This window comes from Psychrobacillus insolitus, from assembly GCF_003254155.1.
GTDB classification, from domain to species: domain Bacteria; phylum Bacillota; class Bacilli; order Bacillales_A; family Planococcaceae; genus Psychrobacillus; species Psychrobacillus insolitus.
The window spans coordinates 173,014-230,684 of record NZ_QKZI01000001.1 but is presented as its reverse complement, the minus strand read 5'-3'; the positions used below and the strand labels follow the sequence as shown (position 1 = coordinate 230,684).

At 36.4% G+C, this 57,671-nt stretch carries 56 protein-coding genes, 1 pseudogene and 1 other annotated feature (2 of these 58 only partly in view); of the genes and pseudogenes, 7 read left to right on the top strand and 50 right to left on the bottom strand.

Going from position 1 to position 57,671, the window contains the following annotated elements; genetic code table 11:
* The 6 genes from C7437_RS01080 to C7437_RS01055 all read right to left on the bottom strand — a co-directional run.
* Positions 1-1,561, bottom strand: partial view of a RelA/SpoT family protein gene (locus C7437_RS01080; protein WP_111437804.1) — the 5' portion only. The gene continues 632 nt to the left of window position 1, outside the view; only the first 1,561 of its 2,193 coding nucleotides appear in the window; its start codon is at positions 1,559-1,561; its stop codon lies beyond the left edge, outside the window.
* An 88-nt stretch (positions 1,562-1,649) separates the two neighbouring features.
* Positions 1,650-2,162, bottom strand: a complete 513-nt coding sequence (locus C7437_RS01075) for an adenine phosphoribosyltransferase (protein ID WP_111437803.1) — start codon at positions 2,160-2,162, stop codon at positions 1,650-1,652.
* Between the two features lie 2 nt (positions 2,163-2,164).
* Positions 2,165-4,510: a single-stranded-DNA-specific exonuclease RecJ gene (gene recJ, locus C7437_RS01070; RefSeq protein ID WP_111437802.1), complete on the bottom strand. Its 2,346-nt coding sequence runs from the start codon at positions 4,508-4,510 to the stop codon at positions 2,165-2,167.
* A 530-nt stretch (positions 4,511-5,040) separates the two neighbouring features.
* Positions 5,041-5,391 carry a LapA family protein gene (locus C7437_RS01065; RefSeq protein ID WP_111437801.1) on the bottom strand — a complete coding sequence of 117 codons (351 nt, stop codon included), beginning with the start codon at positions 5,389-5,391 and terminating at the stop codon, positions 5,041-5,043.
* Positions 5,392-5,517: 126 nt separating this feature from the next.
* Positions 5,518-7,788 (bottom strand): protein translocase subunit SecDF, encoded by a 2,271-nt coding sequence (secDF, locus tag C7437_RS01060; protein WP_111437800.1) that lies wholly within the window; start codon positions 7,786-7,788, stop codon positions 5,518-5,520.
* Positions 7,789-7,887: 99 nt separating this feature from the next.
* Complete coding sequence (locus C7437_RS01055; RefSeq protein ID WP_111437799.1) at positions 7,888-8,202, bottom strand: post-transcriptional regulator; 315 nt, start codon at positions 8,200-8,202, stop codon at positions 7,888-7,890.
* Positions 8,203-8,294: 92 nt separating this feature from the next.
* Between C7437_RS01055 and C7437_RS01050 the strand changes: the two genes are divergently transcribed.
* Entirely contained in the window at positions 8,295-9,821 is a 1,527-nt protein-coding gene (locus C7437_RS01050; RefSeq protein ID WP_111437798.1) for a putative polysaccharide biosynthesis protein, read from the top strand.
* Here C7437_RS01050 and C7437_RS01045 read toward each other — a convergent pair.
* The 8 genes from C7437_RS01045 to C7437_RS01010 all read right to left on the bottom strand — a co-directional run bounded on the left by C7437_RS01045 (position 9,805) and on the right by C7437_RS01010 (position 16,591).
* Entirely contained in the window at positions 9,805-10,443 is a 639-nt protein-coding gene (locus C7437_RS01045) for a DUF421 domain-containing protein (RefSeq protein WP_111437797.1), read from the bottom strand. The genes C7437_RS01050 and C7437_RS01045 overlap by 17 nt on opposite strands.
* A gap of 72 nt (positions 10,444-10,515) precedes the next feature.
* Positions 10,516-10,785, bottom strand: coding sequence for a preprotein translocase subunit YajC (gene yajC / locus C7437_RS01040; protein ID WP_111437796.1), 270 nt, complete (start codon positions 10,783-10,785; stop codon positions 10,516-10,518).
* Positions 10,786-10,829: 44 nt separating this feature from the next.
* Positions 10,830-11,969, bottom strand: coding sequence for a tRNA guanosine(34) transglycosylase Tgt (gene tgt, locus C7437_RS01035; protein WP_111437795.1), 1,140 nt, complete (start codon positions 11,967-11,969; stop codon positions 10,830-10,832).
* Positions 11,970-13,010: a tRNA preQ1(34) S-adenosylmethionine ribosyltransferase-isomerase QueA gene (gene queA / locus C7437_RS01030; protein ID WP_111437794.1), complete on the bottom strand. Its 1,041-nt coding sequence runs from the start codon at positions 13,008-13,010 to the stop codon at positions 11,970-11,972.
* Positions 13,011-13,024: 14 nt separating this feature from the next.
* The gene (ruvB, locus tag C7437_RS01025; protein ID WP_111437793.1) at positions 13,025-14,038 is read right to left on the bottom strand and encodes a Holliday junction branch migration DNA helicase RuvB; all 1,014 of its coding nucleotides are present in this window, start codon (positions 14,036-14,038) and stop codon (positions 13,025-13,027) included.
* 18 nt (positions 14,039-14,056) lie between these two features.
* The gene (ruvA, locus tag C7437_RS01020) at positions 14,057-14,680 is read right to left on the bottom strand and encodes a Holliday junction branch migration protein RuvA (protein WP_111437792.1); all 624 of its coding nucleotides are present in this window, start codon (positions 14,678-14,680) and stop codon (positions 14,057-14,059) included.
* A 93-nt stretch (positions 14,681-14,773) separates the two neighbouring features.
* On the bottom strand, positions 14,774-15,622 hold the full coding sequence (locus tag C7437_RS01015; RefSeq protein WP_111437791.1) for an aminoglycoside phosphotransferase family protein: 849 nt from the start codon (positions 15,620-15,622) through the stop codon (positions 14,774-14,776).
* A 3-nt stretch (positions 15,623-15,625) separates the two neighbouring features.
* Positions 15,626-16,591, bottom strand: coding sequence for a LysM peptidoglycan-binding domain-containing protein (locus C7437_RS01010; RefSeq protein ID WP_111437790.1), 966 nt, complete (start codon positions 16,589-16,591; stop codon positions 15,626-15,628).
* Positions 16,592-16,727: 136 nt separating this feature from the next.
* Between C7437_RS01010 and C7437_RS01005 the strand changes: the two genes are divergently transcribed.
* On the top strand, positions 16,728-17,258 hold the full coding sequence (locus C7437_RS01005; RefSeq protein WP_111437789.1) for a transcription repressor NadR: 531 nt from the start codon (positions 16,728-16,730) through the stop codon (positions 17,256-17,258).
* 700 nt (positions 17,259-17,958) lie between these two features.
* Here the strand turns inward: C7437_RS01005 and pheA are convergent.
* The 26 genes and pseudogenes from pheA to C7437_RS00875 all read right to left on the bottom strand — a co-directional run bounded on the left by pheA (position 17,959) and on the right by C7437_RS00875 (position 38,799).
* Positions 17,959-18,837, bottom strand: a complete 879-nt coding sequence (gene pheA / locus C7437_RS01000) for a prephenate dehydratase (protein ID WP_111437788.1) — start codon at positions 18,835-18,837, stop codon at positions 17,959-17,961.
* Positions 18,838-18,849: 12 nt separating this feature from the next.
* Positions 18,850-19,305, bottom strand: coding sequence for an ACT domain-containing protein (locus tag C7437_RS00995; protein WP_111437787.1), 456 nt, complete (start codon positions 19,303-19,305; stop codon positions 18,850-18,852).
* 16 nt (positions 19,306-19,321) lie between these two features.
* The gene (gene obgE / locus C7437_RS00990) at positions 19,322-20,611 is read right to left on the bottom strand and encodes a GTPase ObgE (RefSeq protein ID WP_111437786.1); all 1,290 of its coding nucleotides are present in this window, start codon (positions 20,609-20,611) and stop codon (positions 19,322-19,324) included.
* A 14-nt stretch (positions 20,612-20,625) separates the two neighbouring features.
* The gene (locus tag C7437_RS00985; RefSeq protein WP_111437785.1) at positions 20,626-21,150 is read right to left on the bottom strand and encodes a Spo0B domain-containing protein; all 525 of its coding nucleotides are present in this window, start codon (positions 21,148-21,150) and stop codon (positions 20,626-20,628) included.
* Between the two features lie 115 nt (positions 21,151-21,265).
* Positions 21,266-21,556 (bottom strand): 50S ribosomal protein L27, encoded by a 291-nt coding sequence (rpmA, locus tag C7437_RS00980; RefSeq protein ID WP_111437784.1) that lies wholly within the window; start codon positions 21,554-21,556, stop codon positions 21,266-21,268.
* A 12-nt stretch (positions 21,557-21,568) separates the two neighbouring features.
* Positions 21,569-21,904 (bottom strand): ribosomal-processing cysteine protease Prp, encoded by a 336-nt coding sequence (locus tag C7437_RS00975; RefSeq protein WP_111437783.1) that lies wholly within the window; start codon positions 21,902-21,904, stop codon positions 21,569-21,571.
* Between the two features lies 1 nt (position 21,905).
* Entirely contained in the window at positions 21,906-22,214 is a 309-nt protein-coding gene (gene rplU, locus C7437_RS00970; protein WP_111437782.1) for a 50S ribosomal protein L21, read from the bottom strand.
* 14 nt (positions 22,215-22,228) lie between these two features.
* Positions 22,229-22,308, bottom strand: a sequence feature (ribosomal protein L21 leader region).
* Between the two features lie 52 nt (positions 22,309-22,360).
* Positions 22,361-22,924, bottom strand: coding sequence for a metalloprotease (locus tag C7437_RS00965; RefSeq protein WP_245909222.1), 564 nt, complete (start codon positions 22,922-22,924; stop codon positions 22,361-22,363).
* A gap of 25 nt (positions 22,925-22,949) precedes the next feature.
* The gene (locus C7437_RS00960) at positions 22,950-23,495 is read right to left on the bottom strand and encodes a hypothetical protein (protein ID WP_111437780.1); all 546 of its coding nucleotides are present in this window, start codon (positions 23,493-23,495) and stop codon (positions 22,950-22,952) included.
* Positions 23,496-23,581: 86 nt separating this feature from the next.
* Complete coding sequence (gene minD / locus C7437_RS00955) at positions 23,582-24,385, bottom strand: septum site-determining protein MinD (RefSeq protein ID WP_111437779.1); 804 nt, start codon at positions 24,383-24,385, stop codon at positions 23,582-23,584.
* 1 nt (position 24,386) lies between these two features.
* On the bottom strand, positions 24,387-25,058 hold the full coding sequence (gene minC, locus C7437_RS00950) for a septum site-determining protein MinC (protein ID WP_111437778.1): 672 nt from the start codon (positions 25,056-25,058) through the stop codon (positions 24,387-24,389).
* Positions 25,059-25,093: 35 nt separating this feature from the next.
* Positions 25,094-25,621, bottom strand: a complete 528-nt coding sequence (gene mreD, locus C7437_RS00945; protein WP_111437777.1) for a rod shape-determining protein MreD — start codon at positions 25,619-25,621, stop codon at positions 25,094-25,096.
* Positions 25,618-26,520, bottom strand: coding sequence for a rod shape-determining protein MreC (mreC, locus tag C7437_RS00940; RefSeq protein ID WP_111437776.1), 903 nt, complete (start codon positions 26,518-26,520; stop codon positions 25,618-25,620). The genes mreD and mreC overlap by 4 nt, the downstream gene beginning before the upstream one ends.
* 13 nt (positions 26,521-26,533) lie before the next feature.
* Positions 26,534-27,553 carry a rod shape-determining protein gene (locus C7437_RS00935; RefSeq protein ID WP_111437775.1) on the bottom strand — a complete coding sequence of 340 codons (1,020 nt, stop codon included), beginning with the start codon at positions 27,551-27,553 and terminating at the stop codon, positions 26,534-26,536.
* 96 nt (positions 27,554-27,649) lie between these two features.
* Positions 27,650-28,348, bottom strand: a complete 699-nt coding sequence (radC, locus tag C7437_RS00930; protein ID WP_111437774.1) for a RadC family protein — start codon at positions 28,346-28,348, stop codon at positions 27,650-27,652.
* Entirely contained in the window at positions 28,349-28,948 is a 600-nt protein-coding gene (locus C7437_RS00925) for a Maf family protein (protein WP_111437773.1), read from the bottom strand.
* A 93-nt stretch (positions 28,949-29,041) separates the two neighbouring features.
* Positions 29,042-29,671: a hypothetical protein gene (locus tag C7437_RS00920; RefSeq protein ID WP_111437772.1), complete on the bottom strand. Its 630-nt coding sequence runs from the start codon at positions 29,669-29,671 to the stop codon at positions 29,042-29,044.
* 86 nt (positions 29,672-29,757) lie between these two features.
* On the bottom strand, positions 29,758-30,513 hold the full coding sequence (locus C7437_RS00915; protein ID WP_111437771.1) for a prepilin peptidase: 756 nt from the start codon (positions 30,511-30,513) through the stop codon (positions 29,758-29,760).
* 12 nt (positions 30,514-30,525) lie between these two features.
* Positions 30,526-31,221: a potassium transporter gene (locus C7437_RS00910; protein WP_111437770.1), complete on the bottom strand. Its 696-nt coding sequence runs from the start codon at positions 31,219-31,221 to the stop codon at positions 30,526-30,528.
* A complete protein-coding gene (locus C7437_RS00905; RefSeq protein WP_111437769.1) occupies positions 31,218-31,820 on the bottom strand; it encodes a PilN domain-containing protein in 603 nt (200 codons plus the stop codon). The genes C7437_RS00910 and C7437_RS00905 overlap by 4 nt, the downstream gene beginning before the upstream one ends.
* A complete protein-coding gene (gene pilM / locus C7437_RS00900) occupies positions 31,820-32,794 on the bottom strand; it encodes a type IV pilus biogenesis protein PilM (RefSeq protein WP_111437768.1) in 975 nt (324 codons plus the stop codon). Before pilM ends, C7437_RS00905 begins: the two co-directional genes overlap by 1 nt.
* A gap of 127 nt (positions 32,795-32,921) precedes the next feature.
* The gene (locus C7437_RS00895) at positions 32,922-33,338 is read right to left on the bottom strand and encodes a type II secretion system protein (protein WP_111438948.1); all 417 of its coding nucleotides are present in this window, start codon (positions 33,336-33,338) and stop codon (positions 32,922-32,924) included.
* 145 nt (positions 33,339-33,483) lie between these two features.
* Positions 33,484-34,689 (bottom strand): annotated as a pseudogene (locus C7437_RS00890) (type II secretion system F family protein).
* The gene (locus C7437_RS00885; RefSeq protein ID WP_111437767.1) at positions 34,689-35,729 is read right to left on the bottom strand and encodes a type IV pilus twitching motility protein PilT; all 1,041 of its coding nucleotides are present in this window, start codon (positions 35,727-35,729) and stop codon (positions 34,689-34,691) included. The pseudogene C7437_RS00890 and the gene C7437_RS00885 overlap by 1 nt, the downstream one beginning before the upstream one ends.
* Before the next feature lie 10 nt (positions 35,730-35,739).
* Positions 35,740-37,404 (bottom strand): GspE/PulE family protein, encoded by a 1,665-nt coding sequence (locus C7437_RS00880; protein WP_111437766.1) that lies wholly within the window; start codon positions 37,402-37,404, stop codon positions 35,740-35,742.
* A gap of 21 nt (positions 37,405-37,425) precedes the next feature.
* Positions 37,426-38,799 carry a VanW family protein gene (locus C7437_RS00875; protein ID WP_170122287.1) on the bottom strand — a complete coding sequence of 458 codons (1,374 nt, stop codon included), beginning with the start codon at positions 38,797-38,799 and terminating at the stop codon, positions 37,426-37,428.
* A 357-nt stretch (positions 38,800-39,156) separates the two neighbouring features.
* On the opposite strand from C7437_RS00875, the gene C7437_RS00870 reads away from it, so the two are divergent.
* The 5 genes from C7437_RS00870 to C7437_RS00855 all read left to right on the top strand — a co-directional run bounded on the left by C7437_RS00870 (position 39,157) and on the right by C7437_RS00855 (position 44,560).
* Positions 39,157-39,594 carry a PulJ/GspJ family protein gene (locus tag C7437_RS00870; RefSeq protein ID WP_170122286.1) on the top strand — a complete coding sequence of 146 codons (438 nt, stop codon included), beginning with the start codon at positions 39,157-39,159 and terminating at the stop codon, positions 39,592-39,594.
* A gap of 24 nt (positions 39,595-39,618) precedes the next feature.
* Positions 39,619-40,044 (top strand): prepilin-type N-terminal cleavage/methylation domain-containing protein, encoded by a 426-nt coding sequence (locus tag C7437_RS00865; protein ID WP_111437763.1) that lies wholly within the window; start codon positions 39,619-39,621, stop codon positions 40,042-40,044.
* A 16-nt stretch (positions 40,045-40,060) separates the two neighbouring features.
* Complete coding sequence (locus tag C7437_RS00860) at positions 40,061-41,842, top strand: hypothetical protein (RefSeq protein WP_111437762.1); 1,782 nt, start codon at positions 40,061-40,063, stop codon at positions 41,840-41,842.
* Between the two features lie 80 nt (positions 41,843-41,922).
* Entirely contained in the window at positions 41,923-42,063 is a 141-nt protein-coding gene (locus tag C7437_RS16810) for a hypothetical protein (RefSeq protein ID WP_170122285.1), read from the top strand.
* Positions 42,064-42,751: 688 nt separating this feature from the next.
* Positions 42,752-44,560, top strand: a complete 1,809-nt coding sequence (locus C7437_RS00855; RefSeq protein WP_245909175.1) for a sulfatase family protein — start codon at positions 42,752-42,754, stop codon at positions 44,558-44,560.
* Between the two features lie 415 nt (positions 44,561-44,975).
* Here the strand turns inward: C7437_RS00855 and C7437_RS00850 are convergent, their stop codons facing one another.
* The 10 genes from C7437_RS00850 to pelF all read right to left on the bottom strand — a co-directional run.
* A complete protein-coding gene (locus tag C7437_RS00850; RefSeq protein WP_146249606.1) occupies positions 44,976-46,190 on the bottom strand; it encodes a hypothetical protein in 1,215 nt (404 codons plus the stop codon).
* Between the two features lie 133 nt (positions 46,191-46,323).
* Positions 46,324-46,701, bottom strand: coding sequence for a DUF2304 domain-containing protein (locus C7437_RS00845; RefSeq protein ID WP_245909221.1), 378 nt, complete (start codon positions 46,699-46,701; stop codon positions 46,324-46,326).
* A gap of 5 nt (positions 46,702-46,706) precedes the next feature.
* Positions 46,707-47,444, bottom strand: a complete 738-nt coding sequence (locus C7437_RS00840) for a glycosyltransferase family 2 protein (protein WP_111437759.1) — start codon at positions 47,442-47,444, stop codon at positions 46,707-46,709.
* Positions 47,437-48,807 carry a murein biosynthesis integral membrane protein MurJ gene (gene murJ / locus C7437_RS00835; RefSeq protein WP_111437758.1) on the bottom strand — a complete coding sequence of 457 codons (1,371 nt, stop codon included), beginning with the start codon at positions 48,805-48,807 and terminating at the stop codon, positions 47,437-47,439. Before murJ ends, C7437_RS00840 begins: the two co-directional genes overlap by 8 nt.
* A 171-nt stretch (positions 48,808-48,978) precedes the next feature.
* On the bottom strand, positions 48,979-50,988 hold the full coding sequence (locus tag C7437_RS00830; protein WP_111437757.1) for a hypothetical protein: 2,010 nt from the start codon (positions 50,986-50,988) through the stop codon (positions 48,979-48,981).
* A 14-nt stretch (positions 50,989-51,002) separates the two neighbouring features.
* Positions 51,003-52,997 carry a hypothetical protein gene (locus C7437_RS00825; RefSeq protein WP_111437756.1) on the bottom strand — a complete coding sequence of 665 codons (1,995 nt, stop codon included), beginning with the start codon at positions 52,995-52,997 and terminating at the stop codon, positions 51,003-51,005.
* Positions 52,998-53,012: 15 nt separating this feature from the next.
* On the bottom strand, positions 53,013-54,608 hold the full coding sequence (locus C7437_RS00820; RefSeq protein ID WP_111437755.1) for a hypothetical protein: 1,596 nt from the start codon (positions 54,606-54,608) through the stop codon (positions 53,013-53,015).
* A 1-nt stretch (position 54,609) separates the two neighbouring features.
* Positions 54,610-55,473 (bottom strand): hypothetical protein, encoded by an 864-nt coding sequence (locus tag C7437_RS00815; protein ID WP_111437754.1) that lies wholly within the window; start codon positions 55,471-55,473, stop codon positions 54,610-54,612.
* The gene (locus tag C7437_RS00810; protein ID WP_111437753.1) at positions 55,474-55,914 is read right to left on the bottom strand and encodes a hypothetical protein; all 441 of its coding nucleotides are present in this window, start codon (positions 55,912-55,914) and stop codon (positions 55,474-55,476) included.
* Positions 55,886-57,671 carry the 3' portion of a GT4 family glycosyltransferase PelF gene (pelF, locus tag C7437_RS00805; protein ID WP_111437752.1) on the bottom strand. It continues 26 nt past the right edge of the window, so only the last 1,786 of its 1,812 coding nucleotides appear in the window; its start codon lies beyond the right edge, outside the window; its stop codon occupies positions 55,886-55,888. Before pelF ends, C7437_RS00810 begins: the two co-directional genes overlap by 29 nt.

Genomic DNA, 57,671 nt, shown 5'->3' with positions numbered 1-57,671 from the left:
CACGTTTAAGATTCTCTGCGGTAAGCACTTCTTTAATATCAAACTCTTGTGCTTTTATTTCTTTCTCTACTAGTTCTTTTCCTTTAATGATATTTTCATCACGAAGTTGTTTTTTGAAAAATTGTTTTATCTTATTTTTCGCTTGGGAAGATTGTGCAATTTTTAACCAATCTCGACTTGGTCCAAATGATTGCTTAGATGTTAAAACTTCAATAATATCTCCCGTTTTTAACTTCGTATCTAACGGCACCATTTTACCATTCACTTTTGCTCCGATTGTTTTATTCCCAACTTCTGAATGGACACGATAAGCAAAATCAATTGGTACAGAGCTTGCCGGAAGTTCGACAACATCCCCTTTTGGTGTAAATACATACACCATATCTGAAAACAAATCGAATTTTAAGGATTCCATAAATTCTTCAGCGTTAGAAGATTCCTGTTGGAACTCTAAAATTTCACTAACCCAAGTTAATTTAGAATCGATACTTTCTTTATTTGTATCAACTTTTTTACCTTCTTTGTATGCCCAGTGAGCAGCTACTCCGAACTCTGCAATATTATGCATTTCTTCTGTACGAATCTGCACTTCTAGTGGATCTCCACTTGGACCAATAACTGTCGTATGTAGGGATTGATACAAATTTTGTTTGGGCATAGCGATATAGTCTTTAAATCTGCCTGGCATTGGCTTCCATAATGTATGAATAATACCCAAAACTGCATAACAGTCTTTGATACTTTTCACAATGATTCGCATTGCCAGCAAATCATAAATTTCGGTAAATTGTTTATTCTGAATGCTCATTTTCCGATGAATACTGTAAATATGCTTTGGACGTCCTGAAGTTTCTGCAACAATTTCCATTTCATCCATTTGTAGTTTAATATCACTCATGACATCAGATAAATATGATTCTCGCTCTGTACGCTTTTTCTTCATGAGATTGACAATTCGGTAATATTGTTGTGGATTTATATAACGAAGCGCAGTATCTTCTAATTCCCACTTCACTGCAGAGATCCCTAAACGATGAGCAAGTGGAGCAAAAATTTCTAATGTCTCGTTTGAAATTCTACGTTGCTTCTCTTCAGGTAAATGTTTGAGCGTACGCATATTATGTAAACGGTCCGCAAGTTTTATCAATATAATACGAATATCTTGTGCCATTGCAATAAACATTTTCCGATGATTTTCTGCTTGTTGTTCTGCTTTCGACATATATTTAATCTTGCCCAGTTTTGTTACACCCTCTACTAAAAGGGCTACTTCTTCATTAAATTCTTTTACTATGTCTTCTCGCGTATATTCCGTATCTTCCACTACATCATGTAAAAAACCAGCTGCAACTGTTTCTGGATCCATTTGAAGATCAGCAAGAATTCCGGCTACTTGAATCGGATGTAATATGTATGGTTCACCAGAATTTCGGAATTGTTCTCGATGTGCATGATCTGCTAAATTGTATGCTTTTTTTACAAAATCTACATGTTCTTTGTTCATGTAGGTAGAGAGCGTTTCAAAAACATCTTCTGCTGTCTTCACTTGATCGTTTGCCATGCCGGTTCACCTGATTTCGTTTATTTAATAGTATATGTATAGTATATTGTATAAAAAAAAAGATGGACTTGTAAAGTCCACCTTATTTTTAGTATTGCATCAAGGTGCAGATATCATAATTTTCTAGTTTATCGCGACCATTAAGGAAAGTAAGTTCGATTAAAAATGCACAACCAACAACTACTCCGCCTAGTTCTTCTACTAGCTTAATAGTAGCTTCAATTGTTCCACCTGTTGCAAGTAAATCATCTACGATTAATACTTTTTGGCCAGGCTTTACCGCGTCTTTATGCATTGTTAGTACGTCACTTCCATACTCAAGGCCATATTCTGCGCGAATTACTTCGCGTGGTAGTTTACCTTCTTTGCGAACTGGCGCAAAACCTACTCCTAGCGAGTACGCAACAGGACATCCAGTAATAAACCCACGTGCTTCAGGCCCTACTATTACTTCAGCATTCACTTTTTTTGCATATTCCACAATTTGGTCAGTTGCATATTTATATGCTTCTCCGTTATCCATTAGTGTGGTAATATCCTTAAAACTAATTCCTGGTGTTGGCCAGTCTTCTACAGTTGTTACATATTGCTTTAAATCCATTGTTATTGCTCCTCCTCAGGAACGGTTTGTTCTGCTTTCCGCTCTTCAAACCATTGTTTCAGTTCTATATACGGGGCGTATAGTAGCTTTTGTTCAAGTTCTATTTGTTTCGTTCGTTGTTTATACGCTGGTGCCTCAGACAAATCTGTTTTAGCAAGATGTTCATTCAACACCAACATCCCTTTGTCTATACTAACAAAATTTAGTTCAAAAAACACCTTTGACATAAAATTTATTGTGTTTTCACTCCACCCTGTATGCTTTGATAGCTCATGGATATGTTGTTTTAGTGCAAATGTTTTTCGTTTCGACAAAAATGAAAAGTACCATTTAAATTGATCCCTTGATGGCAGCCCTTCAAAATAAGTAGAATCCGTAGCATAGAAATGTGCATAAACTCTAGTCCAATCATGGTATTGTAGCAACTTATTTAACAAAGATTCATCCGATGGAAGATCTAATAGAGTCACATATTCAGACTTTATTTGTTGATCTATTAAATCAGTATAAAGCCAAATATTTTCTTTTATAAATGTGTCAAAATGAGCAACAGTTGCTTCGTTAAAAGCGACAAACACATTTTTTTCAACTGAAATCATCGGAAGCCAGCGATTCACTTGTCGAATTCCGCGAATATCAAACAGCTGCCACTCACTACTTTTTGCATCTTGTATCATAAGCTGAGGATTTTTCCGTCCATTCCATTCATTTATTTGTAAATCTCCTATAAATGAAAGTTTTGCTGTTGGAGAAATTTCATCTGCTAGTTCACCTTTGCCAAAGCCAATTGCATCTAATGAGCTCGCACCATCTTTCAACTCCATTTTGACATGATTTTGAGCAGATCCAATTTTACGAGCAGATGCAACTTCTACATTTTCAATACAGTATACTGGCTTTGCAAATCCCATTCCAAATGGCGCCAATTTTTGAAGTGATTCAATAGCTTCCGTTGTAATCTCATGCATCTCAAGTGGTACATCTATCAAAACTACTGGCACTAATTGATCTTCTGTTAAACATTCTTTCGCCTGTGCATTTAGTCTAGTTCTAAACTCCTCTACATGTTCAAGCGGAAGCGTCATGCCTGCTGCCATTGGATGACCACCAAAGTGAGGAACAATATCTTTATTTTTAGCAAGCTCTTTGTACATATGGAACCCTTCAATACTTCTTGCTGATCCTTTTGCAATCTGCTTTTCTTTATCAAAACCAAGTACAATGGCGGGGCGATAATATTTCTCGACTAATTTGGAAGCAACGATCCCAAGTACACCTGGATTCCAGCCTTCACTACCTACAACGATCACACTTGGACCCTCTATATTGCCCGCTTCCTCGACTAATTGGATAGCTTCATCCGTAATTTGTTTCACGATTGCTTGTCGTTCTTTGTTTTTATCGTTCAACATATTTGCAATAGCTAGAGCCTCATTAGACTTTTCTGTTAAAAACAGTTCAACTCCAGGTGCTGCTTCACCTAGTCTACCTACTGCATTAATACGAGGACCAAACATAAACCCAATCGTCTCTTCGTTGATCGCTGATACATCAACGCCACTAACATTCGCTAATGCTTCTATAGCAACAGAGTCAGCCTTTTGCATCTGTTTTATACCTTGTTGCACAAAATAACGATTTTCATCGGTTAATGACACCAAATCTGCTACTGTCCCAATTGCGACTAAGTAATAGTATTCATTTGGAATCTCATCAAGTAATGCATGTGCCACTTTAAATGCAACACCAACACCAGCCAAATACGGGAATGGATAAGTAGTATCTTTTAGTCCCGGATGAATAATAATATCCGCTACTGGAAGTACGTCCCCAGGTTCGTGATGGTCTGTCACAATGACGTCCATTCCAAGATCTTTTGCAAATTGAATTTGCGAGAGACCTGAAATCCCATTATCCACTGTAATAATTAGTTTGACACCTTCATCAAATGCTTCTTGGAATAATCGTTCACTTGGTCCATACCCATCGATAAATCGATTAGGAATTTTATAAATTACGTCTGCTCCTAGTGATAAAAGTGTTCTCATCATTACGGTTGTACTCGTAATCCCGTCTGCATCATAGTCACCATAGACCATGATCCGTTCTTCGTTCATGATTGCATCATGAACACGTTCTACAAGCTGTTCCATTCCGTTTAGTAAAAAAGGATTATGTATTTGATCTTTCGTTATATGCAAAAACTTATTTGCTTCTTCTATTGTTTCATAACCTCTTGACACCATTACTTTTGCACATACTCGTGGGATGGAAAGTTCTTTTTCAAACGTTGAGACTAATTGTTCGTCTGGTCTTGAAATTACCCATTTTTTCTTAGATTGAATCATCGTTTCACTTCCTTATACTCCATTATACTATAAAAAGTCGAATTATTAGTCTAAGAAAAGCGCAAGCGTCCTTTTTTCTATATGGACGCTGTGAGTTACACACAAACACTCTCTTGTTACACACAAAACCCTCCCTAGTTCCACACAAACACTCTCAGTTCCACACAAACACTCTCAAGTTCCACACAAACACTCTCAAGTTCCACACAAACACTCTCAAGTTCCACACAAACACTCTCAAGTTCCACACAAACACTCTCGAGTTCCACACAAGCCTCTCAGTTCCACGCAAACACTCTCAGTTCCACACAAAACCTCTCAAGTTCCACGCAAACACTCTCGAGTTCCACACAAAACCTCTCGTGTTCCACACAAACCCCTCTCACTTCCACGCCCCCCTAAGTTTCACAAGCCCCCTATATAAACAAAAAAGCTGCGAAGAATTTCCTTCGCAGCTTGTAACTATATGAAGATGCATCATCTGTGGCGAAATCTGTTTTAAAGTCGATGAAATTCAAATGTTTTTCAATTTAAATAGTAGTATTTTCATCTTCTACAATAACTGTCTCACTAAAAGAACTTTGCTTACTGTCATTTTGTGCAACTAATTCATTTTGAAGTGATCCAATGGAAGCATCTTTTAATTCAAGCTCTTTTTCTAAATGTTTTACCTTACGTGCAAGTACAAACGAGCGATAAATAGCAACCGTCCCGCTAAGAAGTGCACCTAATAGTGCCGAACCTAAGATGACTAAAATGAGCGGCCACTGCGCGGTACCAAAAACATAGTTTACAGGAACTACATCCACATTATAAACAGCAAAAAGCGCAATAATTATAGCAAATAATAATCCAAACAATAACGACCATTGAAATTTCATAAAAGCACCCCTTTTACTTTTTACTCTACCATAATTCGACAAAAAAATGGGACAGAATATATAAATATATATCCTGTCCCATATTATCAAAGGTATTAACATTATTAAGTGAATTTCTGAATAATGTTAAACTACAGGCTCATCAGAACCCCATGATTTTTCTTCTTTCTTCACATCTAGTCCACCAGTTTTACGTAATTCTTTCACTTTCAAATCGTACCATAATTGAGCAGCGATTAAAACCGAAGAATACATACCAGCAATTAACCCGATTAACAAAGCAATATTGAAGTTGCGAATACCTTCTGCACCGAAGATCAGAAGAGCAATTACAACTAAGAGAACTGTTAATACAGTGTTTACAGATCGACCAAGCGTTTGACGTAAAGATTTATTCACGATTAATGCAAGTTCTTCTTTTGTTGTAATGTTCTTGCTACGATGTAGATTTTCACGAATACGGTCAAATGTAACAATCGTATCATTGATGGAATATCCAATGATGGTCAAGACTGCCGCAATAAACGTAATGTCTACTTCTAAACGTAAAATACTGAAAACAGCGATCATTAGGAATGCATCATGTAGTAACGAAACAACTGACGCAAGCCCCATTCTCCATTCAAAACGGAATGCTACATAAATTACGATTCCTAGCGCCGCTAACCCAAGTGCATAAACAGCGTTTTTCGCAAGCTCTTCTCCAACTTTTGAAGACACAGTGCTAACACTTGGCTCAGCACCAAACTGTTCACTCATCTCTAATTTTAACGTTTTAACTTCTTCTTGTGTGAAGTCTTGTTTGTATCGAACTACCGCCGATTCGTTATTTTCACCTGAAAGAACGATATCATCTGAAGGCAATCCAATTTTTTCTATTCTTTCAGCCACAACTTCTTGTGTTAATGTCGTATCTGAAAGAATTTCTACACGTGTCCCACTAGAGAAATCAATTCCTAGATTTAGTTTGAATACACTCAAAATAATAATTCCTGCGATTGTAAATACGAAAAATACACCATAGAACTTTTTGCGATGTTTCACAAAATCTAGACGATCGAATTTAGTAGTTAAGTCAAGCGTAGCCACTTCATCTTCAGGTGGATGAATACGCTTCTTAGGTACACCAAACCAACTAGTTTTATCATCAAAGTAACCACTGTTTACAAGTAATCCTAATAATACACGTGATGCCCAAACTGCTGTGATAAAAATAACCAAAATACTAATGATTAATAATGTCGCAAATCCTTTAACAGAACTGGTACCAAAGAAGAATAGTACAGACGCTGCTAAAAGTGTTGTAATGTTGGCATCAAAAATTGCGCTAAATGATGACTTAGCTCCACTATCAAATGCTTTTTTAACAGATTGACCAACACGTAATTCTTCTCTAATTCGCTCATACGTTAGTATATTGGCATCCACTGCCATACCAACCCCAAGTACTATTGCCGCGATACCCGGAAGTGTTAATACCCCATTAATCCAATCAAATATTACGAGGATTAAGAATATATATACAACTAACGATATGACTGCAACTATCCCTGGTAAACGATAGTATAAAATCATAAAGATGAATACTGCTGCTATCCCGATAATTGCAGCTAAAATTGTGTCGTCTAATGCTTTTTCACCGAATTGTGCCCCTACAGAAGTAGAGTATATTTCTTCTAAATGAACTGGTAATGCTCCAGCATTTAAAATACCTGATAAATTCTTCGTTTCATCAACTGTGAAAGAACCAGAAATTTCAACTGTGTCTGAGTTAATTCGCTGCGAAACGCTTGGTGCCGAAGTAAATTTAGGTTGTGGCTTCATCACTTCTGCTACATAAGAATCTACACCTTCTTCAAAATCAAGCCAAATGACTAAAACATTGGTTGGAGCAGGTTTTGCAGCAATTTCACTAGTAATCTGTGCAAATTTATCTGCATCTTTTAATTCAAGCGTTACAATTGGTAGCCCATTTTGATCAAATGCAGCTTTTGCTCCGCCTTCTTTTAAATCTGTTCCGTCTAGCATAAGATTATCTTCTGCATCACGGAATGTCAGATTTGCTGTTGTTGAAAGCATTTCTCGTGCTGCATTCTGATCTTCTACCCCAGCAAGCTGAACACGGATACGATTGCCGCCTTCAATTTGAATACTAGGTTCATTTACACCTAATGCATCCACTCGGCTAGAAAGTGCAGATGCAGTATCTGCAACTACTTCTTCCGTTATTACTTGTCCTTTATTAAGTTCTTCTACTTGATAAAGAACTTCAAATCCACCTTGTAAATCTAAACCTAGTTTAATATTTTTTAATACTCCACTTGCAGTGGGACTAATGATTCCAGCAAATAAAACGATAAGTAATAAAAACGCAACTATGCGTCCTCTTTTTTTCATATGTATATTTCCTCCTAAAAAAAGCAAAAAGTGCTTCACGTAAAAAACGGAACATGTTTATTATGAAACACGATGCGCTTACTGTCAAATGAGGATATATTATTCTGGTGTGTTTTTTGGATTTAACAATAATTGTAATTCCTCTTTATTGATATCTTTAAACCAATTAGAGGATTTATACTTTTCAATTTGCTCAAAAGTCATAAACTCTGCCGAAGAAATGCTCAGCACATCGTTAATAACTTTATGAAGTGGCAGCATAGCAATATCTTCTTTTCTCCATTTTTTCGTTACACAATAGTTCCAAATATCTTCCTCGGTAACTGTTTGGTAATTATACACTTCAAATTCACTTTTTTTACTTTCAATTGCAGGTAGTACATGTGTATACATTTCTTTATAACGAATTTCCACAATGACTCACCTCTTTTAAAGAATAATGTACCAAGTATTTCGCATATTGTTATTGTATACGAAGTTCCTGTATTTGAGAAGGAAGTGCTACTATGTCGACTTTTTTGAGAGGTTCCATTTTATTAATGATTGCAATTTTTTTGTCCAAGTTTTTAGGTTTTATTTATCGTATGCAGTTTGTTCGGTTAACGGGTGAAGAGGCAGTTGGGATTTATATGACTGCTTACCCAGCATTTATCTTTTTCCTTTCCATTATTCAGCTCGGGATTCCTACTGCCATGTCTAAGATTATTGCTGAATTACGCACGAGAAATGCTGTATCCGATTATTTTTCAGTTATGCGTACCTCGGTTATTGTCACCGTTATTGCCATCTTAATTTTCACACCTTTATTTATTTTTGTAACACCATTTATATCAGAAAATTTATTGAAAAATGATGCCATTACTATGACGCTTTACGTATCTATTGCGATTGCTCCAATTGCGGCTGCTGGTGGACTGCTGAAAGGTTTTTTCCAAGGAATTGCTCGCATCGAGGAAACCGCTGTCTCTCAGTTGATGGAACAAATTATTCGTATTTTACTCATCAGCTTCTTGTTGCCAATACTACTAACTTCTACTACACCTAGAGAAGCTGCTGCATACGCCATGCTCATGTCTTTAATCGCTGAAGTAGCTGCTGTACTCTATTTGCGATGGAAATATGTAAAATGGAAAGCAAAACAAAACCAACCAAAAAGTACTAGTATTTATCCGTTAAACCCACTCTTTTCAATTGCAATTCCATCATCTGGAAGTAGACTCTTCGGATCTTTCACATGGTTTTTGGAGCCAATTATTTTCATCAAAGCACTTGCAGTTACTGGAATTACGAGCATCGCCGCCACCACACTGTATGGAACTATTTCTGGAGTACTGATTCCACTTTTGTTGTTCCCTTCTTTTATCCCTTACGCATTGTCTATTGTGCTCATACCTGCTGTCAGTGATGCTTATGCTAGAAAAAATCTAAACCTTTTAAAAGAACGAATACATTTATCTTTAAAATTTTCTACGCTTACAGGTTGTTATGCTGCTACACTTTTTTATCTACATGGTGGAGAACTCGCTAGCACCTTATTTCACGTTGAAAATGTAACCATTTACATGAAAATTCTTTCGCCTATCTTTTTCTTTTATTATATTCAAAGTCCATTATTCTCTATTTTACAAGCTTTAAACAATTCAAAAGCAGCATTTTTTAATTCCCTTTACGGTGGGGTTGGAAAATTATTATTACTCTTTTTCCTCGCATCTCAAGTTTCTATTCAAGAAAAAGGAGCAATTGTTGCGATTGGTTTTGGTGTGTTAATCACTTCTTTTTTACATATTGCCTCCTTAAGGCAAAAAAAAGAAGCACAGATTGGCTTCTCGTTTTTCGTCATGCCCTATGCTATTTTCTTACTAACCATTATCGGAAGACCATTATTCATCTCTATTGGTGATTACCCTTTAATCATCGATTGTCTATTGACAATGCTCTTTTTAACTACCGGATTAGTTCTCTTTAGACAAATAAAAAGAAAAGAAATATCCGTTATTTTCCAAATAATAAAAACCACTAAAAAGAAGTTTTAAGTTGAATATAGAGTTCCTCATTTTCATAGCTACAATAAAAAATTTTTTTCTCATCAACAATTGATAGTTTTTCTAGCTCTTCTTTTAACCATTTAACATTCTTTCCGATTCTTTCTAAATGACCTTCTTGGATATCACCGTCAATTATTAATGGAAATACGTATTGTTCTTCTTCTTTTTTAAAAACAGATAAGTTACCAGATGGCTCCAAAAATGCGTAAGAAACGGTCTGAATAGAACCAATTTGTTGTTCTCTAAGTTGTTGTAGTAGATCATCCAGGTTGTACCGTTGTTTTCTCATTTCTTTTTCAACGATAATGCCATCTTTCATAATGATAGATGGCTTTCCTTCCATCAAATCTCGAAATTTTTTGCTCTTTAACGAAAAATAAGAAACGCAAATTTGAATGATTAATAAAATGATCATTGGTACAATCGCATGTATAAAGTTACTTTTTGGATCATCTAATGCAAAAGCAGCAACTTCTGCGATTAGTAAAAAGACAACCAAGTCAAATATACTTAGTTCTCCCACTTCTCGTTTTCCCATTAACCGTAAAATCCCTAAAATGAGCCAGTACAATGTAATTGTGCGCAGTATGATAATCAGTAAATCACTCATCTTATCACCTCATAATTACTGTTCCCATAAAAAAAGAACTTACTCATAAATTTTGAGAGTAAGTTCTTTTTATTATATTTTAGCGTCTGTAACAACTCGTCCAATTGCTACGCGTTCAAATTGTAAACGAGTACCATCAGCAACAACTATAAAAATTGTTTGGTCATCTACCGCATCTATCTTCCCGTGTAACCCACCAACCGTAATGATTTGGTCTCCACGTTTTAGACTAGTTTGCATATTTGCTGTGTTCTTTTGACGTTTTTGTGCTGGGCGAATGATGAAAAACCACATCACTGCAAACATCGCTAATATTGGTGCTATGCCTATCAATGTATCCATATATATATTTCCCCTCCTTTATCTCTTTTACTAGTATACAAGAATCAGAAGTTTTTTGCATTTGGTTTATTGTACCCGTATTCTTCAAAAAATTCTTCTTTAAAATCAAGTAAACGATCTTCACGAATAGCTTGACGAATTTTCTCCATTAGCTTCATCAAGAAATGTAAATTATGATAAGACGCTAAACGCATACCAAAAGTCTCCTCAGCTTTAAATAAATGACGAATATAAGCACGAGAATAATTTTTACACGTATAACAATCACACTTATCATCAATTGGACCAAAGTCACGAGCATTAGCTGCTCCTTTAATAACTAAACGGCCTTTTGACGTAAAGAATGTACCGTTACGAGCAATACGAGTAGGAAGTACACAGTCGAACATATCGATCCCGCGAATCGCGCCATCAATTAGTGAGTCCGGAGAACCTACTCCCATTAAGTAACGTGGTTTGTTATCTGGCATAAGTGGCGCTGTGAATTCAAGTACGCGATTCATCACATCTTTTGGTTCCCCTACAGAAAGTCCGCCAATTGCATACCCTGGGAAATCAAGTGAAATTAAATCTTTTGCAGATTGTTTACGTAATTCTTCAAATTCTCCACCTTGAATAATACCAAATAGACCTTGCTTATCTGTATTTGTATGTGCAGTTAAACAACGCTCTGCCCAGCGAGATGTACGTTCTACAGAAGCTTTCATGTATTCATATGTTGCAGGGAAAGGAGGACATTCATCAAAAGCCATCATAATATCAGAACCTAAATCATTTTGAATTTGCATCGATTTTTCTGGACTCAAAAATAATTTATCTCCGTTTAAATGATTGCGAAAATGAACACCTTCCTCTTCAATTTTACGCATATCACTCAAACTAAATACTTGGAAACCACCAGAATCCGTTAAAATAGCACGATCCCAGTTCATAAATTTATGAAGGCCACCAGCTTCGCGGATAATATCATTCCCTGGACGAAGCCATAAATGGTAGGTATTACTCAAAATAATTCCTGCACCCATTTCTTTTACTTCTTCTGGAGCCATTGTTTTAACTGTTGCTTGTGTTCCTACCGGCATGAAAGCTGGCGTATCAAACGAACCATGCGGCGTGTGAACAACTCCTAAACGGGCACCTGTTTGCTTATCTTTTTTGATTAATTCATATTTTATAGCAGTCATTTAATAATTCCTTCCTTTTATAAACATTGCATCACCAAAACTAAAGAATCGGTAACGCTGTTCAATTGCTTCATTATAGGCTGATAAGATAAAATCTCTTGATGTCAGTGCACTCACTAGCATGACAAGCGTCGATTTTGGTAAGTGGAAGTTCGTAATCATCCCGTCGATACATAGAAAATCGTATCCTGGATAGATGAAAATCGACGTCCAACCACTGTCTTCTTGTAACTTGCCATCAAATTTAGTAGCTACTGATTCCAGTGTTCTAGTAGAAGTCGTTCCTACTGCAACAATTTTTCCACCAGCTGCCTTTACCTCATTTATCGTATCTGCTGTCTCTTGTGAAATACGGTAAAACTCTGCATGCATCTCGTGATCGTCAATAGAATCAACACTCACTGGACGGAACGTTCCAAGTCCAACATGAAGTGTCACAAAAGCTATTTTGATACCTTTTGCCCGAATGTCATCTAATAGTGCATCTGTGAAGTGAAGACCTGCCGTTGGAGCTGCAGCGGAGCCTTGTTCTTTCGCATACACTGTCTGATAGCGATTTTTGTCTTGAAGTTTTTCGTGGATATAAGGCGGGAGTGGCATTTCACCTAATTGGTCTAGTACTTCAAAAAATACTCCCGAGTACACAAAACGGAATATTCTTCCACCATGGTCTTTTATCTCTGTACAAACAGCTTTCAATAAGCCTTCACCAAACGTAATTTCTGTTCCTATTTTCACACGTTTCGATGGTTTCACCAATGTTTCCCAGTGATCCCCTTCAATTTGCGTCAATAATAGTACTTCTATATGTGCCCCTGTTTCTTCTTTCACACCCATTAAACGCGCTGGCATAACTTTCGTGTCATTTAACACGAGGCAATCGCCTGCTTGTAACTCTTCTAGTATGGATGAAAATGATTCATGTTTATACGTATTCTTTGGATAATCCGCTATTAATAATCGACTGCTTGTCCGATCGAGTAATGGCGTTTGTGCAATTAGTTCTAATGGTAAATCAAAATCAAAATCTTCTACTCTCATATCTCTTACATCCTTTATAAGTTGTCTCTTTCAATCGGTAACGGTATGCCTAAATGCTCATAAGCAAGCGAGCTCACAATTCTACCTCTTGGTGATCGTTGGATAAATCCAATTTGTAATAAATACGGTTCGTACACATCTTCAATCGTTGTCGATTCTTCCCCAATACTTGCAGCAATCGTATCCAGCCCAACAGGACCTCCACGGAAGCGTTCAATCATCGACAATAGTAATTGGTGATCAATATGGTCAAGTCCTATAGGGTCAACCTGTAATAGCTCTAATGCATCTCTCGCAATGTCTATGGATATATGGCCATTACCTCTAACTTGTGCGAAATCCCTCACTCGTTTTAGTAAACGGTTTGCAATACGCGGCGTCCCTCTTGAGCGTCTCGCAATTTCTCCAGCAGATTCATGATCAATGGATGCATTAAACAATTCCGCACTTCTTACGACAATAGACGTAAGTGCTGCTTCATCATAAAAATCCAGTCTTAATAATACACCAAAACGGTCGCGTAGGGGAGCAGAAAGTGCACCAGCTCTAGTTGTCGCACCTATCAATGTAAACGGTGGTAAATCTAGGCGAACGCTGCGAGCAGTTGGACCTTTTCCAACGACAATATCTAAACAAAAATCTTCCATTGCAGGATATAATACTTCTTCAATCGACCGATTTAACCGGTGAATTTCATCGATGAATAAAACATCTCCTGGTTCGAGTGAACTAACAATGGCCGCTAAGTCACCAGGACGTTCAATTGCAGGACCACTTGTCATACGAATTTGGACGTCCATTTCATTCGCAATAACAGCAGCCAGCGTTGTTTTACCAAGTCCTGGAGGTCCATACAATAGACAATGATCTAAACTTTCATTTCTCATTTTTGCAGCTTCGATGAAAATAGCTAATTTATGTTTAATCTTATCTTGTCCAATATATTGAGATAATAATTGGGGACGAAGTGATTGCTCAAATGGCTCATCAAAGTTAGAAGCTTCACTCGAAATAACACGTTCTGTCATAGCTAGAACCTCCTTTCATTATTTCCCGGAAAATAATAATTGTAACCCGCGCTTCATGAATTCATCCGTCGTTTGAAGTGCTGTCTCTACTTTTAACTGAGGACGAACTTTCGCTAATTCACGCTCTGAATAGCCAAGTGCCATTAATGCAAGCATCGCTTCTTCTAACTCATGATTTGCTTGAGTATGATCAAATAATGATGATTCATCATCATTATCAAATTCCATTAGTTCTATGTCGATCAAATCATTTAATTTCCCTTTTAAGTCGAGAATCATTTGTCGAGCAGTCTTCTTCCCAACACCTGGAAATTTCATCAAAAATGATTCATCTTCTCGTTCAATCGCTTGAATAACATGCGTTGGTTCCCCGCCCGCTAATATCGCAAGTGCCCCTTTTGGACCGATACCAGAAACGAGTATAAGTTTTCGAAACAATTCACGCGCTGGTAATGTTAGAAACCCCATTAACTGATGCGTGTCTTCTCGCACATTTAAATGTGTATACACTTGAACGACTTCTTCACTTTTGCGAAAAGCAAATGGATTTGGTGTAAATAGTCTGTATCCAATCCCCTGTTGTTCCACAACAACAAACTCTGGAGTTACCCGTGTAACCTGACCCTTTATGTAATCGTACATACTCTAAATCCCTCACAATCAATGCTATAAGTATACCATAACAAACAAAGAAGGCCGCTCTTCATCTGAGCGACCCACTTCATCTTCATGCTTTCATAGATGACTTAAATTATAACATAAATTAGGCCAATTAGTTAATGCTTTGTTCGTATATGGAACAAGTTTATCGATAAACTTCTGTTTTCGTTCGATGGGCAAAGAATATGCATATAACCATTCTCTGTATAACTCATTTGGATAGATAAAAGCTTCTTTATGATTTCGAACTACTTTTTCTAAATCAGGAAATTCCTGAATCAGTAAGAATAGGTCATAGTTGATGGAAGGAAGTACACGGTCTATCCACAAGATATCTTCCACTTCCTTAGGCCCGAGTACTGCCAAATCAAAATCAATCATTTTATAACTAAATTCATTGGACAAAAAATTATGATGCACCACATCCCCATGTAGCAACGTAGATTTGTGGTCATTTATTCGACTCATATTTTTCAATGCGATTTCTCCGTATTGCAAAAGCTTTTTCGTCTTTGTTATACCCAAATAATGCTCAATGAAATACGAGATTTCATTCATTTTAAATAAACGGTTTTGCCATTTGTTTTCCAAGTTAAATGGCTTTAAAATCTTCTGTTGTTGCCAATCAATATCGTGCATTGTATCGTGCAAATAATTTAAGAGTAAATACGTTTCTTTACGATCTAGCTTATTATGATAATCTACAGCGTGCGTTCCTTTGAACCAAGGTTGGATGACAAAGTCAGGTTGCGACGATTCAATAATCGGCAATACAAAATGGATATGTGCATTTGCTAATTGTTCATGAATTATCCTAATTTTCTTCGCTTGCTCAACCGTTTCATATTTTTTGACAGAAAAAATTCCATTTTCATTTTCCCATTTCCATACATTCTTCTTTATTTGTTTAACCGAGTTTGGCACTTGTTAATAGGATTGATACATATTTTGTTGGTGTGGAAATGCTGGTACACAATAAATTGGAATGCATGGGCAGTTTCCATGGTGTTGTGGATGCATTTGATGATGGAATTGTGGGTGCATTTGCATATGTGGGTGCATCATTTCAGGATAGCAGAGCGGGTGCATACATGGTGCCATTTGCATTGGTTGATATTGCTGTTCTTCCATCATTTGCATTCCTTCAAGAGACTCTTCTATGAACAATGGACTTTCATCTTCAAGTAGTGGCATTGGTTGAACAGGTTGCATTGGTTGAACAGGTGGCATCGATTGGGTTTGGGTTGCTTGAATTGGCGATACTACTGTTTCTTCCGTATTATCAAAATCATTATGAATATTTATATGAATAGAAGTAGATTCGATTAACTTCCAACCGGTTGGTGATGGCGTCATATCTATATCTGGAACTGGCATCATGTGATATGGCATGGAGTAGTGATGTATTTGTGGAGCCGATTGAACAATAGTTGGTTGAACTGGTTGGGCTGGCATTGGTTGATATTGTTGCACTGGTGGCATTTGTGGCATTTGTGGCATTTGTGGCATTTGCGGCATTTGCGGCATTTGCGGCATCGATTTCACAGGTTGCATTGGTTGCATTGGAGGCATTGATTTCACAGGTTGCATTGGCGCCATTGGTTGATATTGTTTTACTGGCGGTGCCGGATGATACTGTTGCTTTTGCATGCTTGGTTGAACTTTAACCTCCTCCTTCATCATTTCTTTTTTAACCGGGCGGTGGTTATCGCTATACGGATGATTCATGGACTCCATTTTTTTATCATCCGGAATAAAAATTTTCATCCCAGGTACAATGTATTCTGGATTTGCAAGATGTGCATTTAATCTTTTTAACTCGTCAAAAGAGACACCGTAGTTTCTTGAAATTTTCCAAAGTGTGTCACCTCTTTGAACAATATGAATGCGCACAGTATTCCTCCTTCCTTCTTGTTAAAATATGTAGTTCTATTTCAAATGGTCACATGTTTTTGAAACATAATTCAATCCTTCATGTTAAACTTATGTAAAGAGGCTAGGTAGATATGCAATGTTTGGAGGTATTACAATGAAAAAATTAAAAGGTCTAGAGCGCAGACAATGGATTTTCTCCTATTTGGAAAAACAAAATAAGCCTGTAACTGGTAATGAACTATCAAAACTTGTAAGTGTCAGTCGGCAAGTGATTGTAAATGACATAACGCTACTAAAGGCAACAAATGCTCCGATCGTAGCAACGAGCCAAGGTTATATCCTGATGTCGCAGAAAGAAACATCTTCCATTGTACAAAAGAGGGTTGTTTGCAATCATCAATCGGTTGATTCGGAAGATGAATTACAAACGCTTGTCGATGCAGGAGTAACGGTAGAGAGTGTGACGATCGAACATCCAGTTTACGGGGAGATTACTTCTCCGATTATGGTTTCGAATCGACATGATGTAGAGTTATTTATCAAGAAAGTGCGGGATACCGGGTCTGCTTTTTTATTGGAGCTTACGTCAGGGATTCATTTACATTTATTGTCTGCTCCAACGGAAGAAGTGTTGGATCGTGGGATTGAAGCTATTCGTCGAAAAGGCTATTTGGTTGAAGACTAATTATTTTTCTATATGCGTTTTTTATTTTTATGTAATTGTGCAAGCTAATAAAACTGTACGAAGTGATTTTAAGATAAGATAGTACAATTATGACTTTGGCAAAATAAAATAAATCCTGATGCACGCTGATTTCGTTCCGAGCGGACGCTTTCCGTGGGGCGTGCGGTGAGCCTCCTCGTCGCTTCGCTCCTGTGGGGTCTCACCTGTCACGCTAATCCCACTGGAGTCGCCGCTCGGAACGAAAGTCAGCTAAGTGAGTAGAGGAAATAAGATTTGAAAAACTACATAAATTACTAGAAGAAAAAAAGACTCTGTCTATTAGTGTCTCTAAATAAATGGAAGTAGCATTCCTCCAAGTAAAGGAGGACATGAAAGCTGAAATATCATCTTCGGCTTCCTCTTTAAATAGGCATGCGTCTCCTCTCTTCTTAACCAAAGCTTTCACACGATGATTCCGATAATTTTTGGAGAGTGGCGGACAGTCGTAAGCTACACAATTACAAAAAAGAGAAATAGCTTAAGAAAGTGACGAAGTCGCTTTCTTAAGCTATTGTTTTTCTTTTAAGTAATTCTGTAAGCTAAAAAAACTGTCCAAAGCGATACAAAAATAATCGTACCTAGTGTGTTCAAAGCAGATGAAATTCTTATACTATAGAAAAGGGATTATCCAATGTCGGATAATCCCTTTTCTTTCATTTATTTAAAACGTAGCGACTTCTTTTTTCGTTTCGTATGTATAATAAGAACCGAGTGATTTTACTTCACAACCCAATGCTTGCAACTCTTCCATTGCGCCTCTCATCATCGGCACTTTTTCATCTTCTAGCACTTCGATGATAAAAAAGTAATTGCCTAATCCTGTTTTTAAAGGACGCGATTCAATTTTACTTAAATTGAGCTGTCTCCATGTAAAAACAGATAACACTTGATGTAGAGCTCCAGAACGATCATCTTTTGGCAATGTAACCATGACCGTCGTCTTCACTTGACCCGTATGCATAGGTTTTTGAATGCAATGATTATCTCTAGATACGACGAAAAATCGGGTATGATTAAAATGGAAATCGTGAATATTATGTTCCACAATTTCTAGCCCGTATTCCTTTGCAGCTGAAGCGTTACCAATTGCACCGATACACAGCTGTTCATTTTCAGACACGAATTTAGCGGCTGCTGCTGTAGAAGTAGATTGATCTAATGGCACTTGACCAAATCGATAATACAAATACTTATGGCATTGCGCTAAAGCATGCGGATGAGAATAGATAGTTGTTATTTCTTCCCAATGCTTTTTATGCAATGGATGAACCATTAAATGCTGCTCAATTGGAGCTTGTATTTCCGCGATGACATATAAGTCTGCTTCATGGAATAAATAATCAATCGTTAACGGTACTGTACCTTCTAAAGCATTTTCAATAGGTACAACTGCGATATCTACTTTTCCACTTACAACAGCCTCAATACACTCGGGAATTGTCCGAATTGGTACAAGCGTTTCATGTTCAAATAACTCTTTGGAAGCCAAATGCGTAAAGGAAGCTTCTGGTCCTAGATAAGCTACTGTTTGAGTTGACATGTAAAATCCTCCTTATAATGCACCAGAACTAATGACTTCAGCAGATTCAACAAAGTCTAATCGCTTCATTTCATTCAAAAACTCATCCAATTCTTTCGTCATGGAAGTAACATCTAGAGATAAAGTTACACTGGCACGACCTTGAATTGGAATCGTTTGGTGAATGGTTAAAATATTACAGGTTGAGTCGGCAACTAGATGTAAAAGATTCGCTAGTGTGCCTTCTCTGTCCTCTAACTGTATAAATACCGTTAAAATTCTTTCCTGTACAATCGAATGGAAAGGAAAAACCGCATCACGATATTTATAAAAAGCACTTCGAGAAAGATCCACTTCTTTAACTGCATCCCAAATCGAACTTACTTTTCCAGATTGGAGAAGCTGTTTCGCATCCAAAGTTTTTTGCATGGCTTCGGTCAAAACATCTTCTCTTACTAGATAAAAACGTTGATGTGTAACATCTTTCATACGGCTTCCTCATCCCTTACTCGATAAATTCAAACTCAAATTCTAATAGTCTTACAGTATCCCCATTTTGAGCACCACGTTTGCGAAGCTCTTCATCAACACCCATACCACGAAGCTGTCTAGAGAATCTGCGGATAGAGTCTTCACGACTGAAATCTGTCATTTTAAATACTCGCTCTAATGTTCCACCAGATAATACATATGATCCATCGTCATCTCTCGATATAACGATATCATCTTTTTGCGATTGATATTTGTACATAACAGACGTTTCTGTTTCTTCTTCTTGCAAGTCTTCTAATGGGAATTCAGGAGCTACTTCTAACATATCAGCGATTGCGAAAAGTAATTCTTGAAGACCTTTACGGGAAATTGCAGAAATTGGGAAGATTTTAACTTCCGATCCTACTTTTTCTTGGAAGGCTTTTAAGTTTTCTTCTGATTCAGGCATGTCCATTTTGTTCGCAACAATAAGTTGTGGTCTTTCTGTTAAGCGAAGATTATATTGTTTTAACTCATCATTAATCGTTAAGTAATCTTCATATGGATCGCGTCCTTCAAGTCCTGACATATCGATGACATGCACAATAACACGTGTACGTTCAATATGACGCAAGAATTGGTGACCAAGGCCTATCCCTTCATGTGCTCCTTCAATTAAACCTGGTAGATCTGCCATTGCAAAACTGCGATGGTCTTCGGTTTCTACCATACCTAGATTAGGAACAATTGTTGTAAAATGATACGGCGCGATTTTTGGTTTAGCAGCAGATACAACAGATAATAATGTCGATTTACCCACACTTGGGAAACCTACTAAACCAACATCTGCTAACACTTTAAGCTCTAGGGCAACTTCTAACTCTTTACCTGGTTCCCCTTTTTCAGAAAGCTCTGGCGCTGGGTTTGCAGGAGTTGCAAATCGAGAATTCCCTCGACCTCCACGGCCACCTCTAGCGATAATAGCAGTTTGTCCTTGCTCAACTAAGTCGGCAATTACTTCACCAGTTCCTTCAATCGTTACAATTGTACCTGGTGGAACTTTTACATATAAATCATCCGCAGCTGCACCATGCATATTCTTACTTCCACCATGAACTCCACGAGTGGCTTTAAAATTACGTTTGTAACGGAAATCCATTAACGTACGAAGACCTTCATCTACTATGAAGATAACGTCTCCACCATTTCCTCCGTCCCCACCAGCAGGACCACCTAAAGGAACATATTTTTCACGACGGAATCCAACCATTCCATCTCCGCCGTCTCCACCTTTTACTAACACTTTCACGTGATCAACAAACATTTATTTCACTCCAATCATTCACTTGCAAATAGTTTAAATTTAATCTGGGATTCTGTGTTTTTTTCTTTTTCGACACGCAATAATCCTTTAAAAGATTCATCAATCCAAGTATACGAAGACCATTCTCCATTTAATTCTACTTGAATTTCCAATATGTCATTGGAATTGAGATGAACTCGAAGTACTTGTTCTTGATAGCCTCTAAGTAGTGGATAAATAGCTTCAACAAATCGTTCCAAATAATCTTTTAAAGGACTATCGTATTTTTCTGCTCCTCTATTTAAAAGAGTTGCATTCACTTCTATTGTTAAATTTTTGTAAATCCATGAAGCGGTTTGTAACCACTCATTTGTTTCACATAGGCCAACATTATTGATGTCGAAAAATTGGCTACACTTTTGAGAATACTTACGAACCAGTTGCTTCGCTTCATCAGTTCTACCCATATCTATGTTCATTTGAATTAAATGCATTTGATTTAAATAATCATGCATTAAATGACGTAATATTTCATTTACCGATATCTCATTATGCTCCATAATTAGTATACACTCTCCGTAGTTTGCTATTCTACTCAAGTATAACAGGAAAAGTTTTATAAAGCTTCCAAGAAAAACAAAAAGACTGCATAAATGCAGTCCTTTTGATTATTCATTAAGCTTCTTGAGCTACAGGATATACACTTACTTTTTTTCTATCGCGGCCGAAACGCTCAAAGCGCACTACACCGTCAACTTTCGCAAAAAGTGTGTCATCCCCACCACGTCCTACGTTTTCACCAGGATGAATTTTAGTACCGCGTTGACGGTATAAAATTGATCCTCCTGATACGAATTGTCCGTCAGCACGTTTAGCGCCTAAACGTTTAGACTGAGAGTCACGACCGTTACGAGTCGAACCAACACCCTTTTTAGATGCGAAAAACTGAAGATTTAATTTTAACATATGTTACACCCCCTACTTTTTGAAGGTTATTTTTATATATTTACTATAATCTTGTTCAATTGTTTGTAAAGAAACAATCATAGACTCTAGAATCAGCTGTATATTAGCAGCCTTTTCCGAATTTATCATGCTAGGCACTTCGACATATAAATAGCCTCCATCACCTTTTTGCTTAATAATAGGTGTAATTTCGGTAAGTGTGATAATCGCATTTACTGACCCAAAGGATACAGCAGAAGCGGCCGCACATACTAAATCTTTCCCATATTCCGCAAATTCAGCATGTCCTTTCATTTCAAAAGAATGAATTTGACCTGATTGATCTTTTTTAATAGTCACTTTAATCATCTTATAAACTAATAGACTCTACTACTACTTTTGTGTATGGTTGTCTGTGACCTTGTTTTTTGTGATAGTTCTTTTTAGCTTTGTATTTGAAAACGACGATTTTTTTAGCTTTGCCATTTTTTACAACTTTCGCTGTAACTGTAGCACCTTCCACGAATGGAGCACCAATTTTAACATCATTCCCACCTACGAATAAAACTTTATCAAAAGTTACAACTTCATCAGCAGAAGCATCTAATTTTTCAATGTAGATTTCTTGCCCTTGTTCAACTTTGATTTGTTTACCACCAGTTTCAATAATTGCGTACATATACTTGCACCTCCTCTAAGTTTAAGACTCGCCATCCAAAAGGTGATTCGAGTAATCGAATACTTGGACCTTTTCAGTGCGGTTGTAACAACGGGTGCTGTTACAAACATTAACTATTGAATATTATCATATACCCAGCGTTAAAGTCAAGCGGTTTTCATAATCCGTTCAAAAGCATATTTATATTTTCGAAATCGCCAATACGCGTAATTTTGACAAGCTAGAAAGAAAAAGATAATCGTGATGGACAAAGCCTTCGGAAAATAGTTTAAACTAATGAAAAAAATAACCAAACTGCTCAGAAGTGACAGGATGATTAAAGTTGCATATTTAGCAGGAACAAGTGCATAAATTACTCGTCCCCCGTCTAATGGAAAAATAGGAAGTAAATTAACGACTAATATTAACTGCTGCATGACCACTAACATTTCATGTTGAGGGAAATCTAGCAACATTCCAATAATAAGTAAAATAAACGTAAAAAAAGGTCCCGACAATAAGATAAATAATTGTTTGTTCGTATCAAGCTTTGTAAACTGCTCCATTTTTATTTCCCCACCATATGGCAAAATTGTGCAAGATTGCACCCTCGCACCAACCAGTTTCGCCGCAAGTAAATGACCTGCCTCGTGAAATAATAGAGACCCAAAAACAATCGCGTATAAGGCGAATTCTCCAGACAAATAAAAAAATATAAAGATGGGAATCATAATTGGATGTACTTTAAACACTTGCCTATTCATCGGAAACAGTTAGCCAATTAACAATTTCGCTCATTTCAAACTCTTCTCCATCTTTTTGTACTTTAATGTAGAGCAATTCACTTTCAGCAGATGCAAAAATATCCCCCGCACTGATCGTTGTATAAGGCAGTTGATGAAACTCTTCTACAAAACCAAAAGTCGCTGTTTCGCCAGTATCATAGAGAATCGTGAGTGTCTTCCCGGTCTGTCTTGTATATCCTGTGTAGATGATCAATCCATCTGCAGAAGCATACAAATCCTGCGATTGATTGATGGATAACATGGCTCCTCCGTCGTATGGTTGTATGGATTTATATTCTATTAAGGGTGGTGTGGCAACTGGGGCGCTTACGGTAATTGTTTCGTTTGATTTCCCGAAAAAAGCAACTACTCGTTTGACTATTTCATTTGGTTGTTGAGGTGCTACTAGTGTTTCAGCATAAGTTGTGGTTAGTATGTGGTTTTTTTCTAATTTTGTTAAGCCGCTAAAAAGTAAGACAAGTAAAAATGCAATAAACCATTTCTTTCTCGAAAGCATTTCATTCCCCCTAGTAGGAATGTATGAAAGAAGAAAAGGATTCATGAATAAGAAAAGCCGACTCCACTTTCGGAATCGACTTGTGCTTATTTTGAAGAAAACAAAGATCTAAACTTAGACATGAAACTTTTTTTAGGCACATTCATAGACATTAATGGAACAGATTCACCTAAAATACGTCGAGCAATATTACGATAACCAAGTGATGCTGTATTATTTGGATCCATCACGACTGGCTCCCCTTTATTCGAAGAGGTAATAACACTCTCATCATCTGAAATGATTCCAAGTAAATCGATGGATAAATGAGTTGTAATTTCATTAATATCCAACGCATCTCCATTCGTCATTAAATGTTGGCGAATACGGTTGATGATTAACTTAGGCGGTGCAATAGTCGTTTCTTGCTCTAGAAGACCAATAATGCGATCCGCATCACGGACAGCAGAAATTTCTGGAGTTGTTACAACAATCGCTCGATCCGCACCTGCAATCGCATTTTTATAGCCTTGCTCAATGCCTGCCGGGCAATCAATAATCACGTAATCATAATCACGTTTCAGCTCAGTTACTAATTTCTTCATTTGTTCAGGATTAATCGCATTCTTATCCGTCGTCTGTGCAGCCGGCAATAAATAAAGTCTATCTTCAAAGCGTTTGTCTTTCACAAGCGCTTGATGAACTTTGCAACGCCCTTCTATGACATCTACTAAATCATAGATAATTCTATTTTCAAGACCAAGAACGACATCTAAATTTCTTAAACCAATATCGGTATCGATTAAACAAACTTTCTTCCCTTGAAGAGCCAAGGCAGTTCCAAGGTTTGCTGTTGTTGTCGTTTTACCGACCCCACCTTTACCAGAAGTTATTACGATAGCTTCTCCCACATTAGCTTCCTCCTTTAAATGTAGATAAATTTGGTCGTATTAATCGAAGTTCCTGCAATCGATCTATAGCAATAGACCCATTCGTATGTAAAAATGCGCATTCCATTTCGGGATGTTCAGATAATACACTTAGTTCATCAGTCATCAGTTCTATTACTGTATCAATGATGAGATGCGTTGCCTCTAGCCGAGAAGCAGCGATTACTGCCTCACGATTACCGTGTGACCCAGCATGCGCGATTCCTTTTAAACGCCCAAGAACGAAAATATTTCCACCTGCTACAATTCGAGCATTTGGATTCACATCTCCTATTACCACTAAATCGCCAACTGCCGTAATTACTTGTCCAGATCGAACAATTCCTACGTAGGTTTCAGACTGATTTTCTAGTAACTTTTTATTGCATTCTTCTACAGTCATTACTTCACTTTGCACTTTTGTCACACGTAAGTGTTCCGTTTGTTGTACACAGTTTATAATTTCTTTCTTTTGTATATCATTACAATATCGATAGCCTAATTGTAAAAGCACTTCCGCTTGTCCTTCAAAACCTTCATCAGAAACCTTTTTGGCCAGTTCTTCTAAAAGTTCTGCATAGGAACATTGGTCGTCAAGGCGAAGTACAAGGCCCTCTTTCGTTCCTTTAATCGATATCAATTGCTTTTTCGTCAAATCGAGACACCTCAGATCTACTGTTTAACCAAGCCTTATTTTTGAAGCTTTAATGCCTTTTGGTTAAACCGATTTAGAAGAATATATTTAAAAGCCCATCCGAACATCAAAATAAATACTGAATTTGCAATCATAGTCGGGATTAATCTCACTTCTATAAAATCAGCGTAAGTCATACTCTTAATGCCTATGAATGTATAAAATAAAAACAATAATAGCTCGACAACCGCTACAAACAGTAATGTAAGAATAGTAGTAACTATCAAATGCTGATGAACATATTTCGCAATAAAACTGGCCATCAAACACATTAATGGATAGATAAAAGAATATAATCCAATAATATCAATGAAAAAGACATCATACAAGAGTCCAAAAAATAATCCATACCACATCGCCCGTTTTCGATCATAATAAATCGCTAAAAACAGCAGATACATAATCAAAAAACGAGGAACTAAATAATAGAACTCTCCATCTAGTTGAATTGGTGAAAAAAGTCCAAAAATCGGTTCCATATAAAATAATAGAACCGAAATAATTATAACCAAAAAACGAGTCATGGGCCTTCCTCCACAGTTTCAGTTAGATCTTTCCCTGTATTATCACCGTCTGTTCCATCAATTGCTGAAATCGAACGTTTGGCAATAATCACATGATCTAGAATAAAGAAATCTGCTGCTGGTTTGACATAAGCAAGTTTGGTTAATCCATAATCATCCGTCGTTACTTCTGTTACTTCTCCGATTAAAATGCCTTTAGGGAAAATTCCACCAAGTCCAGATGATGTAACTTTTTGACCCTTCTTCACTTCAAAATCAGAATCAATTCGTTTTAACACAAGTTCTTTACGCTTTTCATCATAGCCTTCTATCAATCCAAAAACTTCTTGTTGATCTGCAATGACAGCAGATACTCGGTAGTTAGGATTTTGAGTAGATAAGAGCTCGATCGTTGAAGTGTATGGCGTCGTTAAGATTACTTTTCCTACTAAACCTTCAGAAATCATGACTGCCATATTTTTCTTAACTCCATGGATTTCTCCCTTATCAATAATAATCTTTTCTTCCCATTGATCTGGGTTTCTAGCGATTACTGTAGCATGAATTGGATCAAATTCCCGAAGATCTTCCTTTTTATCTAAAATAGTACGTAATTCTTTGTTTTCTATTGCTAAATCATTTACATCTGCTTGTAAGGAAGCATAATCTACTAATCTTGCTTTTAATCGCTGGTTTTCATCATATGTATTGAGTATAGATTCTACATTATCGAAAGCGCCAGTTACATAGTGGGTCGGCTTGGAAAATACTGCTTGTCCAAAGCCGACCACATCTTTTATAAGTTGTTCTGGCAAAGATGCATGGTCCCGATCGCGCAAAGAAAAGCTGATAAGTGCTACAAGAAAAATCATACCTACAAGCAGCAAAATTAATCGCTTATTGGAAAAAAATTGTGGCATGACTCACTTCTCCTTATCCTCTAGTTTGTTGGCTACGAATCAATTTCATATGGTCCAATGCTTTGCCGGTACCAATAGCAACACAATCTAATGGATTTTCAGCGATGAATACAGGAATATTCGTTTCATCACTTATCACTTTATCCAAGTTTTTCAGTAAAGCTCCCCCACCAGTAAGCATGATTCCACGTTCCATTACATCTGCTGATAATTCTGGAGGTGTTTGTTCTAGTGTTTTCTTCACTCCATCGATAATGACTGCAATTGACTCACGAAGGGCAAGTTCAATTTCTTTCGATGACACTTCTATTGTTTTCGGAAGACCCGTTACTAAATCACGTCCACGAATATCCATTTTCTCTTCTTCGCCAATTACACGAGCAGATCCAATTTCTATTTTAATCGCTTCCGCAGTACGTTCCCCAATTGTTAAGTTATACGTTTTACGTACATAGCTTGTAATCGATTGGTTCATAGCGTCTCCGCCAATTCTGACAGATTCACTCGTCACAATACCACCAAGTGAAATGACCGCGACTTCTGTTGTTCCTCCACCAATATCAACTACCATACTACCAGTAGGTTCCCAAACAGGTAAATTAGCTCCAATTGCTGCCGCGAAAGGCTCTTCAATTGTTACAGCTTCACGAGCACCAGCTTGTTTCGCTGCATCGATTACTGCGCGTTGTTCTACGGATGTAATACCATAAGGGACACAAATCATGACATTTGGTTTACTCCATGACATTCCTGAAGCTTTCATCGCATTTTTCAAATAATATTCGATCATAGCTGAAGTTGTGTCGAAATCTGCTATAACGCCGTCTTTCATAGGACGGATTGCTACGATAGATCCAGGTGTACGACCAATCATATTTCTCGCATCATTACCGACAGCAACAATAGCGCCATTTTGTACATTTTTTGCAACAACGGATGGCTCTCTAAGTACAATGCCTTTTCCTTTGATAAAAACTAGTGTATTCGCTGTTCCTAAGTCAATCCCTAAATCTCTTGATCCAAATCCAAACACAATGCTTACTCCCTTTCTATCTCACGCAATTACCATATAAGTTATAATAAAATCATTTCATTTTATTATAACGGATAAAAGGGAAAATTCACAGTGTCACATGTATCCTTTTTCTTTGAGACTTATAAATTTATGATCGCCGATGATCACATGATCTAAAAGTTCGATCCCCATGATCAGGCCAGACTCAATTAAACGCTTCGTTACATCAATGTCTTCCGAGGAAGGAGAGGGGTTACCTGAAGGGTGATTATGAGCACAAATTATGGAGGCCGCTGAACGTTTGACTGCTTCTCTGAAAATTTCCCTTGGATGTACTATGGAGGCATTTAAGGAGCCGATGAAAATAGTTTGTTTATGGAGCACCTGATTTTTGACATTTAAAAACAACACGACGAAATGTTCTTGTTTCAATGATGTCATGTCAGGCATTAAATAGGATGCAGCATCTTGCGGGGAACGAATCGTATATTTTTCTTCTGTTTGCTGCTGTGACAGGCGTCTTCCAAGCTCCACAGCAGCTAATAATTGAACCGCTTTCGCTTTTCCGATTCCTTTTACAGACATAATTTCTTCAATTGTGGCATTTTTTAATTCATGAATTTGTTCGAAGAAGGTAAGGACTCGGTTAGCCAAATGGAGAACGGATTCTTGTTTCGTACCGCTTCCTAATAAAATGGCGATCAATTCTTGGTTAGAAAGACTTTCGGCACCTTGCCGAATGAGTCTCTCTCTTGGACGATCTGCAATATGCACATCCTTCATCATTAGTCCTGGAGGTAAATTAATCGTCATTTACACCTCTCCTTTGTCGATAGAGATTAATTTTTTCAATAGTAATGTCCGACAAAGCATACTTAAAGGCAATCCAACGACGTTATTATAGTCTCCGTTGATTTTTTGGACAAATAACCCACCTAACGTTTGAATGCCATACCCTCCAGCTTTATCATAAGGATCTTCTGATTCCACATAGGCCTCGATCTGTTCTTCTAGTAATTCGTAAAATTTAACTTCAGTCGATGAAACAAAACCAATGTAATCATCTCCGTGTTGAACAGAAACTCCTGTCATCACTTGATGCGTCTTGCCCGACAGTAGGTTTAAAAACATCTTTGCTTGTTGTTTTGTTTTTGGTTTTCCTAAAGTCGTATTACCCACCACTACAATAGTGTCTGCAGCAATTACTATCGCATCTGGGTTAAGATTAGCGATCGGTTCAGCTTTCATATACGCTAATTGAATAGCTAAATCATCTGGTCTATATTCTTCCTCTAACTGTTCCGTGATGCCAGAAGCTTGGACGTCAAACGGAAGTCCTAATGTACCAAAAAGTTCGATTCTTCTTGGCGACTCCGTGGCTAAGATGATTTGCTTATTTGTCTTGAATTTCATTTGAAATTCCCCCTTTTCATTATTTTACTCGAGAAATATCAAAATGAAAAATGTGTAAAAAACGTGAAAATGGCATTTTGGCCTCTTTTTTTATTAAAAACTTAGTTTTGCACACGTGTTTTTCTCTAAATAATGGGTCATCAAATGCAATCTCATAATCGATGGTTTATCCGAAAATACAGACACTGCTTGAACTATAGTGGCTAAATCATCCGGATACTCTTCTTTTTTTTCAAGCGTATCAAAATATTTTTTTGAAATGTTTTCTTTTTGTAAAGAATTAAATAACTTGGTCACTTTAGGATCTTCACAACCACTAGTGGATACGTATAATGTTTTCGTAAAACTAGGCAATGCATCAGACTGAGCAGAATTCACTTCACTGACAAATAAATCGGTCCACACAAAAAACTGCTCCCCCGCTTGAACGATACTAGCATCCGCTATACCCGGCTGGTCCCCCATAAAATCAAGGGCACTTTCTTTGGAGGTGAACATGCCATATTGTTTTGCTTTAAATGTAAGTTTAGGCTCAGCCGATACTTCTACCTTCCCATCTTCCGTTGCTGGTGTTTTTGCAGTTCCCCCTTTACTCACTACTTTTTCACCATTCGATAAGTTCAATATAAACCCAAATAATAACACTCCAACTACTCCAATGATTAATCCTTGTATACCCGCAAAAATAACTTTACTTTTCGGGTTCCGCCTTCTGATTGGCACGAGACCACCTCTTTTTTACTAACCGTAACACGTGGAATATAAAAAAGGACGAGACCTATGTCGTCTCGTCCAAAAAAGTTATCGAGTTAATAAAACAGATTCATATACCAATCGACAAACGCATCACCATAAAAGTATGCAATGACTGCTGCAATCGCAATCGAGGGTCCAAATGGAATCGGTGTCTTTCGTCCTTTTTTCGCGATTCGCAAGGAAATAATGCCAAAAACAGTCCCAATAATAGATGCCAAAAACAACGTGAGTAACGTGTTCACAGTACCTAATACAAGACCAATCACGAAAAACAACTTAATATCCCCGCCGCCCATACCACCTTTCGACACGAGCGCAATGAAAAACAGCAAACCAAATCCAACTACCGCTCCTACTAAACTATCCCACCAAGGGGTAAGAGGAGAGAAAAACCGACTAGCAATAATAGGAATAATAAAGAATAATAGAATCTTATCAGGTATAAGCATATACGCTAAATCCGAAACCGTAATAATAACCAACATCGAAATAAACAATATCGCGACAATTAACTCGAGCGAAAATCCAAGCTGCAAATAAGCAAAAGCGAATAATAATCCTGTCGCAAGCTCCATCACTGGATACACCCAATGAATCTTCGTTCCACATCCTCTACATTTCCCTTTGAGAAACACAAACGAAAACACAGGAACTAAATCTTTGATCGTCAAATTCCGATCACAAACCGTACAATGCGAAGGAGGTTTAACAATCGACTCTCCTTTTGGCACACGGAGGCCGACTACATTGAAGAAAGAGCCAAATACGAGACCATATAGTAAAAATAAAACTGCATAGACAATTGTCATATTATGTCACCATCACAATTCTTCATCGTAGTAGAAAGTAGTTACTTGAATTTCTGCTGCAACCGTTTCATCCGAGTCCATTGCATAAAACTGTTCTTCCCCAGGCACAGCGAAACTTAATTGGTCTACTCGAACAATGCGCTCCAATGCTTCTAACTCTTCGATAAACAGTTTGAAATGATCATAGTCTTTTGTTAACACAGAAATATTAAAAGTGAGTAATTTTAACTGCGGTGGAAGTACGATCCCTGCTACTGGAGAAACGGGGGTTTCTGTGTCAGTAGTTGCTTCCGTAGTTGTAGTATCTTCTGTTGTTTCTACACCGTCTTCTGTTTCTGTCGGTGCAAGTACCGATTCAGCAACTAGCCCGTCATAATTATTAAAATCGATTGACTCAACAATAGATTCAGTAACTTGTTCTACTTCTTCAATCGAGCGGATTAACTCATCTAAGCCTCGAGTAGGCGGAACTTTTTTCTTCAAATCAAATCCTTGCTCTTCCGTCTCTTCTTCCACCACTACAGGAGCAACTAATTGTTCTTCTAGTACCGCGATCTCACTTTGAACGGTCGTTACAGTAGATTCTTTTGTGTTTTTTTCTTCATTTAATGGATATATAAATAAATAATAAATCGCACCAAGGATCAACGCCACGAATGCCGCTATGACTAAAGTAGCCGTCTTCTTATTACTCATCAAATCATTCATGGACGGGCACCCCCTGCACTCAAATAAGCTTGGTCGATCATGAGTGTAAACGTCGCAGAATAGCGAGATTGTACATCAAAATCAGTCTCCGTACTATCCGCCGTGTCTTCCGTATTACCGGATGGTTCAAATGTAGAAATTGATTGCACTTGGACATCTGTAAAATAAGGACTATTTAATAAATTCTCCACAAATACGGAAAGATCATTCATCGTTTCGAAATCTACGACTAGATCCACACCCGTTTCCCCAAACTGATAATCTCGTAAGTAGGTGTTCTCTAGTAATAACCTATGTACTTCATCTATTAAAGGGCTTACCGGGTAGGAAATACTCTCAACAAATGTTACAGAACTAGCAAGTGTTCCTTGCGCTTCTTGTGCAGAAACAGATGAGGATACTTGGGCAACCAGCACATCTCGTTGTTCTACTAACTGTGTTTCTTCCGAACTTAAAACACTAATGTCTTTTTTTAATGAAAATAATTGCATGATTAAAAATAATACAAGGACACCAAATAACACACCGACTAAAATAAGGACAAGATTACTGGACTGTTTTCGTTCAACCTTAGGTAATAAATTAATTTCTGGAACCATTAATTGACCTCCTTGTATACAAGTCCAATAAGTGAAATATGTCTAGATTTCAACTGAGGATGTAGTGATTGAACTTCTTGATCTCCGATATGGGTTATAGAAGTTTCATAGTTTGATCGTATCTCAGATACAATATGATCGATTTCCGGTGAGTCTCCTAAAATGATTAATTCATCTACTGCTTTTTCTCCTTTATAGAGAGAAAAACGATAGAAATTTAGAATACGTTCAATTTCCGCAATTTGATCGACTAGTTGCATACGATATTCTTCGATCTCGCCGTCATATGAAAACTGCACTTCCGCGCCATCTATTTGCCCACTTCGCCATTTTTTCATCGTTGTGTCGATCGTTTGGTAACGCAGGAACTCTAACTTCCCAGGCGTGTAGATACTAATCGAAACACCTGTAATGGACCAATCTGTGATCAGGTAACTCTTGTGATCCGCAAAAACGTTCAGTGTTTCTAAAAAGCGAATTGTCGATAACGTGCGAACATCTGCGACAGTAGGATTTAAGGACACATCATCTAATAAACCAGTCATTTTACTCACTTCATCAGATGGAGCAGCAAAAAGCGTTGCTTCCCCATCATTCGGATTATCATCATACACATCAATAAGGGGCTGAGCAAAAGGCAAGTGAATCGTGCGTCCAAGCTCCATCTCCACATAAGCCTTTAACTTACCGGCTACTACATCAGTAGGATGTTCAAATGACTTCATCATCACCGAACTATCGGGCACAAAAAAACGCACATCATGTCGTTTAATTCCCCATGCAGGTACAAGCGCTTTCAATTCATCAAATAAAGCCATCTCATCTCGAATTGTGTCCCTTTCAATGATTCCAGGTTGTAACGGATGCTCATACACTACGGCCTGTTTTATATCTAGGCTATTCATCACAATTGCTCGGATGACATATTCATTCACTTCCAAAGCAACAAAACGATTCTTTTTACTTTTGAACATAGCCGGTAACCCCCTTAACTTTCTATCTCTATTCTAGATTAGTTTCACGTTTCAGGAAACGAATTGTTCGTTTGCTCAAATGTGAAAATAAGAGATACAGCAGGCTGGTGCCTGCTGTGGTAAAATATTACTCTTGAAGTGCAACATTTAATAGTATTTCAGTCACAGGATTAGTAGATTTCACAGTTGAGTATTTGGCATTTTTAAGAATGCCGAGTTGAGAATATGTTACAGTCCAACCTGTATCTGTTTTTGTTGCAGAGTAAGTACCTTTAGTAATACCATCTACATAACCAGTTAATTCACCTTGTTCACAAACCGTTGCTACACCAGTAGCACAAACTCCATCCGTCATTGCAATCTTAGCTCCAGAAAGAATACTAGCAGCATCAGATAATATTGCTTTATCTTTGGAATTATCAATAATATTCCCAATTGCTGGTGTAGCAATTGCTGCAACAATTCCAAGGATTACGATTACCGCTAGAAGCTCGATAAGTGTTAAACCTTTTTCATTTTTAAATATTTTTTTGAATTTTGTCATTTTATTATTCCCCCTAGAATTTGTTGTAGAAATTTCGTTCTGTGTTTCATTTATCATTGTTTTCATGACTTATCACCTCCTCAAATTGAAAACAATAATCAATTTCGCCTTGGCTATAACTTACTTCAGAATTTACTGAAGTAAGTTACATCTGTTCATACATACTAAACATCGGCATCATAATCGCCATTACAATCGTTCCTACTACACCTGCTAAAATCACGATCATGAGTGGTTCGATGAGTGATTTTAACGAGTCTACTGTGCGGTCTACATCGTCTTCGTAAAACACTGCAATTCGTTCTAACATATAGTCAAGTGAACCTGTTTGCTCACCAATTGCCGTCATTTGGGTTACTAAAGGTGGAAAAACCCAACTTTTTTCGAGTGGTGCTGTTAGGGTACTTCCTTGTTCCAGGCTTGTCCGTGATTCACGCACTACTTTTGCGACTACTGGATTGCCGATAACTTTCTCTACAATGGTCAGTGCTTGTAAGATGGGCACCGAACTACTGAATAGAGAGGATAGTGTACGTGTCATTCGAGCGATAGCTGACTTTTGAAGCAACTTACCAAATACAGGGATTCTCAGCAGAATCACATTTACCGAGAAATTAAATGCTTCATTTTTTTGATAAAAATAGTTGAATACGACAACTACGATTACAACTAACGGTATGATAATATACCAAGAAGACTGAAGTATTTCACTAAAGCTCATCACTAATTTTGTAATGGTCGGTAGTTCCGCTCCCATATCATCAAACATCGTCACAAATTGTGGTACAACTGTTAACATGAGAACACCCGCTACCACTACTGTCATAATGAGTAAAAAAATGGGATAAACCATCATCGACTGTACTTTCTTTTTCAAGTTATATTGCTTTTCAAAGGAAAATGCTAATCTTTCTAAAGATTCATCCAAGTTCCCTGTTACTTCTCCTGCGCGAATCATATTCACGAATAGTTGTGGAAACACTTTCGGATACTTGGCTGCTGCATCTGAGAATGACAATCCAGACTTTACATCTTCCTCCACTGATTGCAATGCTTTTTTTTAAGGCTTACTCGACGTTTGGTCTGCTAGTATCCGAGTAGATTCTAAGATAGAAACACCCGCGCGTATGAGTGTTGCGAATTGTCGACTGTATACAACAAAATCTTGGTTTTTCACTGTTCCCCCAATGGAAAGTTCTTTGTGAAGAAGACTTTTCGATTCTTCTAGTTCCCTTGGGTTAATCCCTTGCGCACGAAGCTTCGTGATGGCAGCTTGTTTATTAATTGCATCTACAGTACCTTTTTTTACCGCTCCCCCTGTGGTTCGACCGTTGTATTTAAAAACAACCATCAATACTCACCCACCTTCATAAATGGCTTGGCAGATTCCAGTGAAATTTTACCTGTAGTAACTAAGCTTTGTATAGAGGATTCGAGCGTATGCATACCGAGCGCACGGCTTGTTTGCATGACGTTTTGGATTTGATGTACTTTTTCATTGCGAATAAGGTTCGCTACAGATGGTGTATGAACTAATATTTCCGTCGCAGCTACTCGACCTTTTGCATCATGTCGAACAAATAATCGCTGTGAAATAATTCCTTGTAACACATTCGCCAGTTGAATCCGAATTTGCCCTTGTTGATGTGGTGGAAATACATCGATGATTCGGTCAATCGTTGTGGGAGCACTACTAGTATGCAGTGTCGCCATGACTAAGTGACCCGTTTCTGCTGCAGTAATTGCTGTGGAAATTGTTTCTAAATCACGCATTTCCCCAACTAGTATCACATCTGGATCTTGCCGTAGTGCAGCACGTAAACCATTTGCAAAGCTTTGTGTATCTGCTCCTACTTCACGCTGATTGATCACTGATTTCTTATGCGAATGCACATACTCAATTGGATCTTCTAACGTAATAATATGCTTCGATGTCGTTGTGTTAATATAGTCGATCATCGCTGCAAGCGTCGTCGATTTACCCGAACCAGTTGGACCGGTTACTAGGATGAGTCCTTGGGGTTTATCGGCAAGTGTTTTTAGTACATCCGGCATTCCAAGTGTTTCAATCGCCGGTATTTTAGCGTCTATCATACGAGCAGCAATCGCTACATGTGATTGTTGATGATAGGCATTTATACGGAAACGGCACAGATCTGGTAATTCGTAACTAAAGTCCAGTTCACCTTTTGCTTCGAATTCTTCTATTTTAAGCGCAGGTAGAATTTCTTCTAACATAGCTCGTGTATCGGCTTCATTCAATTTAACTTCACCAAAATTTCGTAACACACCGTTTACTCGAAATACAGGAGGAAGTCCAACCGTGATATGCAGGTCGGATGCTCGGTCATGAAACGATTTTTGTAATAAGTCGATTATCGAAATTCCCATCCCATCCACCTCAATCAATTGTTGCAACACGAAGAATTTCTTCCGTTGTTGTTAATCCTTCTTGTACTTTTAAAAGGCCATCTTCTAGCAAGTTATAATAACCAGTTTCTTTCATATAATTTCGAAGCGTTGCTGCGCTTTTCCCTGTTAAAATTGCATCTTTAACAAATTCATCCACTTCAAGTATTTCATGAATCGCAATACGTCCGCGATAACCCGTATGACTACAAACAGGACAACCTCTTCCACGTCGTACTGCCTTTATTTCCATCCCATGATCCATAAAAATAGCTTTTTCACGTTCATTCGGCATTTGCATTTCACTACAATCACGGCAAACTTTCCGAACTAAACGTTGTGATAAAACGCCTACTAATGAAGAAGAAAGTAAGAATGGTTCTACTCCCATGTCTTTCAAACGTGCAACTGATTCAACCGCACTATTTGTATGTAACGTACTAAGTACGAGATGCCCAGTTAAAGAAGCACGAACAGCAATTTGCGCCGTTTCTAAATCACGTATTTCCCCAACCATTACGATATCTGGATCTTGTCGCAATATAGAACGTAGACCAGCTGCAAATGTTAATCCTACTTCTTCGCGAACTTGTATTTGGTTAACTCCTGCTAATTGATACTCTACTGGATCTTCTACGGTAATAATATTGACATCTTCCCCATTAAGTACGTTTAGTCCTGCATACAAAGTGGAAGATTTACCAGAACCAGTTGGACCGGTGATTAAGACAATTCCATTCGGTTTTTTTATCATATTACTAAACGTTTTGTAATTTTTTTCATTGAATCCAAGTTTCCCTAGACTATTGAGCGCGCTGCTCAAGTCTAAAATACGCATAACTACTTTTTCCCCGTAAATGGTTGGTAAAGTGGATAGACGGATATCGATTGGTTTCATATTAACGTTAATTTTAATACGGCCATCTTGAGGCAATCGATTTTCCGTAATATTTAAATTTCCTAAAATTTTAATACGGGCTAATATAACGTTTTGCATATGTTTTGGTAGCGCACGTTCTGTTTTCAAAACACCATCTACACGGTAACGTACGCGAAGTTCTGTTTCTTGTGGATCAAAGTGAACGTCACTTGCACGTTGCGCGACACCGTTCGCGATTATCTGATTCACCAGTCGAACAATCGGTGAGTCTTCATCCGTAATTTGCGTGTCATTTTCTATGTCTACAGGGGTCATATCCATCATTGCTTGATCCATGGACTCTTGCAAATCATAGTATTTCGAAATTGTGCGGAAAAGGTCATCTTTCGCAGCGATACTCGTTTCAATTTGGCATCCTGTTGCCATCCGAACTTCTTCAATGGCAAAATAGTCCATTGGATCGGCCATCGCGATCATTAATTTATTTTTTTCCTTACGTATCGGCATAATATTCGTTCGTTTAGCCAATTCTTTCGGAACTAATTGAATAAGTTCGGGTTCAATCGCAAATTGGTTTAAACTAACGTGAGGAATTCCTAATTGAAACTCTAGTACTTCAATTAACTGTTGTTCGGTTAGTAGATTTTCTCTAATAAGAAAGTCTCCTAGTTTTTCATCCCGACTTTTATTGGATAGTGCATAGTCTAATTGTTCGTTAGTTATAACAAATGATTCAACTAATAAGTCTCCTAGTCGCTTCCTCGCGTTTGCTTTCATCTGCGTTGCCCCCTTTCTTTGTTATTCCTTTGTAATTGAATCGATTACTTTTCCACCTTTGTCGTACTCAGTGCCAATAGGTAATCCAGTCTCTTCATCTATTTCTGTTTCTGTTGATTTATCTTTATTAGTCCCATCGGCATTAGCTTTTGGATCCGTTTCTGTTGATGGTTTGGTCTCTACATCTGGAAACCCGTCTCCATTCAGATCCATTTCTAAATCTGGATCTGCTACAGTCGGTGTTTCAGGCACTAGAGATGACTTCATAATAACTCGGTTGATCGGCGGATAATAATCTGCACTAATTAACTCTTCTTTTTCAAAAGAGCCTTTCTTTTCCGAAATAGTTCGGTAAACAGAAACGCGTAAACCAGCTTTTCCTTCTTCTACCAGTTTTTCTTGTCCAGCTTTTAACTTAGCGGAATAACGGTAAATAGTTTTAGGCTTAATCTCTACTTTATCGGCCACTCGGTAAGTCGCTTCTGTGTCTAGTGGAACTGAGTAAATCTCTACTAATAGATCTGTTCCTTTAAGTTGCACTTTTAAGACTATTGGAGCGCTATTTGTATGGATAAACTTTAGATCTTTATTCGTGTTTTTACGTATTTTCGCTTCTATACCTGGTTCAAGATAGTTTGGCATGATTCCCTGCGAATGTCGTTCCACTATTTCAACATTTGTTTGGAGTAATACACTATATAAAACCGAAGCAACAAAATCGACACTTTCTCTATTTGCATCTACATTTATTTCCTTCAAACCGTCTAGTAAAGAAAAAACTTCTCCACTTCCAATGACTTGTTCATTTAATGCAGAGACAATATTCGTTAACCCATTTGAATTGACCGCTATATTTTCTAAACTAAAAGCGATACGTTCCGTTTGAAACATGGATAAATCGAGTGCAATTGTTTCGATTGGTTCCATTGATAGAATGCCAACTTGATTGTTTATATTCGCAATCGTTTCTTCTGTATCCAATTGAGCGGTGTCTTCTATTAATGTTATTAGTTCTGGATTCGTCGTAAATTGTAAAGGAATATGGACAGTTGGAGCAGACTTCCAAAATGCATACCAAGGTGTACCCATTTGATTTTCGTACTGTTCAACAGTTGCTTCGACATCAAAGGTAAACCACTCTGGATTTAGCGAAATATCTGTATTATTACCAGTTAATAATATTGGATTTTGCTTCCACTCAGTAATTTTTGCGTTTAATACAGAAATTATTTCATCCTTTTCAAGCGATTCCACTTCTTGTCCACCAATAGTAGAACCAGAAACTTCCCCTTCTGCTTTTACTTGTTGCTGCAAAGGAGCGAAATTACCGGACCACATATAAAAAAGAAAAGATGTTAAGATAACTAAAACAACTGTTTTCCAAATAATTTTCACTAGTTCACTTCCCTTATAATGAATCTCTTTATCTATTAAGTATAACTTACATTTATTAATCATTTAATAGGTATTAAGAACCTCTTGTTTTATAAAAAAACAACTTTTTTACTATTTACTATCTATACATTTGAATGCACTGAAATTTAAATTGATTCTTTCTACTTATTTATATATGATTAAGGTACCAATTACAAGTATAAATTAGAAGATTTTACAAATATATTTTTATAGTACCCTATATACCTCACAAGTAGACTGTTAGTTTCCTCATCGCATGATTAATAAATGTGTGCATTTAATAGAAGAAGATGCTAAATGAAGACGATTTTCGCACCTAAAAAGGAGGATTGCCTAATGTTCCATAATCTTAAGAATAACAGTGGGTTTACATTAATAGAAATACTAGCGTCTGTCGTGTTGCTAACCGTAGTACTCTCCATGTTTCTATCAATCTTCCCACAAATGGCGAATATGAATAATCGTACAGGCGATAATTTGGATGCAGCGAATGTGGGGAAAGAAGTTTTGGTGAAAATGAAGAAAATAACATATGGGGATGCAATAGAAATAAGTAAATTAACTGATTTACCTATAGAAAACGCAAAAAAAATTAGTACTTCACCAAATACAGTAATCGAAGGCAATTATAATTCTTTCAAGGTTAGAATGACTATTTACCCTAATGCTAGCGCCAATGTTACAGGAACTGCACAATCTTTATACCTGATGAAAATTGAAGTAATGAATGGTAACAATACATTAACAACTACCCACGGATATTTAGAGAAATGATTTTTTCTAAAGAGGAGTTTTCTTATGACAAAAAAATTTAACGAAAAGGGAATAACCTTAGTAGAATTGCTCGCTGCTCTTGCATTATTCGGAGTGATCTCAGTACTTATTTGGAATCTCTTTTTTCAAGCGTTGAATTTTAACGATAGAGCCGTTACACAAAATCAATTGCAACAAGAGGCGAACTTGATTGTGAATACGATACAGCAAATTCATACAAAATATACAATCACTAGCATAACAAACATCAATGATACTTTAACTGTAAATTACGATGACAATAAACATGAAGATTTTGACAAAGAAAATATTAAATACTTATTAGTCCCAAAAACTATTAATCCTAATAAAGAGTTTATATTCGATTTAACGCTTGAATCTCGTGCCAATTCATCAATCAAATTCAATGTAAAAACAACCTTCAGTAAACTAGCAGGAAAAAACCAATGAAAGGAGATGCTTCATTATGAAATCAGTTCAAAATGAAAAAGGTTACACCCTCCTACTAACCCTAGTAATTATTTTCATTATTATCATATTCTTTTCTTCATTTTCTTTAAGTGCAATGAATCAACAAAAACAAGTTGAAAAAACGGATGAGAATTATGAAGCTACAGCGATTGCAGAGATGGGAGTTGAATATTATCAAACGATGACCCTTAATTTAATTGCAAAACATTCAAAAATTGCAAAAGATAATATTTTAGGACTTCCAGCTGATGAGTTAAACAATTCAAGTATAAGCAATATTAAAGTTACACAAATGGGGTTATTAAAAGATGAAATTAGAAACATAATGAGTAATTCTAACAGTCCAAACATTGAGGTTTCTGATTCGAACACTTTTAAGATAACTGATTATATAAATGAAACCGATTCTTCAATCCCTAATGGAGAATCCTGGACAATATATGTTACAGGTTCTGTTGACGGAGAAAACAAACTTAAAACCAAAATAATTTCAGCAACTTTCGCACTTCCAGCTGGCTTGAATCTAGTTGCTACTACACTTACAAGTGGAAGTGGAAACGAACCTGGAACCGGAACTCCAACAGAAGATAGTATTACCTTTAGCCCTTTAGTAACCATTCCAACCTTTCCAGAAGTGAATTCTGCAAACATAGTAGATGAAAACAATATGCCGATTCCACCATGTAATGGTAATATACAAAATAATACTTGTAGAGATAATAGTTTCAACAACCTAGGAAATTTATTAAATTCTAACATTTATACTGATGGAAGCAAAAATTTTGAAGGTAATGGACCATCTTATTCCCTAAATTCAAAAGTTTATATTAACGGAAATTTGAATTTTAACAATTTAAATAACCAATTCAAACGCCTATCTTTATATGCTAGTGGAACAATTACAATGCCTAATATGGATGGAAGAGGTATGTTAATACAAAGCGAAAGCGATATTATTTTAAACGCTATTAATGGGACTAATGAATCTATCGATAAAGTAAATGATGGTTTATTTATTTATACTCCTCAAAAGGCGACATTCAATAATGACTTAAACGCTAATTATTTAACATTATCAGCTGACAGTGCTACATTCAAAAATTTAAATTCTTTCAAACACAGTACTATTGAAATCAAAAAAACACTTGAAAAGAGTATTACAAATTTCCCTCAAATTAATTTTTTTGACAACAGCCAGATTCAAATATATGCTTCAGCAAGTTTTCCAATTATAAACAATGGTATATATAATGAAAGTATCATTAGCGTCAAAGAAAACGCTACATTCGGATATACCGGACCTGGTATTATTGACAGTAATGTCAAGGTGGGTGGTATTGCTAATTTTGAAAAGGTAGTAAAATTTAATAATAGTAACATGCAAGTTGGTGGTAATGCTAAATTTTTTATTCAAAATAGCGAAGCAGGTATGGAAAGCTCTACTATAGTTGTTGATAGCATAAGCTTTACAGCAGCAGCTAACAACGCCAAATTTGAGATTTCGAACGGGTCTAAACTATGTATTAGAAATGGAGATTACGATTCAATTAAAAGTTTTGTGAACGTAAATAGTGCAGGAGGCAATAAAAGTGAAATAATATTCCTCGGCTCTCCAAATAAAAACGAAAATGGTTTTATTTCATACTATGAAGAGGAGACATTTAATTCAGTCTGTGGCATTACATCAACACCTGGTACTCCTTCAAATTCTTATGAGATTAAGGATAGTTCATTACCATCTAAGGAAGAAATTACAACTAAAATAGAATATAATTAATTTCGTGCCAAGTGTTAGAATAAAATATACAATTCATTTATCGAGTGCAGCAGACACGCGCTAATAACAGGAGAATCGAGATGAAGAAGAGCCAAAAAAGTGTAGCATTAACTTTCTTGGCTCTTTCCTTCTTTTCAAAAAATCTGCCGGCTTTAGAAAAACCCAAACGAAACCGCGGCCTTTCCCTGTGTCAGACTCAAATGTTCTTTATTTGTGGCTGACACCGGGAAAGGTTACTAAACCACGCTAGAAAAGCACATACAGCGCCGAGGAGTTCGACACAAATGCCCCTTCAATTTGTGGCTAACTCCTTGGCGCGCTCCTACTTCGCTTTTTTGTGTTACTTAGATAATTTTTTTGGGTGATGTTTCGAGGAGCGCTTTCTTGTTTTAGTCACAAATTGAGGAACATTTGAGTCTAAAACAAGAAAGCTTAGTTGGTTTGGTCGGATTTTGTTTCGTGACCCGCCCCGGTGTTAGCCACAAATTGGAAAAATATTTGAGTCTAACACAGGGGCGGGGCCGGGGTTCTCTTAGAAAACGACCAACTACCTGCGACTTACTTAGTGTTTTGTAAACCATCAAATTAAATTATCATCCACCTCTTCTACATGTTTAATATTTCTGCTTAAATTATTTTTCGCGATTTATAAAATATAGCAAAATCGATATACGACTTAACCGTAAATAAGTGAAAATGGGGACTTTTCTCATATGTTTGCACTTATCTAAAAATATGTCGTACATGACTTTTGCTCAATTATGAAATTGGGGACTATTCTTTGGTGGGTTGGTTTTTATACGCCGTTCCATTTTGTTAGAAGCGCTCCATGAAGTGGCTATTATGCACAATCATCCCCTCGATTACAATCATAATATAGTGAATATGGTTGAAAAAGGAGAGGGTTTTGTGAAAAGGAAAGTTTCGAATGAAAAAAGACCAAATTTCCTCATATTTATTGTGGATGAAGAAAGATTTCCTACTGCTTATGAAAATGAGGAACTAAAAAAGTGGCGTAAGGAAAATTTAAAAACGCAGGAATTATTGCTTCAGAACGGGATGGAGTTTCGCAATCATTATATTGGTAGCACTGCTTGTTCTCCAAGTCGAGCCACTTTATATACTGGGCAGTATCCATCGTTACATGGTTTAACGAAAACGGTTGGTGGGGCTTCGGAGTTGTTTGATCATGATATATTTTGGCTTGATCCAAATACTGTCCCGACAATCGGGGATTATTTTCGTACTGCTGGTTACCAAACCTATTGGAAAGGGAAATGGCATGTTTCTGTTCAGGATATTTTATTTCCCGGGACACATAATGCTATGCCAAGTTATGATCCGACTACCGGTGTTCCAGAGCCTAAAATCGAAAAACTCTATGTTGATGCAAACCGTTTAGATAATTTTGGGTTTTCCGGTTGGGTTGGCCCAGAACCTCATGGTACGGATCCACATAATTCCGCTTCTTCCGCAGGTATTGGAACGAAAGGTCGTGATGAGGTGTATTCGAGAGAGGTGGTTAATTTAATCCATGCTCTTGAAGAAGAGTCTTGTCAAAAAGATGCCAAACCTTGGTTAATCGTATCTTCATTCCTAAACCCTCATGATATTGCTTTATATGGAGAACTTACGAAACACTCCCCTTTATATAATTTTGAAATAGACTCATCCGTACCAGTAATTCCACCTGCTCCTACAGCCAATGAATCGCTACTAACAAAGCCTACCGCCCAAGCGATTTATCGTGACACATATCCCAAAACTTTTCAGCCAACAAGAGATAGCCTTTTTTATCGACAACTTTACTACTCCCTTCAAAAACAAGTAGATGGTGAGATGCATAAAGTTTATGAGGCGTTAAAGAATTCTAATTTCTATGAAGATACAATCATCATTTTTACTTCCGATCACGGGGAACTATTAGGTTCACATGGAGGATTATTTCAAAAATGGTATAACGCTTACGAGGAATCTATTCATGTTCCTTTTATCATTCACAACCCACTATTGTTTCCAAAACACCAAATGACGGATATGTTGACAAGTCATGTAGATATTTTCCCTACCTTGCTTGGTCTCGCTCATATTGATGGAGACAATATTCGAAAAGAGCTTCGTAAAGATCATAGCGAAGTACGTCCACTTGTAGGGCGTGATCTTAGTAGATTACTACTTGGAAAAACTGACTTTTTACGGGCAAATGAACCGGTTTACTTTATGACGGATGATGATGTAACAAGAGGTTCTAATCAAATTAACTTTGCTGGTAAGCCATACAATTCAGTCTCCCAGCCTAACCATATCGAAACCGTAATCGCCTATCTTCAAACAGGTAAGAATAAGGAAAATGAGCTTTGGAAACTCTCACGTTACTATGATAACCCTAAGTTTTGGAGTGACGCGTATGTCCAGGATCAAGTAGCAGAGATAGAAGTGCAGTTTCCCGTTGATATCAGTACATCCATTTCTGTTTCAAAAATAAGGACGAAAACAGAACCTGTACCCGATCAATTTGAATTATACAACGTAACACTAGATCCGTATGAAGTAGAAAACTTAGCCGATCCTACAAATGTAAATATAGAAACAAATATTATTCAAACAATAATGACCAAACTCTTGGAGGAACAAAGCAAGCAAAAAAGGCTGACTCCGTCCAGTGATGAATTTCCAGACTCTAAGTTAGAAACAATTAGACAGGATTCTGACGATTGACTACAATTCTTTTATGGAATGCAACAGAAGAATCAAAATGAAGAAGAGCCAAGAAAGTGCAGCATTAACTTTCTTGGCTCTTTCCTACTTTTCAAAAAATCTGCCTGCTTTAGCAAATTCCAAACGAAACCGCGCCCTTTCCCTGTGTCAGACTCAAATGCTCTTTATTTGTGGCTGACACAGGGAAAGGTTACTAAACTACGCTAGAAAAACACATACAGCGCCGAGGAGTTCGACACAAATGCCCCTTCAATTTGTGACTAACTCCTTGGCGCGCTTCTACTTGGCTTTCTTGTGATCTTTTGAGGAGCGCTTTCTTGTTTTGGGTGGATTTTGTTTTGTGACCCGCCCCTGTGTTAGCCACAAATTGGAAAGCATTTGAGGCTAACACAGGGGCGGGGCCGGGATTCTCTTATTAACGTGTCAACACATTTATCGCTTCAACATAGTTCACAGGTGCATTGTATACAAGAAAGTCTTTGGCCTTAGCGATATCTTTCGCTGTAGAATAAGCCTTTCGTTCATTTTCTAACGTCTCTTCTAACAATAAAAAGACCTTCATTTGAAATTCTTTCTTCAACAGTGATAATCGTTCAACTATTAGATCCGTCCACTCTTTAGTCTCTGGTAATGAAAATGACGGATTCTCCCAGCAGATGCCGTCAATATAAGGGGCCGTTTCCAAGCAAACTGTATTTAGACCATTGTTTTGAATAAGTAAATGTGTGGGATAGAGTATCTTTAAGACATGCAGAAAATTTATAATGGCATCCATTTGTATTCTTTTGATAGATGCTGGAATGGAAGAACTTTCAATATCACCAATAGTATCTAGAAACAAACCATCCGCTTCCAGTTCTTCCAAATGATGTTGTACATTTTTTAGTAAATGGTCCATCCATTTTTTAGATTGTAGGTTGACTAAATAAGTACCAAAATCGTAGTTTTTCAAAGGTTCTCCATCCACAAATAATAAGTCATCCTTTGTTAAATCCTGAAATATATTATCCATGGGATGAACCTCAAATAAACTTAAATACGTAAAAATAACTTTATTATTGTTCTTTAATCGCTTAAACTCCGGTATTGTAAACCCGCTTGGCTCAACAATTATTAAATCGAATTGGGACAACTCTTCCATTTTTCCATAACCGTAATACAAAGCATAATTTTCAGCTAAAAGCATTCGTTCTTTTCGATTACTTGTCTGTAAATCAATTCTACTTCGCTTATCATTATTTACACATTCCTCAACCAACTTTTTAATAGGAATCTCTAAGATCGCACTATATTCATTCAAGATTTTGATGTCTTTTTTAGGGATTTTTTTTATAGGACCGATTTTAACGAACCCCATTTCGCCTCTAATAGGCATTAAGACCATAGAAACCTCCCCCTCCGTAACTAGTAATGTTTCAGATGGGAAATTTCCCTTGGGATACGTCATGGCAAATTTAATATGTTGTTTCTCATAAGGTAAAAGCCCACTATAAGATGGCGCAATCATTGTATCATTTATCGATTTTCTTACAGCCTTAAGTACGTAATTCTCTTGGGAGAAATCATACATATAAAAAGTGAAATTTGTAGCTTTAACGATACCTTGCACTTTTGCTAAAATCAAATCCAAGTTTTCTTCTATTCCTAGTATAGGGTTCAAAGATTCCAGAAAATTCGCTGCCCTATTATCCCTCTTATTGCGTATTTTATAATACCTGATATACCATATGATTATAGCAGCAATTATTAAAAAAAAAGACCAGCTATTCGTCATTAGCATGATGTTCGAGTTCATTTTCCAATTGAATATTCGAATGCTGTTCTTCTTCACAACCAAGCGCTATATATTGCGATATATCCTTGATTTTCGTTGAAAGTTTTGTGATTTGTACCGTTTGATAAAGAGTAAAAGTTAATAAGATTATGCTTGAAAGGAAAAATAATAACGATGGAGGATAATGTATACCTAGCCCTCTGGCAATTTTATCAAATAAAGTAGGGTTACCGGATATAAGTAAAATAACGATTAACCCTCCAAGCCAAATAACAGAGTTTCTTTCGCCTATTTTGTTCTTCAATAGTAATCTGATGACGAATATGGAAAATAAAATAGCACATGCTACTAAAAAGATTTGAAGCATACTATTCAATTCAAATCCCCGCCAATCCTAACAATTTTCTTTTTTTTAATTACTACAATAAGAATACTTAACAACGTTTGAGCCATGTAGATAACCGGTTTTAATCCTGTTGTATGGATTTTACTTTTCCCGTATTGTCTATTAAACATGTTGACCGGTATTTCTAAAATGTTAAGATCCCTAAGTAAGATGTCTATGATAAAGTTACTATCCGGCAAATCATAAAAAAACTCACTAGATTTGGTGAATTTTTCGTAAACCTTAGCTTTGTAGGCTTTAAAACCTGACGTAGGATCCGTAATACATTTATTAGTAGTTAAATGAATGATATGCTGAAAAAAATTGATGGCAACCTTTTTACTAAATCCTATTTTCATATTTCCTTTTTGAAGAAATCTTGATCCAATCACGACATCCACATTTTCTAATTGTATGGCTTCCATCATATCGCTGATATTGGATGAATCGTGCTGACCATCCCCATCAAAAAAAATAACGTACGGATAGCTTTTCTTTTTTGCATATTTAAAACCGGTTTGAATCGCTGCTGAATATCCGAGATTGGTAGGATGGCGGATGACATCAGCCCCACATTCATTTGCTTTTTGGGCGGTTAGATCAGTAGACCCATCATCTATAATGACAATATCAAATGGTTTATTTAACCGACTTAAAGTCCCGATGACACTTACCATATTTTCCTCTTCATTAAATGCTGGAATGATGATTAAAAAATCATTCAAATGATTCTCCACCTTTCTTTTCTACATAACGAAGATTTTGGATAAAATGGATAAGTAGAAACCCTCCGCTCAATGAAGACGATACAGCTATGGCATATCCAATTCCTCCTGCACCTAGCCATGGAACAAATGTAAATAAGAGAGCTATATTTAAACAACTTCCTATTAGACCAATGTATAAAGGAACCTTCATACTCCCCTGAGCAACATAATATCGAGTGCAAAATACATATAAACTTTGACCGATAATGGATAAACCATACCCTTTTAAAATCTCACTTGTAAGTTGTACAGAACTTATAGTAAATGAACCTCTTAAAAAGAGGATGCTTACTATTTGTTCTGAGAAAAATACAAAAACAAGCGAAATCAAACCAGAGCTGCCAATCACTAATAAAAGTGATTTTATTAAAACACGTTTTAATGACTCGAAATCGTTTTTTTCTAGTTGAAAGCTAATTGTTGGTAGTATAAAAGTAGTTATTGCAGCGATAAATACCCACAAAGGAAACTGTGATAAACGATAAGCATAGGTTAATGCAGCAATTGTTCCAGACTCAAGTGAACTTGCAAAAAATCTTTCAGCAAGTAGCCCTACTTGACTAAATAAAAGAACTAACCCATAAGCAGAAAACGTTAAAAGCACCTTCTTAACTTCCGTATAGTCGCTTTTTAAATGAAAGGTCTTTATAGACCAACTCCACTTTTGTTTACTTAAAATATAAATCCAAGTCAGAATGGCGCAAAGTAAAGTACCAATTATGCTGGCATATGAGAATACTTTACCTCCGATTATTTGAGGTGTCCCTTGCCATTTGCACCATAGTAACACGCTTAGAAGTACAAAGTTAAAGAGTATTGGAGTAATTGCCGGAACAATGAAATTCCTAGATGCCTGCAATATAGAAGACCCCATGATCCATAGTGGAGCACAACAAATTATTGGTGACATAATCAGAAAGTAGTTAAAAACAGTCGATGAATACTCTTGGTTTTCTAAAGGAAAGTATTGTAATATAGGTTGAAAGAGAAAGAGAGATGTAATAAATATTAATAGTGTACCTGTAATGATAATGGCGCCTATTTTTTGTATAGTTTCTTGATATAATAATGAATATCCATTTAGAGAAAGCTTCGTCAGAATCGGGATACTAGAAACTCCGATTGCAGCTCCTATCAGATTATTTCCTAGTGTATCAGGCAAAAAGAATGCTAAATTAATGGCATCAGCAATACCACTAGTTCCAAAATACGAAGCTAAAACAATATCTTTTATAAACGCAACAAATGCAAGTAATAAGTTGAAGAGAACCAGCACAGGAACCAGCCAGAAACTTTTTTGTTTTTTTTCAATTACATCCAAACCGCTTCCTCCAGTCTAAGTCGATTCATGGAGGCTTTGATGATATTTAGAAACTGGTATAAGCTGAGTGAATTCAAATCTCAAACCGTTCGATGGAAGTCTGTCATTAGATTCATATATTTGACTCGTTTCCCACAGTTTTAAAACCTTTACTCATCTCTTCACCACTACCTATCTCCATAATTTTGAAACATCGTATGGATTTAATACATCTTGTTCTATATGATAAACAGTAAATCGATCGGTATCTAAATAGACAGTTAATAGATTTGGATGCTTTTCCTGCACGCCTTCAATCCAGTACCATGTCTTTTCATGTAGCATTTTTCTATATTCGGGCAAACGATAAAAATCCAAAATCTCTGTACGAGCTGGCAAGGTAAAATCTGTTACATTTGCCGATGTAACTTTATGGTTCATTCCTACGGGTATTTTTTCAACGAACAAAAAGACATCCTTCGTTGGAAACTTCAATTCTTCCCCTTTTGAAATATTAGTAATAAAATCAGTCAAATTATAATGCCAACCATAGTCAATCACTAAAGGGTATTCTTCGATGGAGGAAACAATTGTCCACTCTTGCAAAGAAAACTCATCTTTAATTTTTAGATATGCTTCCACCGATTCGTCATATTGCAGCCGATTTCCTATTGGTAAGACATAGGAAGGAATCGTTTGATAAGATAGAAAAACGTACCCAATAATAACTACTGCACTTACTATTTTAGTAAGTTTCATTTTTGGTATAAGTACTAGAATAGAGGAGATTGAAATACTTGTTAGTAGCACAAGCGTAACTTCGATGCGATATGGGAGCATCAAAGATGGTAGACCAATCCAGTCAGCCTTGTAAAAGAGAAACAATGCACAACTAATTGCGATATATATTTGGAATGGATAGATTGCACTCCAAACTCTCTTTCGAAAGAGAAGAAGTATGACTAACATCAAAAGACTAATACATAGGAATGTCAATACATGCACATATTCCGTTCTTCCAAAAAAATTCTCCATAGTGAAATTCCTGAAAGAGGGTTCGGTTGCATTCAAACTTGACTGAACAAAATCAATGGATTCACCGTGGAACCCTATCCCACTTAATAAACCAACTGCCAATGGTAGGACTCCAATTATCCCGGCAATAGCAAAGCCACCCACCATTTTTAAAAGATGAAGTAGTGAAAAATACTTTAAAGAAAAAACGAATAGTACAACATAACTAATAAATAAACAAATGGCCGCATACGGGTGAATTAATACTGTTAATAAAAAGCATTCCAAACTGAGCAAAAAAGACTGTATTCTTTTTTCTTTCATATATTCAAGAAAAAAGTAAATGGCTGGAAGAACAAAAGCAATTCCATACTCCATGGAAAGAGATGAATACTGCCGCCAAATAAACCCGAATTGAAAAGTACTAATAAAATAGATGAGTAATGCAAATATCGCAATTGAATAATCCTGTGGTCGATGTTTTCGGATGACATAGTAAATGGTAAACACAAGAAATACAGTTGATATAGGACCTAAAAATCGAAGAATATAATAAGGATCTATATTAGTAATAGTGTGGAACGCCGAAATAATTGCCTCAAACCCGAATGGATAAACTCCATCAACATAGATTTTATTTGCCCCGAGCAACTTGACCCACTTTAAATGAACGTATGGATCGGATGAAGGATAATAATAATGGATAACTGAATGATAAAATCTTATAGCCGCTGACATAAAAAACAATAGTAGAATTACTAGTATTGAAAAAGGATGACTAGAAATTTTCTTGAAAATCCCCTTACTCAATACCTTCAGTCTAGTAGTGACATTTGAAAGAGTTTCTTTTCTCCATCCAATCAAAAATTCTTTTTGATCAGTAGCCTGCATAAAAGACAACAGGATTTTTTTGCTTGGTGACATGATTTCTTTTTTAGTTTTGTTACGGAGTATTACTATATAGGCGATTATAGAAACAATAATTAAAGAAAATGTTTCGTACAAATGCACCGCAACCAGCATATGAACAACGAGAATAATAAACAAGTGAGTATGAATGATCGAAATGAGAAGACGGTCCTTCCAGTCCTGTTTCTCTCGCCACATTTGAACAGATAGTGGAATGGCAAAAAGAAAAAGAAATATAAGTAGCACAATTTTCAAAAGCACAAACCAACTTGTTACCAATGAAGCCCTCCTCCTTAATGACCCCAAAAATTTTTTAGAAAAAGTGAATCATCTTTAGATGTTTGGAGGTGATAAATCCGAATATTTTCATTTTCAAAATAAGTCGTAACATCATATCCAGCCTTTTGATGATCTTTCACCCACTCAGATAATTGTTTGTATTCTTTCGTTTTTCTTTCATATTCTGGTTTTAGTAATTCATATACACTATTAGACTCTGGTACTTGGAATATATTTTTTTCCATAAAAATAAATATATTTTGTGAAAGACTAGTATCAACTTTTCCTCCCTCTATCTTGGTCAACGTTTTCCCTTTAGGTTCATATTTCTGAAGAAAGTCACCAAGATGCATATGAAATCCAGTTCCTAGTGAAACAGAGTAACCCTCTGTTTGTGATACGATCATCCAAGTCTTAGGTAAATACTCATGGCGTATTCTCAAGTATTGCTCAATATTTTCAGCATGCTCTAGTTTGTAAGGTATAATAGGCGTTGGCTTATCTAGTACCCATGTTGAGAAAACCAATAATAGAAGGGGAATATATATAATAAAGTTCCATTTTCCTTTCAGCCATTTAAATAGATAGGAAATGGAAATTCCTACACAAAACGGGAGTATAATCCCCCACAATTCGCTTGAGCGATTTGCAATAAGCGTACTTTGAGTCCAAGTTCCTCCGACAAAATATAGCGTAAATACACTACATCCCGCGAGGATCGTGAATCCTAAAATAAAACGGTCTATACTTGTGTTCTTTTTTCTAAACAAACATAAAATCAGGAGTATACAAAATCCTAGTGCTGTATAGTGCACAAACGTCAACTCTGGATACATATAAGTGGCTTCTTTTCGATCAACTAAATACTCAAAAGAGGAAGAGTGGATTCTTTGACCTAACAAATACCCTGCTCCGAGAGGAACTAACGAGATGGCTACCGTTAACAATCCCCCTATAAATATATGAACGACTGACTTAAAACTATCCTTAATAGTTAGTAATGCACAAACAATCAGTATTCCTATTAGCAATACCAGGAGCGCAAAGGCCAATGTATGTACCAAACCTATAATAGCTGTACAAATTAGGCCTACTAGTAAATCTTCTTTACGCTTATTACTTACATATTTAATTAAAAAATAGATTGCTGGAAAAACAAATACAAAGGCAAACTCTTGTGAGTTCGTTGCGGCTTGACGATCGACTTCTATTGGACTGAATGGCATGATTACCCAATATATGCCGAAAATAAATGCCGCAACAATTGCTCCTATTCCATTATTCGTTAGCTTTCGTATCACCATGTATAGTCCTAAAGTAAATAGGACAGTATTTAACGGTCCAGTATAACGGAGTATAAATAATGAATCTACTGCAGCAAATTTAAATAATGTTGCTAAGTAAATATGAAATCCTTGAGGATATATACCGTCGTGGAATAATTCCCGACCATCTATATATTTCATCCAAGCAAGTGTCACGTAACTGTCTGATAATGGAAGTGCAGCATTAACAAAGGCGTCGTAAAAACGCAGATAGGATGCTCCACCAATTACAACTGCCAAAGCCAATCCTTCTAGTAATAAAATCCAACTAAATCTTTGTTTTAGATTCAATGCCAATTGAATGAACAGATTTACTATTTTGGTTTTTGTATCAAAAAAATTAAATTTAATTAACCCTTCTAACAAATTAAATACTCGTCTTAATAGTCGATTCTTTAAAGTACCTGTCTTTTTCTCTTTTTCACGTTTTACAAATCGATAACCTATGATGACAATAACTATTACTAATAATGAAAGGACTTCATAAATTTTAGTGATAACTAGGAAATATCCGCTAAAGATTAGGAACAAAATCATCTTCACATATGCGGCAAACCATCTGTCACTCTTATCTTCATAGCCAGTAGAAAAAAGCCACTTCGGTAACAGGATGAACAAAAACCAAAATGCTATAAAATAGTGAACTAATGGTAACAAGTGTGTTTCAATCGTTGCGTATGTCATTGATAGGTTCATCCCCTATGAAGCGGCGTATAAATAATAATCTAAGTTTTGTAACACTTCTATAACAGCTTTTGTCGTTAAATACAACAGTAGAATTGACCCCACAAATAATCCAATAACCGCTAAATGGTAATCAAACCATCGACTTAATAAGAAACCAACAATCATATTAATTAATAAGGCAGGTATGATGGCTTTTATTACTCGTCCAGGTTGAGAAAGTGCAAATAATATAACCGCATTCATTAAGCAGAAGGCTATTATCGAATAAGAGACAATTCCCCAAAACAAAATAAAAACGGTGACTTCACTTTCCAATATATTTTCATTATTCATTCTGATAGACACATCGTTATACCACAATATTAGGCGGTAAATGAGAAAACTACTGAGAACAGTGCTAATCAAAATAAAAACCGTCATTCTTTTATACATTTTTAAAAACTTTTCATATAATTTATGGCTGTCAACTGCCAAATGTTGTTTTTGACTTGTTTCTAAATCGAACATCAGTCTGGTTACAACTACTTCACTTACTCCCATAGGAATAATGATTGTGAGCAAAGCGAAATCCAATCCGAGTTCGTATTGACCTCTAAACCAGATAACATAAGGCATAAAATCTTCATTTTTAGACCAGGCATTAATACGATCAATAAATAAGAAACTAAAATACAGAAAGCCATAAAAAAAGTAGGGCCAAACAGAATACAAAGTAATGGAAAATCGCGGAAGTTTAGAGATTTCTTTATCCTTTTTTCTTTCTTCCACTTTAAAAAAGTATAAAACTAAAAGTAAACTACAAATAGAGACAATACAGAGTGAGATTAATTGGGAAATGATAATGTCGATACCTAAAAGCATAAATAAGATATAAACAAGGAAGATCCCAAAAATGATGAGTACTGTAAAAATGATTTCTTTCTTCATAATGTACATGACGGTCACAGAAAGCCAAATACCAGTTAAGAAAAAGAAGTATAGTACCATTAGAAATATCATTTCATAAGAGAACATATTAAAAATGAAATTTAATCCAATCATTAATATCGATAAGATAAAACAAATAACGAATCCAATTCCTATGAATATAAATGTATTTCTACGTGCTAAATTGTAATATCCTTGAATTAAAAAGAAATATCCACGCCTTGCGATGGCTTGGGTAAATCCACCGACAAGAACAAAACTCAAAATTGTACCAATTGCAATACTAGTTGCCTGATCCAACGACAAGTATTGATAAGACCATAAAGAGAATTTTAAGCTCAGCATAGCGAAAATTGATATCGCCATTGGAAAAGCAAAAATTAGACCCCTTAGAAAGCTTCGAATCATGGAAACAATCAAAATTGAATTACTTTGTTTTTCTACCCCGGAAAATGTTTGATAACCTATTTTAGATTTGGCCTCTTCCCACATCTGATCAGCTAAATCAAAAATATCATTTACTCCAAACTCCATAGAAACTCGATCATCATTCCAGCCCATTGATTCAAGCAGTGCAGCAATTTCATATGAGTCTTGTGGATGAGAGTGTATTTCTAATACTTCATTAAGTAGCTGAATGAATTTAGCAGTTTTCTTTAACCCTGGGCTGTGTTTTTCCAAATTAATCCTCCCCCAGTCCAGAAATCTTCATATTCACAATAAGTTCAGCTAATTCCCCTTCACAATGTGCTTTATTCACCACCTGCGAAGTAATGATCTGGGATTTAGAAATAATAAGATTACCTTGTGAATCATATAAATCTTTACCTGCCATTTTCCCAACTATATACCGAGATTTAATCGAATTAATTTGTTCAATGAGATTGTCTTCTCCAAGACGAATTGACTCGTTTGCTTCTTCCAATTTCTTTTCTGATTTACTGGAGATTTCTCTGCTTTCAGATAAGCTTTGAGCCGTCAGTAAATTTTTTCCACTAGGATTTTCGTCATTGGATTGTTCCTCTTCTACTAGATTTAAGTCATCCTTGTCTAAGTTATCTTCCGTATTTTGGTCTATATCGTTTACCAGGACATAATTTTCGTTTGAAAATTGTATAGAATCTTCATGGGTCTCCTCTACTTCCAATTGTTCTATCATATTAGCTATTTGTTGACCTATCTTAGTAAACTTATGTTCTATCGATTGTATTTCTAAATCTATTTCTTCTAATTGAAGCTGAATTAATTTGTTTCTCTCAGAATAAAAATGTTTGAGTTCCTGCATCTCAATATCTGTTTGTTCTTGTAGGTGATTGGTAATTTTACTTATGCGTTCCTTACCAAGTTCCCATAATAATTGACCATCATGTGAGTTTAATACTTTATTAGAGTACTCTTTTAGTTGAGTTTTAAGTTTGTTGTTTTCTTTAGTCAATTTTTTTAATTCAAATTCAATTTCAATTTGATTATACTGAAAAATACTCTCTATTTTCTGAATGACCTGATTAATGGGATCTTTTTTTAATCCAAACCATTTCTCTTTCATCTATTTAATCTGCACTTTCTTGACCTCAATTTGAGTTCCTGGTAATACCTTAAAGTATTGAAGCGCTTCTTGTAGCCGTTCTTTAGCTAATAGTTTTTGTTGTTTCTTTAATTCAAGTTCTTGGATATAGTTGAATTCCTGTTCTTTGAGCTCATTTTGGAAATCCAATATTGACTTGGTATGAACAACATGTTGTTCAAACACGTCTTCCAATATTGTTTTGATTTCTTGTTCCATTCTTGTATTTTGTGAAATAGATTGTTTTAGCTCTACTTCTACTTGTAACTTTTGATTCATTTCTTTTTCAATAAGTAATTTTTCTTTTAAATTCTTTATTTCTTTTTGATACTTTTCTTGTAACGACTGAATATACTCCGCAACGCTCTTGGAGGAATATCCAGTGAGCGTTTTTTTATTTGATATTGTCTCTTCTATATCCACCTACCTCACTCCCAACTATTATTTTGTTTTCATCATGAATGGAACGAATGGATTGTTGTAATTTTTCCATTTCATTTTGCGCTTTTTCAGAGTCACCTAAATGATGATAGGCTTTTACGATTTCAGTGATATACCTGAATGCTGCTGGTGTGGACGAATCTACATCAATGGCTAGACGAAATTGCTCGATTGCTTCTTGATAAAAACCATTTGATAATAATGCATAAGCCTTTTCGCTATATAACTTTTGTAAATTCACTACTAGTGCATTATTGGATTCATCTTCTGTAACATCAGGCATTTTTTCATTAGCATGCGTAGCGAGTTTAATATACGTTTTCAAATGTTGGTCGAGTACTTTTTCCAATGTGAAATACTTTAACGCTCGCTCCCTCGCATCTCTTCCCATTGTTTCTCTGAGATTAGAATCATTTAATAGAGTGGTGATGGCATTTGCAAATTCCTCTGAATCCCTAGGTGTCACTAGATATCCAGTGTTTCCAAGCGCTTCTCTAATCCCCCCAACATCTGTAGCGACAACCGGCTTTCCAGTCATCATTGCTTCCACAACAGAATATGGGAATGCTTCAGAAATACTAGAAAGAGCAATAACGTCTCCTGCATGATACGCAGCAACCATGTTCGTTATATGTCCAGCAAAAATAAAAGTCTCTTCAAGATTTAACTTCTTTTGAAGAGCTAGACATTCTTCATAATATTCTTGTACGGAGATTGAACCATAAACAATAAATTTCACGTTAGGAATAGATTTTTTTACAATTGCGGCGCTTTTAATTAATGAAACAATATCTTTAATTGGATCTATACGTGCTACAGATACGACCGTAGGATTAAGTCGTTCTATTTTTTCAGCTTCTCTAAAAATATCTTTGTCTACTCCGTTATGGATGACCTCGATAATTTCTCGATCAACTCCTAATTTAGTTTCCCATCTTGTATTGTAATGACAGACCGGAGATACTTGATCAGCATAGTGATAGTTCAATGTATTAATAGAATGAATAAAACGGATTAAGAAAATATTCAAAAAAGAAGAAAGGTTTCTTTTAGATAGAGACAAATACTGCTCCCTTAAATAGACCCCATGTTCAGTTAGTAAAAATGGTGTTTTGTGTTCAAGTTTTGCAATTACACATGGAATTCCGCAAAATGCGGAAGCCGAAGAATGGCTCACATTCGATTTTGGGACGGGGGTGTTAATGATGTTCAAAAATCGATACACCCATCCTAAGCTTTGAATCAGAGCATATATATCAGGTTGTGTCAATTTATACTCAGGATCTTCAACTGATTCTAAGATCAGTTTTTTGTACGTATTCCAAGTAATTTCAGATTTGAACGTTTCTTTATACTCGTACTCTTGAAAATACCTATACAGTTGGACGATTGTTATTCCAAATTTTTCAGGGTTCTTTTTAGGACTTATTATTTCTTGGATTAACTCTTTAAACAGCGGAATAAATAGAGCTTCAATGAGTTGCGTCGTTGTTTGTTTCTTTTGTAGGTAGATATGCGAAAAGGGAGTTATTAAGTGTTCGCTTGGTTCCTCTGTGCCCCATAAAGGAACTTTAATAAGACTGGTTGATTCTGGGAGTTGGAATTTTTGAATTATAAATGGATTGGTCACAACACTGTATAAAAGGTAATCAACCATATCAAGTTTCTCTATTAAAATTTTACACCATGTACTTACCCCACCTTCATGAAAAGGATAAGTTCCTTCTGTTGAAAGTAAT

Excerpts from the sequence above, each read along its gene's own strand:
- C7437_RS01075 (WP_111437803.1), bottom strand. The coding sequence starts at position 2,162 with ATGGATTTAAAGCAATATGTAACAACTGTAGAAGACTGGCCAACACCA.
- recJ (WP_111437802.1), bottom strand. The coding sequence starts at position 4,510 with ATGATTCAATCTAAGAAAAAATGGGTAATTTCAAGACCAGACGAACAA.
- C7437_RS01065 (WP_111437801.1), bottom strand. The coding sequence starts at position 5,391 with ATGAAATTTCAATGGTCGTTATTGTTTGGATTATTATTTGCTATAATT.
- secDF (WP_111437800.1), bottom strand. The coding sequence starts at position 7,788 with ATGAAAAAAAGAGGACGCATAGTTGCGTTTTTATTACTTATCGTTTTA.
- C7437_RS01050 (WP_111437798.1), top strand. The coding sequence starts at position 8,295 with ATGTCGACTTTTTTGAGAGGTTCCATTTTATTAATGATTGCAATTTTT.
- C7437_RS01045 (WP_111437797.1), bottom strand. The coding sequence starts at position 10,443 with ATGAGTGATTTACTGATTATCATACTGCGCACAATTACATTGTACTGG.
- yajC (WP_111437796.1), bottom strand. The coding sequence starts at position 10,785 with ATGGATACATTGATAGGCATAGCACCAATATTAGCGATGTTTGCAGTG.
- tgt (WP_111437795.1), bottom strand. The coding sequence starts at position 11,969 with ATGACTGCTATAAAATATGAATTAATCAAAAAAGATAAGCAAACAGGT.
- queA (WP_111437794.1), bottom strand. The coding sequence starts at position 13,010 with ATGAGAGTAGAAGATTTTGATTTTGATTTACCATTAGAACTAATTGCA.
- ruvB (WP_111437793.1), bottom strand. The coding sequence starts at position 14,038 with ATGACAGAACGTGTTATTTCGAGTGAAGCTTCTAACTTTGATGAGCCA.
- ruvA (WP_111437792.1), bottom strand. The coding sequence starts at position 14,680 with ATGTACGATTACATAAAGGGTCAGGTTACACGGGTAACTCCAGAGTTT.
- C7437_RS01005 (WP_111437789.1), top strand. The coding sequence starts at position 16,728 with ATGAAAAAATTAAAAGGTCTAGAGCGCAGACAATGGATTTTCTCCTAT.
- pheA (WP_111437788.1), bottom strand. The coding sequence starts at position 18,837 with ATGTCAACTCAAACAGTAGCTTATCTAGGACCAGAAGCTTCCTTTACG.
- C7437_RS00995 (WP_111437787.1), bottom strand. The coding sequence starts at position 19,305 with ATGAAAGATGTTACACATCAACGTTTTTATCTAGTAAGAGAAGATGTT.
- obgE (WP_111437786.1), bottom strand. The coding sequence starts at position 20,611 with ATGTTTGTTGATCACGTGAAAGTGTTAGTAAAAGGTGGAGACGGCGGA.
- C7437_RS00985 (WP_111437785.1), bottom strand. The coding sequence starts at position 21,150 with ATGGAGCATAATGAGATATCGGTAAATGAAATATTACGTCATTTAATG.
- rpmA (WP_111437784.1), bottom strand. The coding sequence starts at position 21,556 with ATGTTAAAATTAAATCTTCAGTTTTTCGCATCTAAAAAGGGTGTTGGT.
- C7437_RS00975 (WP_111437783.1), bottom strand. The coding sequence starts at position 21,904 with ATGATTAAAGTGACTATTAAAAAAGATCAATCAGGTCAAATTCATTCT.
- rplU (WP_111437782.1), bottom strand. The coding sequence starts at position 22,214 with ATGTACGCAATTATTGAAACTGGTGGTAAACAAATCAAAGTTGAACAA.
- C7437_RS00965 (WP_245909222.1), bottom strand. The coding sequence starts at position 22,924 with ATGATTCCCATCTTTATATTTTTTTATTTGTCTGGAGAATTCGCCTTA.
- C7437_RS00960 (WP_111437780.1), bottom strand. The coding sequence starts at position 23,495 with ATGCTTTCGAGAAAGAAATGGTTTATTGCATTTTTACTTGTCTTACTT.
- mreD (WP_111437777.1), bottom strand. The coding sequence starts at position 25,621 with ATGACTCGTTTTTTGGTTATAATTATTTCGGTTCTATTATTTTATATG.
- mreC (WP_111437776.1), bottom strand. The coding sequence starts at position 26,520 with ATGCCACAATTTTTTTCCAATAAGCGATTAATTTTGCTGCTTGTAGGT.
- radC (WP_111437774.1), bottom strand. The coding sequence starts at position 28,348 with ATGACGATTAATTTACCTCCAGGACTAATGATGAAGGATGTGCATATT.
- C7437_RS00925 (WP_111437773.1), bottom strand. The coding sequence starts at position 28,948 with ATGAAATTCAAGACAAATAAGCAAATCATCTTAGCCACGGAGTCGCCA.
- C7437_RS00915 (WP_111437771.1), bottom strand. The coding sequence starts at position 30,513 with ATGACAATTGTCTATGCAGTTTTATTTTTACTATATGGTCTCGTATTT.
- C7437_RS00910 (WP_111437770.1), bottom strand. The coding sequence starts at position 31,221 with ATGAATGATTTGATGAGTAATAAGAAGACGGCTACTTTAGTCATAGCG.
- C7437_RS00905 (WP_111437769.1), bottom strand. The coding sequence starts at position 31,820 with ATGGTTCCAGAAATTAATTTATTACCTAAGGTTGAACGAAAACAGTCC.
- pilM (WP_111437768.1), bottom strand. The coding sequence starts at position 32,794 with ATGTTCAAAAGTAAAAAGAATCGTTTTGTTGCTTTGGAAGTGAATGAA.
- C7437_RS00895 (WP_111438948.1), bottom strand. The coding sequence starts at position 33,338 with ATGACAAAATTCAAAAAAATATTTAAAAATGAAAAAGGTTTAACACTT.
- C7437_RS00885 (WP_111437767.1), bottom strand. The coding sequence starts at position 35,729 with ATGGGAATTTCGATAATCGACTTATTACAAAAATCGTTTCATGACCGA.
- C7437_RS00880 (WP_111437766.1), bottom strand. The coding sequence starts at position 37,404 with ATGAAAGCAAACGCGAGGAAGCGACTAGGAGACTTATTAGTTGAATCA.
- C7437_RS00870 (WP_170122286.1), top strand. The coding sequence starts at position 39,157 with ATGTTCCATAATCTTAAGAATAACAGTGGGTTTACATTAATAGAAATA.
- C7437_RS00865 (WP_111437763.1), top strand. The coding sequence starts at position 39,619 with ATGACAAAAAAATTTAACGAAAAGGGAATAACCTTAGTAGAATTGCTC.
- C7437_RS00860 (WP_111437762.1), top strand. The coding sequence starts at position 40,061 with ATGAAATCAGTTCAAAATGAAAAAGGTTACACCCTCCTACTAACCCTA.
- C7437_RS16810 (WP_170122285.1), top strand. The coding sequence starts at position 41,923 with ATGAAGAAGAGCCAAAAAAGTGTAGCATTAACTTTCTTGGCTCTTTCC.
- C7437_RS00845 (WP_245909221.1), bottom strand. The coding sequence starts at position 46,701 with ATGCTTCAAATCTTTTTAGTAGCATGTGCTATTTTATTTTCCATATTC.
- C7437_RS00825 (WP_111437756.1), bottom strand. The coding sequence starts at position 52,997 with ATGACATACGCAACGATTGAAACACACTTGTTACCATTAGTTCACTAT.
- C7437_RS00815 (WP_111437754.1), bottom strand. The coding sequence starts at position 55,473 with ATGAAAGAGAAATGGTTTGGATTAAAAAAAGATCCCATTAATCAGGTC.